The sequence below is a fragment of the Phyllobacterium ifriqiyense genome (assembly GCF_030817885.1).
Taxonomy (GTDB): Bacteria; Pseudomonadota; Alphaproteobacteria; order Rhizobiales; family Rhizobiaceae; genus Phyllobacterium; species Phyllobacterium ifriqiyense.
Window position 1 is genome coordinate 113,844 of the sequence record NZ_JAUSZT010000002.1, and the last position, 56,724, is coordinate 170,567.

54 protein-coding genes and 3 pseudogenes are annotated in these 56,724 nt (G+C 55.3%); 30 read left to right on the forward strand and 27 right to left on the reverse strand.

Annotation, left to right across the window (positions count from 1 at the left end):
* Window positions 1–82: 82 nt before the first annotated feature.
* From pqqB to pqqE, 4 genes are read left to right on the forward strand one after another with little or no spacing between them, the layout of a single operon-like run.
* Window positions 83–1,018, forward strand: coding sequence for a pyrroloquinoline quinone biosynthesis protein PqqB (gene pqqB / locus QFZ34_RS02170; protein ID WP_307276299.1), 936 nt, complete (start codon window positions 83–85; stop codon window positions 1,016–1,018).
* Window positions 1,015–1,770: a pyrroloquinoline-quinone synthase PqqC gene (pqqC, locus tag QFZ34_RS02175; RefSeq protein ID WP_307276301.1), complete on the forward strand. Its 756-nt coding sequence runs from the start codon at window positions 1,015–1,017 to the stop codon at window positions 1,768–1,770. The genes pqqB and pqqC overlap by 4 nt, the downstream gene beginning before the upstream one ends.
* Window positions 1,767–2,063, forward strand: a complete 297-nt coding sequence (gene pqqD, locus QFZ34_RS02180) for a pyrroloquinoline quinone biosynthesis peptide chaperone PqqD (protein WP_115053906.1) — start codon at window positions 1,767–1,769, stop codon at window positions 2,061–2,063. The genes pqqC and pqqD overlap by 4 nt, the downstream gene beginning before the upstream one ends.
* A complete protein-coding gene (gene pqqE, locus QFZ34_RS02185) occupies window positions 2,063–3,175 on the forward strand; it encodes a pyrroloquinoline quinone biosynthesis protein PqqE (RefSeq protein WP_307276306.1) in 1,113 nt (370 codons plus the stop codon). Before pqqD ends, pqqE begins: the two co-directional genes overlap by 1 nt.
* Here pqqE and QFZ34_RS02190 read toward each other — a convergent pair.
* The 6 genes and pseudogenes from QFZ34_RS02190 to QFZ34_RS02215 all read right to left on the reverse strand — a co-directional run bounded on the left by QFZ34_RS02190 (window position 3,165) and on the right by QFZ34_RS02215 (window position 8,158).
* Complete coding sequence (locus QFZ34_RS02190) at window positions 3,165–3,794, reverse strand: hypothetical protein (protein WP_307276308.1); 630 nt, start codon at window positions 3,792–3,794, stop codon at window positions 3,165–3,167. The two genes, pqqE and QFZ34_RS02190, sit on opposite strands and share 11 nt — an antisense overlap.
* Window positions 3,791–4,642, reverse strand: coding sequence for a lanthanide ABC transporter permease protein PedC (locus QFZ34_RS02195; protein ID WP_307276310.1), 852 nt, complete (start codon window positions 4,640–4,642; stop codon window positions 3,791–3,793). Before QFZ34_RS02195 ends, QFZ34_RS02190 begins: the two co-directional genes overlap by 4 nt.
* A pseudogene (locus tag QFZ34_RS02200) lies at window positions 4,642–5,446 on the reverse strand (ABC transporter ATP-binding protein). The gene QFZ34_RS02195 and the pseudogene QFZ34_RS02200 overlap by 1 nt, the downstream one beginning before the upstream one ends.
* Window positions 5,447–5,486: 40 nt before the next feature.
* On the reverse strand, window positions 5,487–5,984 hold the full coding sequence (locus QFZ34_RS02205) for a cupredoxin domain-containing protein (protein ID WP_307276313.1): 498 nt from the start codon (window positions 5,982–5,984) through the stop codon (window positions 5,487–5,489).
* A 27-nt stretch (window positions 5,985–6,011) separates the two neighbouring features.
* Window positions 6,012–6,989, reverse strand: a complete 978-nt coding sequence (locus tag QFZ34_RS02210; protein ID WP_370878673.1) for a YVTN family beta-propeller repeat protein — start codon at window positions 6,987–6,989, stop codon at window positions 6,012–6,014.
* A 29-nt stretch (window positions 6,990–7,018) separates the two neighbouring features.
* Window positions 7,019–8,158 (reverse strand): lanthanide ABC transporter ABC transporter substrate-binding protein PedA1, encoded by a 1,140-nt coding sequence (locus QFZ34_RS02215; RefSeq protein WP_307276316.1) that lies wholly within the window; start codon window positions 8,156–8,158, stop codon window positions 7,019–7,021.
* Between the two features lie 250 nt (window positions 8,159–8,408).
* Here QFZ34_RS02215 and QFZ34_RS02220 point away from each other — a divergent pair, with 250 nt between their 5' ends.
* Genes QFZ34_RS02220 through QFZ34_RS02240 form a run of 5 tightly spaced genes read left to right on the forward strand, consistent with a single transcriptional unit; the run spans window position 8,409 to window position 12,714 of the window.
* Complete coding sequence (locus QFZ34_RS02220) at window positions 8,409–9,581, forward strand: (5-formylfuran-3-yl)methyl phosphate synthase (protein WP_307276318.1); 1,173 nt, start codon at window positions 8,409–8,411, stop codon at window positions 9,579–9,581.
* A complete protein-coding gene (locus QFZ34_RS02225; RefSeq protein ID WP_307276321.1) occupies window positions 9,578–10,213 on the forward strand; it encodes an amino acid kinase family protein in 636 nt (211 codons plus the stop codon). Before QFZ34_RS02220 ends, QFZ34_RS02225 begins: the two co-directional genes overlap by 4 nt.
* The gene (locus tag QFZ34_RS02230; protein ID WP_307276323.1) at window positions 10,210–10,761 is read left to right on the forward strand and encodes a flavoprotein; all 552 of its coding nucleotides are present in this window, start codon (window positions 10,210–10,212) and stop codon (window positions 10,759–10,761) included. The genes QFZ34_RS02225 and QFZ34_RS02230 overlap by 4 nt, the downstream gene beginning before the upstream one ends.
* Complete coding sequence (locus tag QFZ34_RS02235) at window positions 10,754–12,154, forward strand: DUF6513 domain-containing protein (RefSeq protein ID WP_307276326.1); 1,401 nt, start codon at window positions 10,754–10,756, stop codon at window positions 12,152–12,154. The genes QFZ34_RS02230 and QFZ34_RS02235 overlap by 8 nt, the downstream gene beginning before the upstream one ends.
* A complete protein-coding gene (locus QFZ34_RS02240; RefSeq protein ID WP_115053895.1) occupies window positions 12,151–12,714 on the forward strand; it encodes a DUF447 domain-containing protein in 564 nt (187 codons plus the stop codon). The genes QFZ34_RS02235 and QFZ34_RS02240 overlap by 4 nt, the downstream gene beginning before the upstream one ends.
* A gap of 13 nt (window positions 12,715–12,727) precedes the next feature.
* Here the strand turns inward: QFZ34_RS02240 and QFZ34_RS02245 are convergent, their stop codons facing one another.
* On the reverse strand, window positions 12,728–13,792 hold the full coding sequence (locus tag QFZ34_RS02245) for a hydantoinase/oxoprolinase family protein (protein ID WP_307276330.1): 1,065 nt from the start codon (window positions 13,790–13,792) through the stop codon (window positions 12,728–12,730).
* Window positions 13,793–13,819: 27 nt separating this feature from the next.
* Between QFZ34_RS02245 and QFZ34_RS02250 the strand changes: the two genes are divergently transcribed.
* Window positions 13,820–14,518 carry a HisA/HisF-related TIM barrel protein gene (locus tag QFZ34_RS02250; protein WP_307276333.1) on the forward strand — a complete coding sequence of 233 codons (699 nt, stop codon included), beginning with the start codon at window positions 13,820–13,822 and terminating at the stop codon, window positions 14,516–14,518.
* Window positions 14,519–14,655: 137 nt separating this feature from the next.
* Here QFZ34_RS02250 and fae read toward each other — a convergent pair whose 3' ends face one another.
* From fae to QFZ34_RS02285, 7 genes are all read right to left on the reverse strand, one after another.
* Window positions 14,656–15,162, reverse strand: coding sequence for a formaldehyde-activating enzyme (fae, locus tag QFZ34_RS02255; protein WP_115054086.1), 507 nt, complete (start codon window positions 15,160–15,162; stop codon window positions 14,656–14,658).
* A gap of 153 nt (window positions 15,163–15,315) precedes the next feature.
* The gene (locus QFZ34_RS02260; RefSeq protein WP_307276338.1) at window positions 15,316–16,179 is read right to left on the reverse strand and encodes a triphosphoribosyl-dephospho-CoA synthase; all 864 of its coding nucleotides are present in this window, start codon (window positions 16,177–16,179) and stop codon (window positions 15,316–15,318) included.
* On the reverse strand, window positions 16,176–17,090 hold the full coding sequence (locus QFZ34_RS02265) for an ATP-grasp domain-containing protein (RefSeq protein ID WP_307276341.1): 915 nt from the start codon (window positions 17,088–17,090) through the stop codon (window positions 16,176–16,178). Before QFZ34_RS02265 ends, QFZ34_RS02260 begins: the two co-directional genes overlap by 4 nt.
* Before the next feature lie 11 nt (window positions 17,091–17,101).
* Window positions 17,102–18,055, reverse strand: coding sequence for a methenyltetrahydromethanopterin cyclohydrolase (mch, locus tag QFZ34_RS02270; protein ID WP_307276344.1), 954 nt, complete (start codon window positions 18,053–18,055; stop codon window positions 17,102–17,104).
* Window positions 18,052–19,185 (reverse strand): ATP-grasp domain-containing protein, encoded by a 1,134-nt coding sequence (locus tag QFZ34_RS02275; protein ID WP_307276349.1) that lies wholly within the window; start codon window positions 19,183–19,185, stop codon window positions 18,052–18,054. Before QFZ34_RS02275 ends, mch begins: the two co-directional genes overlap by 4 nt.
* Entirely contained in the window at window positions 19,151–20,047 is an 897-nt protein-coding gene (locus QFZ34_RS02280; RefSeq protein WP_307276352.1) for an NAD(P)-dependent methylenetetrahydromethanopterin dehydrogenase, read from the reverse strand. The genes QFZ34_RS02275 and QFZ34_RS02280 overlap by 35 nt, the downstream gene beginning before the upstream one ends.
* A gap of 52 nt (window positions 20,048–20,099) precedes the next feature.
* On the reverse strand, window positions 20,100–21,062 hold the full coding sequence (locus tag QFZ34_RS02285) for a beta-ribofuranosylaminobenzene 5'-phosphate synthase family protein (RefSeq protein ID WP_307276356.1): 963 nt from the start codon (window positions 21,060–21,062) through the stop codon (window positions 20,100–20,102).
* 101 nt (window positions 21,063–21,163) lie between these two features.
* Between QFZ34_RS02285 and QFZ34_RS02290 the strand changes: the two genes are divergently transcribed.
* From QFZ34_RS02290 to QFZ34_RS02320, 7 genes are all read left to right on the forward strand, one after another.
* Window positions 21,164–21,559: a 4a-hydroxytetrahydrobiopterin dehydratase gene (locus tag QFZ34_RS02290; RefSeq protein ID WP_307276359.1), complete on the forward strand. Its 396-nt coding sequence runs from the start codon at window positions 21,164–21,166 to the stop codon at window positions 21,557–21,559.
* An 83-nt stretch (window positions 21,560–21,642) separates the two neighbouring features.
* Window positions 21,643–22,731, forward strand: a complete 1,089-nt coding sequence (locus QFZ34_RS02295) for a molybdopterin-binding domain-containing protein (protein ID WP_307276363.1) — start codon at window positions 21,643–21,645, stop codon at window positions 22,729–22,731.
* Window positions 22,725–24,359 (forward strand): formylmethanofuran dehydrogenase subunit A, encoded by a 1,635-nt coding sequence (locus QFZ34_RS02300; RefSeq protein ID WP_307276366.1) that lies wholly within the window; start codon window positions 22,725–22,727, stop codon window positions 24,357–24,359. Before QFZ34_RS02295 ends, QFZ34_RS02300 begins: the two co-directional genes overlap by 7 nt.
* Window positions 24,347–25,255, forward strand: coding sequence for a formylmethanofuran--tetrahydromethanopterin N-formyltransferase (gene fhcD, locus QFZ34_RS02305; RefSeq protein WP_307276368.1), 909 nt, complete (start codon window positions 24,347–24,349; stop codon window positions 25,253–25,255). Before QFZ34_RS02300 ends, fhcD begins: the two co-directional genes overlap by 13 nt.
* Window positions 25,252–26,067 carry a formylmethanofuran dehydrogenase subunit C gene (locus tag QFZ34_RS02310; RefSeq protein WP_307276372.1) on the forward strand — a complete coding sequence of 272 codons (816 nt, stop codon included), beginning with the start codon at window positions 25,252–25,254 and terminating at the stop codon, window positions 26,065–26,067. The genes fhcD and QFZ34_RS02310 overlap by 4 nt, the downstream gene beginning before the upstream one ends.
* Window positions 26,068–26,096: 29 nt before the next feature.
* A complete protein-coding gene (locus tag QFZ34_RS02315) occupies window positions 26,097–26,345 on the forward strand; it encodes a hypothetical protein (RefSeq protein ID WP_307276375.1) in 249 nt (82 codons plus the stop codon).
* 545 nt (window positions 26,346–26,890) lie between these two features.
* A complete protein-coding gene (locus QFZ34_RS02320) occupies window positions 26,891–27,529 on the forward strand; it encodes a nucleotidyltransferase family protein (RefSeq protein WP_307276377.1) in 639 nt (212 codons plus the stop codon).
* A gap of 310 nt (window positions 27,530–27,839) precedes the next feature.
* On the opposite strand, the gene QFZ34_RS02325 is transcribed toward QFZ34_RS02320, so the two are convergent.
* From QFZ34_RS02325 to QFZ34_RS02355, 7 genes are all read right to left on the reverse strand, one after another.
* A complete protein-coding gene (locus QFZ34_RS02325; protein ID WP_307276380.1) occupies window positions 27,840–28,490 on the reverse strand; it encodes an Isoquinoline 1-oxidoreductase subunit in 651 nt (216 codons plus the stop codon).
* A gap of 11 nt (window positions 28,491–28,501) precedes the next feature.
* Window positions 28,502–30,658, reverse strand: coding sequence for a xanthine dehydrogenase family protein molybdopterin-binding subunit (locus QFZ34_RS02330; protein WP_307276382.1), 2,157 nt, complete (start codon window positions 30,656–30,658; stop codon window positions 28,502–28,504).
* 3 nt (window positions 30,659–30,661) lie between these two features.
* Window positions 30,662–31,120 (reverse strand): (2Fe-2S)-binding protein, encoded by a 459-nt coding sequence (locus QFZ34_RS02335; protein WP_307276386.1) that lies wholly within the window; start codon window positions 31,118–31,120, stop codon window positions 30,662–30,664.
* A gap of 510 nt (window positions 31,121–31,630) precedes the next feature.
* A complete protein-coding gene (locus tag QFZ34_RS02340) occupies window positions 31,631–32,149 on the reverse strand; it encodes a hypothetical protein (protein ID WP_307276389.1) in 519 nt (172 codons plus the stop codon).
* A gap of 828 nt (window positions 32,150–32,977) precedes the next feature.
* Window positions 32,978–34,141 (reverse strand): patatin-like phospholipase family protein, encoded by a 1,164-nt coding sequence (locus QFZ34_RS02345; protein WP_307276392.1) that lies wholly within the window; start codon window positions 34,139–34,141, stop codon window positions 32,978–32,980.
* 29 nt (window positions 34,142–34,170) lie between these two features.
* A complete protein-coding gene (locus QFZ34_RS02350) occupies window positions 34,171–34,914 on the reverse strand; it encodes an acetoacetate decarboxylase (protein ID WP_307276395.1) in 744 nt (247 codons plus the stop codon).
* A gap of 35 nt (window positions 34,915–34,949) precedes the next feature.
* Window positions 34,950–35,756 (reverse strand): 3-hydroxybutyrate dehydrogenase, encoded by an 807-nt coding sequence (locus QFZ34_RS02355; protein WP_307276397.1) that lies wholly within the window; start codon window positions 35,754–35,756, stop codon window positions 34,950–34,952.
* A gap of 431 nt (window positions 35,757–36,187) precedes the next feature.
* Here QFZ34_RS02355 and pstS point away from each other — a divergent pair, with 431 nt between their 5' ends.
* From pstS to QFZ34_RS02370, 3 genes are all read left to right on the forward strand, one after another.
* Window positions 36,188–37,117, forward strand: a complete 930-nt coding sequence (pstS, locus tag QFZ34_RS02360; RefSeq protein WP_307278843.1) for a phosphate ABC transporter substrate-binding protein PstS — start codon at window positions 36,188–36,190, stop codon at window positions 37,115–37,117.
* Between the two features lie 74 nt (window positions 37,118–37,191).
* The gene (locus QFZ34_RS02365) at window positions 37,192–38,919 is read left to right on the forward strand and encodes a Na/Pi cotransporter family protein (protein WP_307276399.1); all 1,728 of its coding nucleotides are present in this window, start codon (window positions 37,192–37,194) and stop codon (window positions 38,917–38,919) included.
* A gap of 114 nt (window positions 38,920–39,033) precedes the next feature.
* Window positions 39,034–40,056 carry a DUF808 domain-containing protein gene (locus tag QFZ34_RS02370; RefSeq protein WP_307276402.1) on the forward strand — a complete coding sequence of 341 codons (1,023 nt, stop codon included), beginning with the start codon at window positions 39,034–39,036 and terminating at the stop codon, window positions 40,054–40,056.
* 6 nt (window positions 40,057–40,062) lie between these two features.
* Here the strand turns inward: QFZ34_RS02370 and QFZ34_RS02375 are convergent, their stop codons facing one another.
* A complete protein-coding gene (locus QFZ34_RS02375; RefSeq protein ID WP_307276405.1) occupies window positions 40,063–41,028 on the reverse strand; it encodes a magnesium and cobalt transport protein CorA in 966 nt (321 codons plus the stop codon).
* Window positions 41,029–41,358: 330 nt separating this feature from the next.
* A pseudogene (locus tag QFZ34_RS02380) lies at window positions 41,359–42,242 on the reverse strand (NmrA family NAD(P)-binding protein).
* A 256-nt stretch (window positions 42,243–42,498) separates the two neighbouring features.
* On the opposite strand from QFZ34_RS02380, the gene QFZ34_RS02385 reads away from it, so the two are divergent.
* Window positions 42,499–43,410 carry a LysR family transcriptional regulator gene (locus QFZ34_RS02385; RefSeq protein WP_307276408.1) on the forward strand — a complete coding sequence of 304 codons (912 nt, stop codon included), beginning with the start codon at window positions 42,499–42,501 and terminating at the stop codon, window positions 43,408–43,410.
* Window positions 43,398–43,510: pseudogene (locus QFZ34_RS23280) on the forward strand (GMC oxidoreductase); the annotation flags it as partial. The gene QFZ34_RS02385 and the pseudogene QFZ34_RS23280, both read left to right, overlap by 13 nt.
* A 338-nt stretch (window positions 43,511–43,848) precedes the next feature.
* Here the strand turns inward: QFZ34_RS23280 and QFZ34_RS02390 are convergent.
* The 3 genes from QFZ34_RS02390 to QFZ34_RS02400 all read right to left on the reverse strand — a co-directional run bounded on the left by QFZ34_RS02390 (window position 43,849) and on the right by QFZ34_RS02400 (window position 45,934).
* Complete coding sequence (locus tag QFZ34_RS02390) at window positions 43,849–44,253, reverse strand: hypothetical protein (RefSeq protein ID WP_307276411.1); 405 nt, start codon at window positions 44,251–44,253, stop codon at window positions 43,849–43,851.
* Window positions 44,240–44,506 (reverse strand): hypothetical protein, encoded by a 267-nt coding sequence (locus QFZ34_RS02395; protein WP_307276414.1) that lies wholly within the window; start codon window positions 44,504–44,506, stop codon window positions 44,240–44,242. Before QFZ34_RS02395 ends, QFZ34_RS02390 begins: the two co-directional genes overlap by 14 nt.
* A 528-nt stretch (window positions 44,507–45,034) precedes the next feature.
* Entirely contained in the window at window positions 45,035–45,934 is a 900-nt protein-coding gene (locus QFZ34_RS02400) for a LysR family transcriptional regulator (RefSeq protein ID WP_307276417.1), read from the reverse strand.
* Window positions 45,935–46,054: 120 nt separating this feature from the next.
* On the opposite strand from QFZ34_RS02400, the gene QFZ34_RS02405 reads away from it, so the two are divergent.
* From QFZ34_RS02405 to QFZ34_RS02435, 7 genes are all read left to right on the forward strand, one after another.
* Window positions 46,055–46,987: a VOC family protein gene (locus tag QFZ34_RS02405; protein ID WP_307276420.1), complete on the forward strand. Its 933-nt coding sequence runs from the start codon at window positions 46,055–46,057 to the stop codon at window positions 46,985–46,987.
* A gap of 175 nt (window positions 46,988–47,162) precedes the next feature.
* Entirely contained in the window at window positions 47,163–48,080 is a 918-nt protein-coding gene (locus QFZ34_RS02410) for a LysR family transcriptional regulator (RefSeq protein WP_307276423.1), read from the forward strand.
* Between the two features lie 729 nt (window positions 48,081–48,809).
* On the forward strand, window positions 48,810–49,499 hold the full coding sequence (locus QFZ34_RS02415) for a hydrolase (RefSeq protein ID WP_307276426.1): 690 nt from the start codon (window positions 48,810–48,812) through the stop codon (window positions 49,497–49,499).
* A gap of 61 nt (window positions 49,500–49,560) precedes the next feature.
* Window positions 49,561–49,848 carry a XapX domain-containing protein gene (locus QFZ34_RS02420; RefSeq protein ID WP_307276428.1) on the forward strand — a complete coding sequence of 96 codons (288 nt, stop codon included), beginning with the start codon at window positions 49,561–49,563 and terminating at the stop codon, window positions 49,846–49,848.
* A complete protein-coding gene (locus QFZ34_RS02425) occupies window positions 49,848–51,830 on the forward strand; it encodes an amidohydrolase (RefSeq protein ID WP_307276431.1) in 1,983 nt (660 codons plus the stop codon). The genes QFZ34_RS02420 and QFZ34_RS02425 overlap by 1 nt, the downstream gene beginning before the upstream one ends.
* Before the next feature lie 172 nt (window positions 51,831–52,002).
* Window positions 52,003–52,446 (forward strand): DoxX family protein, encoded by a 444-nt coding sequence (locus QFZ34_RS02430; protein ID WP_307276434.1) that lies wholly within the window; start codon window positions 52,003–52,005, stop codon window positions 52,444–52,446.
* Window positions 52,443–54,041 (forward strand): MFS transporter, encoded by a 1,599-nt coding sequence (locus QFZ34_RS02435; RefSeq protein ID WP_307276437.1) that lies wholly within the window; start codon window positions 52,443–52,445, stop codon window positions 54,039–54,041. The genes QFZ34_RS02430 and QFZ34_RS02435 overlap by 4 nt, the downstream gene beginning before the upstream one ends.
* A gap of 519 nt (window positions 54,042–54,560) precedes the next feature.
* Here QFZ34_RS02435 and QFZ34_RS02440 read toward each other — a convergent pair.
* A complete protein-coding gene (locus QFZ34_RS02440; RefSeq protein WP_307276440.1) occupies window positions 54,561–55,454 on the reverse strand; it encodes a LysR substrate-binding domain-containing protein in 894 nt (297 codons plus the stop codon).
* Window positions 55,455–55,618: 164 nt separating this feature from the next.
* On the opposite strand from QFZ34_RS02440, the gene QFZ34_RS02445 reads away from it, so the two are divergent.
* A complete protein-coding gene (locus tag QFZ34_RS02445; protein ID WP_307276443.1) occupies window positions 55,619–56,674 on the forward strand; it encodes an alpha/beta hydrolase in 1,056 nt (351 codons plus the stop codon).
* Window positions 56,675–56,724 lie beyond the last annotated feature (50 nt).

The following is a 56,724-nucleotide window of genomic DNA, read 5'->3' on the forward strand; positions in this document are numbered from 1 at the left end:
CGCGCAAGATGCTCGCGCGGGGCGACGACTTCAGATTGAATGCAAGGCCGGATAAATTCTGGCAATGAGGAAATACAGCCTGATGCGATTAAAGATCATTGGTTCCGCAGCAGGTGGCGGTTTTCCCCAATGGAATTGCAATTACCAGTTGAGTCGTGCTGCATGGAATGGCCAAGCAAATGTTCGCGCCCGGACCCAATCGAGTCTTGCCGCAAGTGCGAACGGGAATGATTGGGTCTTGTTGAATGCTTCTCCGGATATTCGCCAGCAAATTGCTGCAACGCCGGAACTGCAACCCAAGCCTGACGGCCCGCTGCGCTCGACACCCATCAGGGCTGTCGTACTGACAAATGCTGATGTCGATCATATTGCCGGGCTGCTGAGCATGCGCGAGCGTGAGCCGTTTGTGCTTTATGCTTCGCGCCGTGTTCTTGATGTTCTCGACAGTAATTCGATTTTCAAAGTTCTTGACCGGTCGATAGTGGAACGGCGGGAGCTTGTCCTGAACAGGCAAACAACGATTGTCGGCACTGATGCAATGACGACGGGAATCACTGTCGAGACCTTTCCGGTGCCCGGGAAAGTAGCATTGTTTCTTGAAGATCCGGCATTGGGCGACAATAATTTCGGCACACAGGACGGCGACGCGGTCGGCCTGAAGATCTCATCGCCCGACGGCGCTGCGGCGTTTTACATTCCCGGCTGTGCCCGCATAGAAGAGAGTCTGAAAGCGAGGCTGACCAATGCGCAATGTCTGTTGTTCGATGGAACAGTCTTTACGGATGACGAGATGATCCGTGCAGGTGTCGGGGTAAAAACCGGAGCACGTATGGGGCATATTCACATCGCTGGAGACGATGGTTCCATGGCTGCGATCGGTGCGCTTGGGATCAGGAAGCGGATATATGTGCACATCAACAATACAAACCCGATTCTGGATGCCACTTCGCCCGAACATGCCGCTGTGGTGCGGGCCGGTTGGAAGGTGGCATTCGATGGTATGGAGATCCGGCTTTGAGCGAATTTGATGATGCGGCACGCAATGGCTTGTCACCCCGCGAACTGGAAGCCGTTCTCCGGGAGGTTGGCGCTGCCCGTTATCACAACAAGCATCCGTTTCACCATCAGATGACAAGCGGGGCCCTCACCAAGGGGCAGATGCAGGCGTGGGCGCTCAACCGTTACTCCTATCAGTCGGTTATTCCGCGCAAGGATGCTGCAATCCTCATGCGCTCCGAAGACCCGGAATTCCGGGCGCATTGGCGCAAGCGTATCGAAGATCATGACGGTGATGACGGTTGGAATGGCGGAATTGCGCGCTGGCTCAAGCTGGCGACGGGACTGGGCCTGGATGCAGACATGGTCAAGAGTGAGAGGAAAGTTTTGCCGGCTACACGATTTGCCGTTGGCGCATATCTTTCCTACTGCAGTAACAAAACGATGCTGGAGGCGGTCGCCTCATCGCTCACCGAATTGTTTTCACCCGTCATCATAACCGAACGCGTGCCCGCAATGCTGGCAAAGTATGACTATATAACAAAGGACATCCTGGCCTATTTCGACAAGCGTCCGGCGCTCGCCTCCCGCGATTCGGATTTCGCGCTGGCTTACGTGATGGAGCATGCCAATACTCCCGAAAAGCAGCAGGCAGTGATCAATGCTCTTGTATTCAAGTGTGATGTATTATGGGCCATGCTTGATGCCCTGTCCCATGCCTACGGACAAAAGGGCAATATTCCCCCCGGCGCTTTCGTTCCGGAGGTATCATGAGTGAGACCCGCATCCGTGCGATCGTATCACCGCAGTCGCGTCCAGCCCTGAAAAAGCATGCGAGGCTCCAGTATGATAAGGTGCGCGGTGCATGGGCTTTGCTGTCACCAGAACGGATATTCTGGCCCAACGAAGTCAGCCTTGACATTTTGCGGCTTTGCAACGGGCGCAATGAGGTTACGCAAATGATTGCCATCCTTGCAGACCAATATGGAGCGGATGAAACAGAGATCACTTTGGATGTAACGGGCTTCCTGCAGGAATGGTCCGACAAATTTTTGGTGGAGTTGTAATGGAACCTGTACTTCCCCCCATAGGTATGCTGGCAGAGCTTACCCATCGGTGTCCGTTGCAATGTGCATATTGCTCCAATCCTGTCGAGCTTCTCAAGGCCAACCGCGAAATGGATACCGGCGGCTGGATTTCCCTCTTCGAGCAGGCTGCGGATCTCGGTGTGCTGCAGGTGCACCTTTCGGGCGGAGAGCCGACATTGCGGACTGATCTTGTGGAACTTGTCCGTTGCCTTGCCCAGCGGGGTGTATACACCAACCTCATTACCGCCGGTGTTGGAATCGCCGAAGGGCGCATTGAGGCGCTGGCCGAAGCCGGGCTCGATCATATACAGCTCAGCTTCCAGGGCGCGTTTGCCACCACGACGGAGAAAATCGGAAACGCTCGCGGGGCTCATGAGAAGAAAATTGAAACTGCCCGGCGCGTAAGGGCAACGGGGTTGCCGTTGACAATAAACGCCCCCATCCACCGTCATAACATGAACGAGGTGCCGGATTTTATTGATCTTGCGCTTGACCTTGGAGCAGAACGGCTGGAGATCGCCAATGTGCAATATGCAGGCTGGGCGCTCCTTAATCGCGATGCTCTCATGCCGCAGCGGGCTGCGGTAGAGCGCCAGGTGCTGATCGTTGAAGAAGCACAAGAGCGGTTGCGTGGCATAATGACCATTGATTTTGTCACACCCGATTACTTCGCCATCTACCCCAAACCCTGCATGGGCGGCTGGGCACGGGATGCTTTCATGGTTGCTCCGGATGGAACCGTCTTGCCATGCCATGCTGCCGCTACAATCAAGACCTTGCAGTTCGAGCGCTTTGGAGACAGGCCATTGAGTGAGATATGGCACGATTCTGCAGCGTTCAAAGCGTTTCGCGGTACAGACTGGATGCAGGAACCCTGCAGAAGCTGTGAGCGTAAGGAGATCGATTGGGGAGGGTGCCGCTGCCAGGCTATGGCCATTGCCGGTGATGCTGCTGCGAGCGATCCCGCATGCATCAAGTCGCCGTTCCATGATCGGATGGGAGCGTTGATCGACCAGGCGACCGGTAAGAAATCATCTGACGGCACATTTGCCTATCGCCGAATAGGGCGTATGAGTGAGCCTATGGTCTGATCAGGGCTCGGGTAATCGTCTTCGATAGTCCATAAAGACGCTGTTCGATGATGATGGGCACTTCGCAGACATAAGTCAGCGAATGCACCCGCTCGTCATAGATGCGTGTTTCCCATGTCAATCGTTGATCGAGTCGATCAAGTTCTTCTGGGTCCGTATCGGGCCTGGCGCGCAGCGCATCAACCTTGGAGGCTTCCTGGCGCAGATCAGCCGCCATATCCCTCTGCTTTGCCGCATAACGGGAAATCCCCGCCATAACTTGGACGCGCTCACCATTAAGCGTATCGAACAATCCCTGGAACAGCAGAAACATCTTGCTGTTGACCTGCTCCTGCGGGAGACTGTCGGCGAGTTCAGTGATCCGCTTCTGCGCATCCTCGAGCGGTAATCGCCGTGCCGCAAGCTCGCTGACCAGACCCTGGATTTGCGAATCTGTATTCCATTTTGCCGCCGCTTCGGGGATATCCGGACCATCCCAGACCTGACCAAGCGAAAGAGCCGGAACCTTGCGTTGAATGCAGGGCCAGCTTGGATCGTTATTTGCTGCAGCAAAAGCTGGAAATATGGACGCCGCACTGGCGCACAGGACCATCATGGCCCCCAAGGCAGTCCGGGTCATGTGTTGCCTCCTTCTTGTTTTTTGACAACAATGCCTCTTGAGGGGTCGTAGGCAATAATTGCACCAGCGATGAAGAGAACTATAAAACTGCAAACGACAGCCAGAGACAGCCATTCGATCTGCCCGTAAAATGCAAAGCGGATTAATTCTACAGCGTAGGAGAAAGGGTTAAGCAGGCATATCTTGTAAAGAAGGGGGCTCGATTCCTGTACGCGCCAGAGCGGGTAAAGTGCGGATGAAGCGAAATACATCGGGAAGATCACGAAATTCATGATACCCGCGAAGTTTTCCAACTGCTTGACCAGGGAGGAAAGCAGCATGCCGAGAGCACCCAGCATCATTCCCGAGAGGAACAAGGCAGGCAAGATCAGAAAGTAACCCTGTACCGGCGCTTTCACATCCCACAGCCAGGCCACAAAAAGGAAAGCGTAAACCTGGATGATTGAAACCGCGACGCCAGCAAGCAATTTAGAAACCAGAAGGAACCAGCGCGGAAACGGGCTGACGAGCAGGGTACGCATATTGCCCATTTCACGGTCATAAACCATGGACAGCGATGACTGCATTCCGCTGAACAACAGGATCATCCCGCATAATCCCGGTGTGATATAAACTTCATAAAGTACGTAGGTCTGATAGGGTGGGATGATTGAGACACCCAGCACCTGACGAAACCCGGCCGCAAATATGAACAACCACAACAAGGGCCGCACCAGAGAGGAAACAAATCGCTCGCGCTGATTGAGATAGCGCAAGCCCTCGCGGACAAGAATGCCTTTCAGGCATGTAAGATATTGCACGGTGCCAAAACGATTGTGCGGAACATTGCCTGCTGTGGCCTGACTCATTATTGCCTCCCCGTATCGAGCGCCAGAACGCCTGTCAGCCGGGAAAAGGCCTCATTGATCGTCTGCGCTCCCGCATCTTTTACCACTTCGCCCACTGGTCCGTTCGCGACGAGCCTGCCTTGGTTGAGCACGATGATCTGATCGGCGTGGCCAACCTCATCGATGAGATGCGTAGCCCACAGCACGCTTATGTTCTTTTCCTGGACGAGCTTGCGAATGTCGGCAAGGATCGTTGCGCGGGATTTGATATCCAGGCCCACTGTTGCTTCATCGAGGAGAAGCAGAGAGGGTCGGTGGATCAATGCACGAATGATTTCCACTCGCCTTATCTGCCCGCCCGAAAGACTGCGGGTCTTTTCATGCAGCCTGTCGCTCATATCGATGGACTGCATGAACTCGTGGATGCGCAGGTCTGCATCCCGCTTTCCTATGCCATGAAGCGAAGCGTGGTAAGACAGGTTCTGGTAAATGGAAAGATCAAGATCAAGCGTGCGCGCCTGAAACACAATGCCCAATGCGTCGTAATGCATTGCCGGGTCTGCGGTCTATATCGTGGCCGAACACGTGGATGTGGCCATGACGCGTTGCGTAAAGGTGGCTGATAAGGGAGAAAAGTGTGGTCTTGCCGGCGCCGTTCAATCCCAAAAGCACGGCAAAAGTACCAGGCACTATCGAAAACGTGACATCGTCAAGCGCCTGGCGTTTACCATAGGAATAACTCACCGAAACCAGCTCGAGCGCCGGGACATCGGTTTCAGGCAAGGGTTTGCCGGGAGTGTCTTTCAGTCCGGCATTCGTAACCATCAAAATTCCCCTGGTCGTGTGCAATTGCCTGTCACGGCTGCTATTTGATAGTTATTGTACCCTTCATGCCTTTGTCAGCAAGGTCGGGCACCGACCATGTATACTTGCCCGGACGCACGGCGGTAAACTGGACATTGATGGTGCCGGGCGCATCAAATTCCAGCCAGGCCGGGGCGCCGTTCATATGGACTTCAAGATCATTGATGACGATCTGGTTCATCCAGACATTCCTGAACAGATCGGTTGCAAACTTATATTCCAACCCTGCCGCGGACGTGATCTTCCAACGGTATCCCTGTCCTGCCACCAGCTCGAAATCCTTCTGGTTTACGGTAAACTCATCATCTTTTGAGCCAAGGATGAGCTCCGGCACGTTTTTGCTGGCGCGGGTCACGGCCTGCGTCTTGGCCTGCGTCTCCGTCTTCGGGGCAGCCTGTGCGTCATCGTCATCTTCGTCATCGGCCTGTGCGAATGCCGGCGATTGAGCAATCAGAACACCAAAAAGTGCCGCCAATGCCAGTGTCTTGTAGTTGGTCATTTGTCTATCCTCCCTTGAAAGCTCATGTCAGTTCGGCGATACGGCAACGCCCCACGGCAATTGTCCGACCGTGACGGATTTGATCGGTTCGTCGGTCGCAGTGTCGATGAAGGTAATGTCATTCGATAGGCCATTTGTGCTGATGATCGTTTTGCCATCAGGCAGGAAGGCGAGCTGCCATACACGCTGGCCCACCAGTACATATTTTTCCACCTCGTAGGTTTGCGTGTTGATCACGGCAACACGATTGGCAGGGCCCAGTGCCACATAGGCTTTTTTGCCATCCGCGGTGATGCGTATGCCTACGGGCTGGATTTGCTCAGAGCGCAGGCCCTGCACTTCAAAGGTGATCTTGTGTTTGACTTCACGCGTTTTGTTATCGATCACTGATACGGTGCCGCCGATTTCGGCCGAGACCCAGACCTCAGATCCGTCCGGTTTGAATTCGGCAAAGCGCGGGCGGGAATCCACCAGGACATTATCGGTGATTTCATGAGTCGAGGTATCGATGAAATGAGCCATGTTGGTGGTTTCAGAGGTGTTGACAATGGTTTTTCCGTCGGGACTAACGCCCATTCCTTCAGGTTCTACCCCCACCGGGATCTCGGCGATGACGGTTTTTCCTTCAATGTCGATCGCGGTCACCAGATTGTCATCCTCATTGGCAACGTAAAGCGTCTTGCCATCTGGTGATAGGACGAAAAGTTCAGGATCCGGCCCTGACGGCAAAGAACCAACAATCTCGTTGGTGGCAGCATCTATGATCTCGACTGTATCATCGTCGCTGGCACACACGTAAATGAGTTTTCCGTCGTGAGAAATTGTAATGCCGCGCGGCCTTTGTCCGACATTGATCGTCTTGACCACCTCCATGGTTTTGGAGTCAATGACGGTGACCGTATTGTCCTTTTCGTTAGACACGTAGACCATGTTTGCCCAGGCGGGCTGTATAAGAAACGGCATTGCTGCTGCGGCCGCAGCAAGCAGGCACATGTGTCGGTGCATTTTGTCCTCCCCTTGAAATTGCGTTGTGATCAAAGCCGGCACTTTGTCTCAGGCCGATCCACTCCCAGCGTGTCGAGTTCCGAAAACTGATGGAGAAATCCTTCCTGCGGCGATGTCGAGACAACTCCGTCCGCGTCGCCAATCAGGATTGGCTGCCTCAGCTGCCAGTTCCAGTCGCGGAAGCTGAGTTTTTGTCCCTTGAAGGCTGCAATCGAAAAATCCTGCGATTTAAGGTAGTTCTCAACCTGTTTTGGGTCGTTGGATTTGACGCGCGTTGTTGCCTCGCCAAGAATGCGTACAGCGGTCCAGGCCTGCATGTCTTTGGAAAGCATCCGGCGGCCGATCGTCTTGTTGAAGCGGTTCTGGATCTGGGTTCCGCCCCATTGTTCGCTGGCCGGATGCCAGCTGGACGCGATCAGACCGGCCGTCCCGGCGACGGGCCGGGGTGTCCATGTGCGATAGGGAACATAGCTGCCGAAAACTTCGCTTTCGTCTGCGACGATGACAACATCATGCTCCGGTAGGTTCTGGGTGAAGACTGGCATCTGTTTTTGCACCTGCACGATGCCACTGTCGGTTCTGCGGGCAGTACCCTTATCTTCGTATATGCGTTCCTCAACGATGGTTGCGCCAAATCGCGTGGCTGCCCGTCGTACTGCTTGCGCATAAAGCCCGTCCCGTTCATGGGAGCCATAAAGCAGAACCCATTTGCGCCATTGTTTCCACACCAGATATTGCGCCATACCATCGGCCAACATTGTCCGAGTGGGCGCTGTGTGAAAAATGTCGGCGCGGCATTCCTCCTCGCGCAGGATATCGTCCGTTGCGCCGACATTGAACAGGACGACACCCGCTTCTTTTGCAATTTGCGCAATGGACAATAGTTGCTTTGCGGAAATGTCGGTCAGGATGAAACGGTCACCCCGGCTCACCATCTGCCTGAATGCGGGGACCACATCGGCATCGAACTTTGTCTCCAAGACGTCCAGCACAAAGCTTTGGCCAAGGAATTTCCCCGTCGTGTTGTTGTCGTTGACAGCGACATTCGCACCAGCAACCCCTTCGTCACGGGGTGGAACATTCAAGACCGAAAGCGCCAGTTGCGGCTCATAAGCGCGCAGATAGCCAATCCGGGTTTCCACGACGGGCTTTGTTGCCTTGTTTGTCAAGGAACTTTGAGCGTATGGCTCACAGACGTTGACGAACAGCAAAAAAAAGGCGAATAAAAACGTGAGAGTGATTGGCACCGTACTCTTCATAACCATACCATTCATACATGCCGCCATTCATGCGATGGCGGGTTGATCAAGAACAGAGGTGCCCAAAAATGGTTGTAAACAACCCCGCTATAATCTCAACCCTTGGTGTCAGCTTTTCTTTCGAAACAAACGGATTTCGTCGTGCCCGGGGTGTGCTGTAATGGCAAGAATGTTGGCCAGTGTTCAGAACCGCGAGGAAGCCGAACTCATCTTCCAGAGCGGGGCGGATATCATCGACCTGAAGGATCCGGCAAATGGAGCGCTTGGTGCCGTTGATACCGGCAAAGTATTGGAAATTATTGATTTTGTTGGTGGGAGGTGCGCAGTGAGCGCCGCCTGCGGCGACCTTCCGATGGAGCCTGAAATCATCAGGGCGACGGCCGAGCGTTTTGCTGCCACGGGTGCCGACTATATCAAGATCGGCTTTTTTCCGTCTCCGAATTTGAGTGGTTGCATGGAGGCACTGAGGTCTGTTGCTGCACACAATAAATTGATCGGCGTATTGTTTGCCGACTACAAGGACAAATATGGCAGTGACCTGTTAGACCGGCTAAAGGCAAATGGCTTCCACGGTGTAATGATTGACACCGCAGACAAGTCCAAGGGACGTTTGCTCGCTCATATGGCGCCCGACCAGATCGGCAATTTTATCAAGGAAGGCCAGGCGCGCGGATTAATGGTCGGAGTGGCGGGATCGCTCGAAGCTCCGGACGTTCCCAGGCTTCTGGCTTATAGTCCGGACTATCTCGGTTTTCGCGGCGCGCTGTGTTCGAGGCGTGACCGCACTGCGGCCATCGATCTTGGTGCCGCAATAAAAATACGCGGCCTCATTCCCGCCGTGCAGGAGAACGGGCCGCCGGCCAGGGTCGACTATAAGCTGCTGGCTGCTCGGGGATATTATCCCGATCCCGCACAGGCTGGACTTGGCGCCGACAAGATATTCGTTCGTGCCTTTGTCCTGCCTGTGCAGATCGGGGCATACAGCTTCGAGCACGGGAAATCCCAAAATGTCAGTTTTGATGTTACGGCTGATGTTTTGCGTGTAACCCGCAACCCCGAAGATATGCGTCATGTTGTATCCTACGACCTGATCATGGACGGCATTCGCGCTATTGTGGCGCGTGGACATGTGGAATTGGTGGAAACGCTCGCAGAGCAGATCGCTTCCTTCATTCTTGAAAATCCGCGGGTTACCCACGTCACGGTGCGGGCGGAAAAACTTGAACTGGGCGCCGGGGGCGTCGGCGTGGAAATCGAGCGCAAAAATGAGATAAAAGCCTCGTTGATCAAGCCGAGGGGCGCTCCTATCCAGATCGGGCACAAATCGCCATGAAACCTGCCATCGTGAAACTTGGGGGGAGCACGGCCGGCGAAACGCAGATGCAACATTGGATCGATGCCATCGTAAATGCGGCATTTCCGGTTGTTATCGTGCCAGGTGGCGGACCATTTGCCGACCAGGTGCGGATATCGCAGCGCCGGCTCGATTACTCCGATCAGGCGGCCCATGCCATGGCGATCCTTGCCATGGACCAATTTGGTATTGCCATTGCGGAACGTCATCCCAGCCTGCGTATGGCGCGCACAGTTCACGAAATCGAGGCATTCCTCTATATGGGACACACGCCGGTGTGGCTTCCCTCGGCGATGACGATCGGCGCTGCCGATATTCCCTGTTCGTGGGATATCACCTCGGATAGTCTATCTGCCTGGCTGGCAGGCGTCTTGAGCGCTGACGATATGCTTCTCATCAAGCAGACGGATGAGTATCAGCATTTTCCAACGCTCGAGGAGCTTGCGGCGGCCGGTATTGTCGATGGCATGTTGACGGCCATGCTCACCGGCGATATCCGCGTTCATATTGCCGGCCCGCAAATCATGAATTGGCTCGATTTGCCGTTGACGAAGATACCGGGCAGTTTAATCCTGCAGGACAGACAAATTGAAGCGATGAGCCTGCGATGACCCGACTGCATACACCGCGCTGGGCTTGGGCGCTGACAGGCTCAGGACATTTCTTTATCGAGAGTTTCGAACTGATCCGCACCCTCAAACATTGCGATGTCTTTGTCTCAAAGGCGGCCAATGAAGTGTTGCGCATGTATAAACGTGAACTGGACTTTCCCGCCACGACGCGCGTTCTCCACGACAAGACTGCAAGTTCCGTACCCGTCGGCGGCTTTTATTCGGGTGTGTATCATACGGCGGTCATTGCCCCGGCTACCTCGAACACTGTGGCAAAGTGCGTGGCCGGGATATCGGATTCGCTGCCGACCAACGTATACGCGCAAGCGGGAAAATGCCGGATACCAAGTATCGTTTTCGCCTGTGATACTGCGCCGGAACTTGAAACGATGAGCCCCGGCGGCATGGTAAAGGTCTATCCCAGACCCATTGATCTTGAGAATACGGAAAAACTCAAGCACTACGAATGGACGCTGGTTGTGGAATCCCTGGCCGAGCTGGTGGAGGTGATCGAACGCCGTCAAAGCGAGCTTGGTGGTGATGAGTGAACACCTGATTTTCGTTACCGGGCATCTGGCTCATGCGCGACTGGAGCGCATTCTTGCGGGCATCGATACGTCTGCCTTCACTTATGAGATCGTAGATATAGGGGTCAAGGTTGCCGCCCTGATGACCGAAGATATCATCGTGCGGCGCCTGAAAATGCCGATCAAAGCGGACCGCATCATTCTTCCGGGCCGCTATCGCGGCAAACTTGACAGTTTGAGCCAGCACTACGGCATCGCGTTCATGCGTGGTCCCGATGAAGTCGCCGATCTGCCGGCCTTTCTCGGGCGGGCAGGAAAGCCGGTGGATTTATCCGGCCACGATATGCGGATATTTGCTGAAATAGTCGATGCATCATCGCTTTCCCTGGATGAACTTACGCGGCGGGCAATGCAGTTGGCCGATGCCGGTGCCGACGTGGTTGATTTGGGCTGCCTGCCTGAAACACCCTTTCCGCATCTTGCCGGTGCCGTGCGCAGCCTGAAGAAAAAGGGCCTGTCCGTCAGTGTTGATTCAGCCAATGTTGAAGAATTGGAGACGGGCGCGGCGGCCGGTGCTGATTTTCTTCTCAGCTTGACCGAACATACCCTGCAACTGGCAACCAAATATCCGGTTACGCCGGTTCTCATTCCCGCCGATGCCGGCGATCTTGACTCTCTTGGCAGGGCAATCACGGCTGCGCAAGCCGCAAAGATCAGCTTCATTGCTGATCCCGTGCTCGACCCAATTCACTTCGGTTTCAGCACGTCGATCGGGCGGTTTTTGGAGGCACGCCGCCGCTGGCCCACCATTCCGATGATGATGGGTACAGGCAATCTTACTGAACTTACCGATGCCGATTCATCCGGTGTCACCGCTCTGCTTGCAGGAATTTGTTCGGAGCTTTCGATCGGCAATGTACTGGTGGTCAATGTCAGCCCTCATACCGTCCGTACCGTCGAGGAGCATGATCGCGCCCGCCGTATCATGTTCGCGGCCAAACAGGATCATTCCCTGCCTCGCGGTTATGATGCCGGGCTGCTGCAGGTGCATGACCGCAAACCCTATCCCAGCAGTGTACAGGATATTGCGACCCTGGCTGCTGATGTGCGCGATGCTAATTTCCGGATCATGACGGCGCCTGATGGTGTGCATGTGTTCAATTCCAAGGGGCACAGCGTGGAACAAGATGCATTCGAGTTTTTCCCCGCTCTGAGCGTTGAGACAGATGGCGCGCATGCGTTTTATCTGGGAGCGGAATTAACAAAGGCCGAGATCGCATGGAAACTTGGCAAGCGCTATAGTCAGGACGAACCACTTGAATGGGGTGTCGGCACACCGGGCAAACCAAAAGATCGCCTCAGGCTGGCGGAAGCGGGACATACGCTTCGTGGAAAAAAGGATAAGACGACTTGACCTATATCAGGGAAACAATCGTCACAACCATGAGCGGCGACGGCGTTATCCACATTGCGCCGCTGGGCATTATCCAGCATGGTCAAGGCTGGATAATAGCCCCGTTCCGGCCCTCAAAAACCTTGGAAAACTTAGCGGCCGTGCCTTTTGCCATAGCCAATTACACCGATGACATGAGAATTTTCGCCGGTTGTCTTACCGGCCGCAAAGACTGGCCGACGGTCCCGGTAGATGATTGTCCCGTTCCCAGACTCAAATCAGCCCTTAGCCACTCTGTCCTCGAAGTGGTTTCCGTTGAAAATGATGAATTGCGTCCCCGGCATATCTGCAAGGTTATATCAGAGGCGATACATGCTCCCTATACGGGGCTGAACCGTGCCAAGGCGGCGGTTCTGGAGCTTGCCATTCTCGTCAGCCGCCTGCAAATGCTACCGCCCGAAAAGGTTGCCGCAGAGATAGACTATCTGAAAATCGCTATCGAAAAAACCGCGGGTCCGGACGAGCTTGAGGCATGGTCATGGCTCATGCAAAAAGTCACGGATCAGCAACCGGCAAGTTAATGGCAAGGTGGGGTCACGATTGCAGGTGAATTGAGCCGAGAACGGCGACTGCCGCGGCCGGCGCCGCTTTGGCGGCTGCCTCACGGACATTGTCGCTCGCCGGTATCAATGTACCAAAATCAAGATAGGGCCGGTTTAATCGCTTGGCCAATGCAGCGACCTGCGGACGGCCGATCCCTGCACCCACCACGGGGGCGGAGCCATCAGGTCCAAGTATTTGTGCAACACGAAAAGCCCCGTCGTGGATCATGCGTAGCTGGTGCTCGCTGAACCAACGTGCAATCTCCATCCATTCTTGATCATCGAGATCGCTTCGATCCCGTCCAACCATTCTGGCTATGCGTTCCATGGAGTCCGCCAAGGTTTTCGGTCGACGATCGGCAGACGGATATTTGTCATCCGTCTCTTCAAGAGTGCCCAGAATGCGGCCAATGTCGGCGGTGTTGGCGAAATATTCATTCATCAGGGGTGTCATGGCACCGCGCACGGGAACCAGCGCTGCTATGCCGATGAGTGCCGAACGGGAAAATCCAGTGTAGACCAGCTCGCCGCTGAGCAGTCTCTCGGCATCCGTATAGCCAATATTGGCCAGTTCAGAATTTTTAAATGCCAGAATATCCGTTGTCGTGGAGCCCATATCAACAAACAGGCCATTACCGGCCAACTTTGCGGTGAGCGAGGATGTGGCGTGCCAGTTGGCTGATGCAATGTCGCCGCCCAGTTTGCGCGCGGCGCTGATTGTGCAGAAGTTCGCACGGCCAGCGTAAATCAGTGTGTTTTTGCTACCAAACTCTTCCTCGATAAAATCAAGCAAGGCTGCGATGCCCGCATCCCGCGAGGCGAACGTATCGGAAAGTTCACCAGTCATAGTAAAAATGTTGAACACATCTTTTTGCGGTGCAGGTTGGAATGCACGCAGGGCATTGCGCGTTTGATCCAATCCCAGCCACAGAGGTGTTTTGAAAATTTCAGCCGAAACGATCATGCCGTTTTGGCAGCGCGCCATCTTGAGATGCGCACCGCCAATATCCCAACCATTGATCAAGGGCTTTCTTTCGTTGGCAAATCGGGATTTCATGGACAGACTGTTCCTTGGATTTTTAACGTGCATATCATTCCGGTACTCGACATTAAAGATGGGTTTGTTGTTCGTGCTCGCATGGGTGAGCGCGAATGCTATCGCCCGATTGAGACACCCTTGAGTCAAACGGCCCGGCTGCTGGATGTCGCCAACGGCTTGCGAACAGTCCATCCATTCGAAGCATTTTATATTGCCGACCTCGACGCAATTTTGCACCGTGACTCAACAGAGACCGTCTTGGCCAGGATTGAGCCTCTCCTCGACAGCTACAAAATATGGCTCGATGCCGGTTTTTCGCAGTTGCATCAGTTTGAGACAATTTTGGCCAAGAGGGGTATCTGCCCCGTTCTTGGGTCTGAATCTCAGCAAGATGCATCCCTGCTTCGAGCTTTGCGCAACCACGCACAATTGGTTCTGTCGCTGGATTTTCGCGGTGATGAGTTTATCGGACCTTCATCCATTCTTGAAAGCAATGCAGACTGGCCCGAGCGCATTATCGTTATGACCCTTCGGCGCATTGGAGCCGGTATCGGGCCGGATTTCGACCGGCTAAAAGCAATCAAACAACGAGCCGACGGGCGCATTGTCATGGCTGCAGGTGGTATCCGAAATATCCACGATCTCGAGCGCCTGGAGGAGATCGGCATTTCCGGCGCGCTCGTGGCGACATCACTGCACGATGGAACATTGAACCGGCAGGCGATTGCCGGTCTCCTCCAGTGATTATAGTCAGACAAGAATTGGGAAGAAATTGCCATTTCCCCCCAATCTTCAGTTCAAAAACCCAGACGTTTTGCCAACCGGCGCAACAGGCCATCGGTTTCGACAGAGGGCGAACTCTGTGCGGGGTTGTCTCGTGTCTAAGCGCTGAATGGATGCTTGACTGAATCGCGGGCTGCAGTTGCTTCCGCCGCTGTAGGCTTGCCGGTCACCGCCCTTTCGATGGCTTCCTTGGTCGCGCGATAGTTAAAGTCCTGGATTTTGGCATCATCCTCTGCTTCCCAGTGAATGAAGACGCCAACGCAGATAAAGACATCATCGGCTTCGTCAGCCGGGATTGTGCCATCGGCAACACTGTCCTGAACAGCCTTCGCCACAGCATGCTGTGCGGGACCGAACATCTGGACAGCCTGCTTTGCTCCTTTGATGGTCACCTTGTTGAACAGGATCGTGTTCGGTTTGCAGGCCATATTGGGCGCTATGACCGCAAGAAGAGACGTAAACCCGTCCTTGTTGTTGGTCAGAGCATTGCAGAATGCTGTTTCAACTGCGCTGCCACGCGGCCCGATCAACAGATCGATATGCGCAACTTCATTCCCATCGCCAATCAGCGATTCGCCAACCATAACTTTATTGATTTTTGCCACGGCCAAATTCCTCCCTAAACCGTTTCCAAAAGGTATGTCCACAGACGCCGTACACTCGAGACACGACTCTCGATGGACAGCTATCCTTGTTCACAGCACCCTTGGATGGGGTCGGTTGGCCAGATAGCAGCGGATGAAATCCGCTGCTTAAATTCAAGCATTTACATGGCCATTATGCAAGAGCCAGTTGAGTTTGAATGCAAAAAGGCATGCCACGGTCAGGTCTGCCGATGTTCCAGGATTGACGTTTGCAGCCTTTAGCCTGGCATCAAAGGAAAGGAGCAGTTTTTCACGCTCCCTGCCATCTCGAATGCCCCGTACTTTATCCAGGATTTGCCGCGCTTCATTTCTTGTCTGTTCAGCGATTGCGACACTGTGCTTGCGAACGATGTGACTGTCCACAAAGTTTGAAAGGAAATGAAGGTAGACGAAAACGGTCGGCCACATGTCCTGCTCACCGCAGTCCGTTGCAGCCATATGTGCCTGAAGCCCTCCATCAAGAATGTCGGAAAAACCGGTCACATATTGCCGAGCGATCATGTCGCGGTCCGCAGCAGCTCCCATTGCTTCCAGCAGTGATACGTCGGGCGCATCGTTGACATCGTGCTCGGGCGCTGAACCAAGCCCGCCGGGGCGCGCATGCACAATGGCGTCAAATATATTGCGGGCGTCCTCTGTACCCAGGCTTTGCAGGGTCGCCTTTATCCCGGTTTCAAGGTCGCCTGCCGACATTTCAGCAGTTTTCGCCAAGGGCGCACAAAGGAGAAGAATTCCAAGATTGGTGTTCGTACCGACCTTGAGCGACGTCGCCTTGACGGCATCCAGAATCCGCTCTCCAACGGAAAGGGCGCGATTGGATATCGAGGCTGCAGACACTTGTGCACTGGCCAGGAATTGCTGGGCAGTCATACGGTGGCCATCGGCAAAACGATGCACATTGCCTGGCTTCAGAGCCTCGATTTCCTGATAGCACGCATAGATGTAGGCTTGCCTGACTTGTTGCCTCGTCAAAGTCACGCCGCAGGTCTTTCGGATAAACTTGGCGCAATCATGAAGACAAGGGCATCCGCAATGCTTTCCGCGATCCGTATAGGAACGACAGACTGCAATCCGGTCCAGGCGGGCATGCTGTTCACCTCGAGAATGAGAAGCCTGCCATCCGATGCCGGAATAATGTCAACTCCGGCGAAGTCGGTCCCGATGGCGGCAGAGGCGGCAAGAGCCAGCTTTTCCAACTCCGCCCGCAATGGCCCGACGACAGTCTGTCCTTTGCCGCCCTTGGCGATATTGGTTATCCAGCCTTCGGCGCGGCGTTCCATCATGCCGAGCACCTTGCCGGCACAAGTGAAAACCCGGTAATCGCAGTAAGGTGCACCCGATCGTGCCACGAAACGCTGCAGATAATAGACATCGTCAATTTCTTCCGGATCGGGCAGATCGTCAATGTTATGGATAAGCCGGATACCGCGCCCCTGCGAGCCGAAAAGCGGTTTGAGCACCAGTGGTCCCTTGCTCAGCTCGCGCACGGCCACGGCCTTGGCATTGGCGAGGCTTTCCACGGCAAAGGTTTCGGGAGTTGGCAAGCCAGCCTGTGTGAGAAAGAATGTAGTCGTGGATTTGTCGACGCATCGCTCGACGGCTTTTGCCGAATTCCACACGGGCACGCCGAGATGAGCGAGCGCATGCAAAACGCCAAGCCTGCGGGTGATTGCTTCAAATGTTCCTGAAGAAATCGAACGCACAATAGAAGCATCCGGCAGAACGCCATTCATGCCAGGGATTGCAATGCCGGAGGGGTAGCGGCTATCAAAGCCGATATCCGAAAGCGGATAGGTCAAAACGGTCATGCCACGTTTACGCAGTGCCGTCCGGAGTTCCCTGACCTGCCGGTCGATCCGGTCGGAAAGAATGAGTATAGTTTCTGCCATGATCTTCTGCCCTAACCCAGTGACCGCTCGAGCATTTTTTGGTGGATGCTGCCGTTACGGAAGGTATCGCCCGTTTCAATCGCCGTGACAATGACCCGGGCAGGACTGAAAAGACGCGGGTCTATGGCATAAAAGTCTCCTTTGAACTTCTTGAATGTATCGGCGAACGGCTGGCCGTGATCGTGTGAGGTATGGCTGGGCAGCTGTGCAGCCAGTTGACGGGCAGCGTTCGCATCGCCTTTCACGAACAATTGCACGGTTCCGCCATAGATGATCGCATCATTCGTCCTACCCATGGCCGTCAGGAAATCCGGATGCGGGGCGGGAATGGGGGCTGTACCAATACCGTCGACAATATCATTCAAGGCAAACCCCAGATCATGCGCTTTGTGCATGGCAACTTCGAGCACACGGCCAACGATCTGCACGGCCCCCGTAAGGCTTTGCGTTGGAGCATAGATGAACGTCAGCCCATCGGGGGCAATGCCCGTTGCCTTGGAAACCTTGTCGACAACAGCAGGGGGTGGGGGTTCTGCCGTCTCCAGGATGACAACCGAAGCTTTTGCATCGGGTTCGCGATAATCGATTTCCTGGAATAGTGGCTCGACACGCGCCAGTGCACGCGCCGGACCAGAACCCATGGCGAAATATTCTTCATGCGAGAGATTCCACCCCGCATACTGGCTCGCAAGGCATGCAAGGACGGGTTGTGACGAGCGCACTGTAAGGGCGTATGGCCACGGGTCATTGTTCATCACCGTTGATACCGTGCCGAGCCCGCCCAAACAGATTTCGATAATACGCAACCCGGCCTCAATGCCACCTTGGCAGTTTGCCCCCGCATCTATCAGCTGCTCGCCGAGACTGCCGCGGCTATGTAAAATACCCAGCCTAGAAGCGTCCTCAATCATCCTGATGGTCAGCTGTTGCGCGCTGTGATTCAAATAGGCATGGCCATTTCTCATCGATATTCCTCCCTCCAGTTAACCGCAATCTGTTTGATGCGGTCCTTCACGGCTTTCATCGCTGCAGAAGCGGAGGGAGCCGTGGCAAAGACTGTACAAATGGGATCGCCCGCCTGCAGTGCGGTCCCCGATATCTGATGATCGGCCGTGAAAACTGGCCAGTTGACATCGGGAAACGAGCCTAACGCCTTGTCGGCATAGGCGATCCCCGATGCACTGGAACCTGCATAGGACGGAATCTGAATATCCGATCCAATCGTCGCGCGCATATGCTCCAAAAGGAGCGGCGTCTCTTCACAGTCGAAAATGTCAAGCGTTGCTCCCGGGCGCGGATTGATTTCAATGAGATGCAAATCCCGATCATCGATGAAGTCGGCGCTGCACAATCCAACGAGACCGGTTATCTCAACCAGGGCATTGAGCCAGGTTTCAATCAGCGCCGCTTTTTTTCTGTCGTAACGGCCGAGCCGGACCGCCCCACCATACCGGAAGGGAGTTTGACTGGTTGGAGAGACCCATTGGCGGCTGAACCCGATCATGTTGGCTCTTTTGCGATCAGCCAGAAACAATGCCGAAAGGTTTCTGCCGGATATAAATCGCTGATAGTAATGCTGCCGACCGACGGAGCTGTCGCGCGCCTGCCTGACATGAGAGCCGCCTGCGGCGCCTGAGCGCTTTACCAGCCAATTTTTTAGATCGTTGGGAGCTTCAAAAGCAATTGCCGGATGCGGAATGCCGATTTGGCGGCATAACCGTTGCAGATTGACCGGATCTTTTACCGCTCGGATGGTCTGCGCACTGTTTCCGGCAACGGCAAATCTGCGCGATATCGCATCGATCACGCCCGGGTTAGCCTCGAATCCGGAACCGTAGATGAGTGCAACCGGCATTTCGTCGCCCGCCAGTTCTTTCAACGCTTCAAGAAGCGCCACTTCCCCGATTCCATCCTGCAGGCTTCCAGAAAGCTTGATCGCCCGCTCGGCAAGAGCCAGAGTATCGCTGTCGTTGAAGAGATCGGCCACCAAAGGGCGCAGCCCCGCTCGCCGCGCTGCTGCAGCCAGAGCACGTCCCGAAACAGCGGCAATCAGAACCGCGCTATTTGGCAAGATCGCGAGCAAGGGTGAACGCATCCCGGAAATCATAGATGACAGGTTTCTTCGCCTTGATCATCTGTTCGAACAAACCAGCTTGAGTCTTGTATTTGATGTTGCCGATCGAGAGTGCACCAATGCCGACGGCATTGGTCGCATTGAGTGGCTCGCCATTTGCGTTGACCTTCAGGCCTTCAATGCCTGCCGGAGGGACAGCATTTACATCTGCCGCCACAAGAAGCGCAGTTGCTGCCTTCAACTGCGTCATTGATAGGACTTGCACACCAGCCTTTGCCGCCGCCAAGACGACTTGCGCCTCCTGCAGGATTGATTTCTTATGGGGCTCCGTCGAACCATCGACTGGATCCACTGTGACATTGAACCTGGCTTTCATGGAGGCGGCGAGCGTCTTCACGCGTTCCATTCCATCGTGCCCAACGATCGTGACCTTTGCACCGTGTTCCGCCGCGATAACGGCTGTACAGTATCCGACAACACCAGTTGCACCAAAGATCGCAATTCTTGTGTCTTTCAATTTGCGGTCATGATATTTCGCGAGCGCTTTTTCAACCTTGGCAACCATAGCTGCTGCGGTGGTAAAGGACCCAGCTGGATCGGCAAACACCGAGATGGCAAAGGGCGGAACCATTGCTTTTCTTGCCGCGTTGAGCATGTCGAGCGCCACCGGCGCATCTTTGCCGGCTAAAAATATGCCTGTCGCGACGCCGGCATCGGGAGGACGGGAGAAGATAGCGTCCTGAACAAGATTTCCGACATCAGCAAGAGTAACATCGGTATAGGCCATCACTGAGTCATAGCCTGCGTCGAGCGCCATATTGACGTCAAATGGGCTCATTTGCCGGAGAGGTGTCAGCATGTGGAGGATGGTTTTACGGCTCAATTTTCCGTTCCTTAACAATGGTGGTGCCCATGGTTCAGGGTCAGTTTACATCTTAGGCTCTGGCGAGGTTCAAGAGGGTATGGGTTATCTCGGCGCCCGCATTTCTGCCCGCCACGATCTGGATTTTTGCCCCGGCGTCGGGAGTGATGCTCTTTACGATATGCTCTGCTTGCTTCTGCGAAGCGGCAAAGGCAAAACCTGTCGGCCCCCACGAGCTTTGACCAATCCCAGTTGCACCAGCCTGTGCCAGCCGGTGAATTGTGGCTTCAACGCTTCTGCTGGTAAAGATGCCACCCTGCGCAGGAGCGAAATATCTTCCGATTTCATCCTGAATGGCCTGAACGGCCTGTCCGAAAAGTGGAAGGTTCCTTTCCATCAGCGCGGGCATTAAGCTCATGACGACATGGCGACAGATCAAAGCTGATATCTCGACGGGAAACGGAGGGAGCGTCTTGAATGCTTCGATTTCCTCCTGGCCGTGAATACCCTGCGTCGAGGTGTCGAATACGAGAATGACCCGCCATGTTTCGGGGAAGACAATGCGGGAGATGACTGTTGGCGCTGCGCTTCCATGTCCCTTCCCTGCGTCGATGATGACGCCCCCTTTATTGAAAGCTGCAATTCCTATTCCCGAACGTGAACCGCGCCCAAGCAGTATTGCATCGTTCACGATATCGGGTTCGAAATGGTGCAACGTGCGCAGTGCAGCCGAAATGGCAAGCGCAATTTGGGTGCCAGACCCCAATCCGATATGACTGGGGATGGTACGATGGACTGTTACATGATGATGAGCCGCTATGCCAAGATGATTGCAAAATGTTGTCATGTGCTGTGCCACCCGGATTGCCTCGGCACCATGAATTTCCGGCTTTGACGCCCGCGCAATGGTCACAACGGTGGCGATATCCTCTATAGGCAAGCCAACACTGCCAAAGCGATCACCGCTCGCGCGCGGAATATCGAGGAAGCCGAGATGAAGACGGGCAGGGACTTTGATCGTGACGGATTCCGACATTTGCTTAATTTACACAATCTCAAAATCGGGCCCTGCAATATATGATATCGTCTTTCCAACAAGGTGCAAGTGTGTTGAACGAACAATCGGGAGGATCGACGATGACGAAAGAAACAGACAGTTTAGGCCCCAAGGAAACAGTTTATTCCGAAAGCGAGATTATGGCGCGTCTTGCAAGGGATCTGCCGCACTGGCGTTACGAGAATGGTTGGATACGCAGAAAGTATAAGACTCATAGCTGGAAATCCACGCTCATGGTTATCAATACAGTTGGTCATCTTGCAGAAGCCGCCTGGCATCACCCCGATCTGAAGGCATCCTATGCCTGGGTTGAAGTACTTTTGCAAAATCACGAGGCCAAGGGCATCACCGACAAGGATTTTGAACTTGCGATGAAGATCGAGGAGGTTGTGCAATGGCAACCAGGCAAAGAAGGGGGAGCCCTTGAAGGCACGCCTCCTGCCGATCAGCGCTTTGCCTATGTCAAGTACGACTAATTCGCAGATTTTCTGTACAGGCAGGGTTCACATTCGCAAAAAACCAGATAAGGTTTTAGCCAGGCACCAGAAAGTAGCGGAACATGTCGGTTGCATGGATTGGCAGCCAGCCGGTATCATTGATGGATGCTGTTCGGAAAGCTAGCGGCCTCCTGAAAGCCAGCCGCTGTCCGGTTTTTACCATTGATGCTGATGTACACGGCACACGCAGCGCCATTGCGCTGGCCGAGCGTGTCGGCGCTCCTTATGACCATCCTCTGGGTCAGACCCTGTCAAGGGAAGTTGCGCTGTTCACGGATCATGGTGGCATGTTTACCACGGCGGGTGAGGCACGTAACCGTTCGGACGTTATCGTGCTCGTGGGCGATATTCCTCCGCACCATGGCGGACTTTTGCTGGACTGGGCAAGTACGCAACCCCGTTCGGATAAACTCAAAAAACGCAGCTGGTTTCACATTCGCGGCAGTGAATATTCCGGCGCCCCGAAACTGGCGGTGAGGGCAGTGCAGGTCGGCGGAGACGACCTTTCTCTGGGTAATGTCCTTGCTGTTGTACGCGCGACCCTGCAGGGACGGCAGACACTCTCCTCCTTGACGAACATTGATCGGCTGCTGAAAAGCCTTTCGGCGGCCCGGTTCCCGGTTTTCGTTTTCTCTGGTGCATCCGGGCAGATGCCTGACCTGATCATGCTACAGGAAATGGTTGCGGACCTGAACAAGAAGGGCCGTGCCGGCAGTGTGTTTCTGCCCGCTGATGAAGCTGCCTGGGGAACGGCGTTGACATCATTATGGATGACGGGATTTCCACCCAGAACAGGATTCACCGATAGCCTCCCAAGCTATGATCCAGTACGATGGGACATTCAGCGCATGATCCGGGACAAGGAGCCCGATCTTCATGTCTGGATGTCCACGAGAGGCGGCCAGCCGCCTTCCGAAGACACGCGATTGTCTTTGATTGCACTGGAGAGAACGGCGGTCCCAGTGCAGGGGACAGCGGTGACAATCGCTGTTGGCAAGGCCGGGCTCGATCATGACGGAGTTTGTTATTCCAGCAGGACCGGCACGTTCCGCGCGGTGCAAGCCGCTGAGCCGTCGCAATTGCCCAGCCTGTCCAGTGTTGTCAGACAATTGGCTGTGGCTCTGCCAGGACGAAAGGCTCTTGTATGCTGATTAAACTGGCAGGTGGGGAAGTTATCGATCCCGTAAACGGAAAAACCCGCACTCGGGATATCTGGATCAGGGACGGGCTGTTGATCAATGCGCCACAGGGTGAAACTGCAGATCAAACGCATGATGTCTCGCAGTGCATTGTCATGGCGGGAGCCATAGACATTCATTCGCATATCGGTGGCGGCAATGTGAATACTGCCCGGCTGCTTTTGCCAGAGCATCACGCCGCACACCAGAGGCGGCCGGCAGCTACGCCGCTTTCCAATGCCGGATGGTCGACGTTTCGAATTGGATGCCTTTATGCGCAGATGGGATTTACGACGGTCGTTGAGCCTGCAATGGCACCTTCTTCAGCGCTGCATACGCATCTTGAGCTCGCCGATATTCCCATCATAGACAAGGCAACGCTGGCAATACTCGGAAATGATGATTTCAGTCTTTCACTGCTCCGGGACAACACATCGTCAGCAATGCTGGATGATTATGTGGCCTGGATTGTCGGCTCCAGCCGCGCTCTAGGGGTAAAGGTCATAAATGCTGGAGCAGCAGCGGCCTTCAAGGAGAATGTCAGATCGTTTTCCCTGGACGATGAGGTCCCCGAATATGGTGTGACTTCACGCAAGATCGTCAAATCGCTTCAAGCTTCGGTAACGCGTCTGGGCATTCCCCATCCACTGCATGTGCACGCCAATAATTTGGGCATTGCGGGGAGTGCCGATACGGCTGCGGCGACCATCGAAGCCAGTGAAGGCGTGCCGCTTCATCTGGCCCATTTGCAGTTCTACAGCTACGGGACCGAAGGGAAGCGGAAATTTTCATCGGAAGCGTCACGCCTGGCCGCGGCCGTCAATGGCAATCGCGACGTGACAATTGACATTGGGCAGGTCATGTTCGGGCAGACCGTCACCATATCGTCCGATGTCATGCGGCAGTTTTCAGCCATAGGCAATGCGAGCCCGAAGAAGTTCGTCATTTTCGATGGGGATGGCAATGGCGGTGGTGGAATTGTTCCCTATCGCTATAAGCAGGATTATTATGGCTCATTGCAATGGGCCATCGGTCTTGAACTTTTTCTGCTGATCAATGATCCTTGGCGGGTATTCTTTACCACGGACCATCCAAACGGTGCTCCCTTCACAGCCTATCCGGAATTGTTCGAGCTACTGATGAGCAGTGCAGCCCGTGATGAGCAATCCTCCAAGCTGAATGCAAGCGCGCTGGAATTAACGACACTCGCATCAATCCGGCGGGAATACACATTCGACGAGATTGCCATAATGACACGCGCTGCACCAGCCAAACTGCTGGGCCTGAAAGATCGAGGTCATCTTGGCGCCGGCGCGATCGCAGATATCGCCGTCTACCGCAAGGGCAGGGACGTGGCCAAAATGTTCCGGGAAGCAGCACTGGTGTTCAAGAACGGCGACCTTGTGGTCAAGAACGGAAAAGTAACCAATTATCGTTGGGGCAAGACCCTGCGGCTCAATCCCCCGGCCGATAAGGCAATCGTGAAACGCATGAAGGCATACCACGAGGAGCGCTATGGCCTGCCGCTTGATTGGTTCACTTTCCCTGACTCCTCCATCCAGAGGGACGAACCATTCGGAGAGGTTCCATGCAACAGCTGATCCGCAATGGTGTTGTGATAGACGATACATTTGCCGAAGCCTTTGGCATGCGTGCGACCGCCATCATCATTACCGCGCCCTCGCTGAAATGGGCACGGCAGGCGGCCATCACCATGACCGGCTTTGCAACTTCGGTAATCGGGTGCGGTTGCGAGGCAGCGATCGATGTGGAGTTGCCAGCGTCGCAAACGCCTGACGGCCGCCCCGGCTGCCGGGTGATGATTTTCGCGATGGGTACGGATGAATTGCAAAAACAGTTGAAAAACCGTCTCGGCCAATGCGTGCTGACCTCGCCTGGCAGCGCCTGTTTCGCCGACCTTGAAGGCACGGCGTCCCTCAATCTCGGCAATGCGTTGCGGTATTTCGGCGACGGTTGGCAGATATCGAAGAAATTCGGCGGAAAACACTATTGGCGTGTCCCGGTCATGGATGGAGAGTTTCTTTGCGAAGCCACCACAGGTCTCAGCAAGCTTGCAGTCGGGGGGGGCAATTTGCTGTTTCTGGCTGCCGACAGCGACAAGGCGCTGAATGCAGCGGAACATGCCGTCGCAGCCATCGCGAGAATCCCCGGGGCGATCATGCCATTTCCAGGCGGCGTTGTCCGATCGGGCTCCAAGATTGGCGCTAAATATAAGGGTGTGATGGCTTCGACCAACGAAGCCTTCGCCCCGACATTGCGCGGTGTAGTCGACAGTGCACTTACGCCTGAAATCAATTCGGTTCTGGAAGTCGTTATCGATGGTGAAACAGAGGAGACTGTTGCGGCCGCCATGCGGGCCGGCATAAAAGCCGCCATTTCGCTTGGTCCGAAAAAGGGCGCTTTGCGGATCAGTGCGGGAAATTACGGCGGCAAGCTTGGGAAATTTCATTATCATTTGAAGGATTTGCTCCCATGAAAGCGCTTACCTTCGCAATTCTCTCCGAGCCGGAAGAGCGCCTTGACCTTTCACCGCTGACACCTTCGAGGCTTGCCGGACTCTCTCAGGTTCAAATTGCGAAGCTGCGAATTGGAACCAGTTCTCACCCGGTTATGGTCGGCGATGTATTCAATGTTTCAGGCACCGATTTACATTCGATCGTTTTTGAAGGGAGTACCAAACGTTTCGATAGAGTTGGTGCCGGGCTGACAGCAGGATCGATTCGTGTGGATGGCGATGTCGGCAGGGAGGCAGGCAGGAAAATGTCGGGAGGCTCCCTGACTATCCAGGGTAGTGCCGACGATCATGCAGGTTCAGGCATGATTGATGGTCGCATAGAGATCAAGGGCAATACGGGAAGCTATCTGGGTGGGCCACTTGCAGGCGAAATGGTCGGAATGAGCGGCGGGTTGCTGATCGTACGCGGCAAGGCGTCGGATTATGCGGGTGACCGTCTGCGGCGCGGTATCATCGCAATAGGTAAAGGCTGCGGTGGCTATGCTGGATACCGCATGATTGCCGGAACAATTGCCATTGCCGGACGTGTCGGGGCTGTTCCCGGCTATTTGATGAAACGTGGTTCGATTCTGTTTGACCGCCACCCCACCGAACTTTCGCCAACCTTCGTGCCATGCGGAGAACCGGATATCGCCTTCTCCAGCCTATTTGACCGGTTTCTCGTGCGTGAGAAAATTATGAACCGGCCATTGCTGGGGGATAGACCGGGCAGATATGGCGGCGACAATGCGGTCTTGGGCAAAGGCGAGATTCTGTTCCGTCGGAAATTTTAGGGCACTGCACAGGAGCGAGGGATGGAGATATGAGCGAATGGAGACCCATCGAGACGGCGCCGACTGATGGAACTGCCGTCGATCTCTGGATCATGCGTGATGATGGCACAGGATTCCGCGCAACAGATTCAATATTTTGCGATATATGGGTGATACCTATGTACGACAATCAAAAGTTGGGTGAGGAGCTCCATATGGGCTCGAAAGGGCATGGTAAAATTACCCATTGGATGCCCATTCCTGTTGGTCCTGATGGGGAAGCAAATTCCTTATACTAGCAGAATGGCTGGGCATCATTGTTTCGTTGCGTTGCCATATAGACAGTTGTGGCCCGTGCTTTCCATACGAATTTTGACCTCACCGAAGATACCCTTGCTAGAATTCGCTCTGATATCGGACGAACGAACTCTTGAGCTCTTTAAGATCATAGATTGTGGCGTTCTATTTGCATTCATCATCCCCTCCCAAGGTGCGGCAACCCATAGCACAGGGTTAACGGTGCCTGACGGGTGGTCCAATCAAGATCCGTCACGGCGATGAACAATCACAGATAAAAACTCAAATGCCCGCCAAACTGCTGCGTAAAAGTTAGATCAAGAAGATTGCACGTGCGGCGCTGCCAGGCATCGCTGGCGTAAGATACTTGGCCGCATGCGAACTTTAAGGCCATGTAGACTTTGAGGAACCGATCAAAAACGGTCGAAAATCGCATATTATCGGCATTTTCAAGAAAGGATTGCTGACAACTTCCCCGTTTACACACAGTCGTAGGTCGTGCGTTCAATTCCATTCAATGCGGAGATTTTTTCAGGTACACTGAGCTATGGAGTTACCCGAGATCACCATCGCGGCAGTTATACTGGCAGCCGGTCAGGCAACCAGAATGCGCAATCATAGTCATAAATTGCTGGCAAAGTTTGATGGCATTCCATTAATTAGACGAACGGTTGCAATCGCAATGGCAAGCAGGTCGTCGTCCGTTACGATTGTCACAGGCTATAGGCGGGAAGATATAGAGAGTTGCATTGATGGCATGGGCGCCCATGTTGTCCATAACCCGGACTTTTCGGTAGGTATAGCCAGCTCTATTGTGGCTGGAATTTCCGAAGAACGCGTAAGCTCCGCCGCCGGCGCAATAGTTTTACTTGCCGATATGCCGAAAGTGGAAACTGAACATTTGGATAGACTGATCACGATATTTCGAGAGAACAAGGGCAACTTCATTGTTCGGGCTGTGTCGGGAAGGGTGCCAGGTCACCCGATCATCCTGCCCTCAACGTTCTACGAAAGGCTGACCACATTGAAAGGCGATTTCGGGGCTCGGCAAATATTGGATGCCTTCGAGCCTGATGTAATTGAGGTGGAGATCGGAAATGCAGCTATCCACGACGTAGACACACCGGAAGCAATCATTGCAGCGGGCGGGTTGCTTGATGGAGAGGCCAGCCAAACTGGGCCATAAGTGGTATGTTCCAGATGATTGCTCGTCAGCATCTGATAAATTGAGACCAGCTCCCTACCTCCGCAAGGAAGCCGATGTCGAAAAATGGAGACTTTCCCCTGGGCGCAAATAGCGATCAAAACCATTAGCAATGGCTGCGATCGCTTCAGCAGCAATTTCAGTTTCGTACAACCGCTGAAACGTAGCCACAAAAATAGCATCATTCCGGACGGCCGTTTAAGCACCTTGCGACGGTGCTGCTTCGCCAGAATTTTAAGCCACTGTCTGATGAATCGGCTGCAAAACCCAAATCCCTCCTCGCAATTGGATCCTACAGCGGACACGCTGCGCCGGTCTGGACCCATGCCTTAATCAATTCTCCGAATGCTTCCTGAGTTCCCGGGACCGGTTCACGGCCTTCGCCAGGCTTCCAGCCCCAACCAACCAGATCGTCATGGGCCATATGTTCGACGATTTCGTCGAGCGATTTGCCGCCATTGCGCTGCGGATCTTTTATCTGCGTGCAGATGGCGCCCAAAGACTTGCCTTCCCAGGCCATTTCGATCGGCGCCAGATGCCAGTTTGGATTGCCGGGGATGCTTTTAAGTGTTTCCGCTTGCCCGATGACCGTAACATTCTCCGAGCTATGGCAGGTGGTGCACATCATTCCCGGAACACCCATACCTCCTTCACCGCGGGTAACCGGAGGCTGATGCGGATGCATGGAGAGGTTCTGCAGCGGCCTGTCGGTTGCCGGATGGCAATTGACGCAGCGGGGGTGCTGGATGACCTTGCCGGCCTCTTCGAAAAGCGCAACCGAGCGCTGTTTTTCGTTGGAGATCGATTGAAAGGTGGATGCCGGTTTCAAATCGGCAGACACAGGAGCAACCTTGTCCTGCGCGAACGAAATGTTGGAAACAGCAATGACCGCATTGAGGACAAGGCACACAGATATCGAGGTGAACGTAATGTTTCGTATCATCCTGCGTCCCCTTAAGCGGAAAGAACATTGACGATCGGCAAACGCCGTACCGGGCTGTTGGTCAACCGCCGCCAGGCATTGGCGACCGCCGGACCCACGGGGGGAACACCGGGCTCGCCGACACCGGTCGGCGGTTCGGCTGATGGGATGATCGCGACGTCGACAACCGGCATCTCATTGATGCGCAACGAGCGATAGTCGTGAAAGTTCGACTGGATGATCTTTCCGCCCTGAGCAAGGGTTATGGCATTGAACAGGACAGCGCCAAGGCCGTATCCAATGCCGCCCTCCATCTGGGCCTTGATGACATTGGGATTGATCGCGATACCGCAATCGACGGCGCACCACACTTTATGCACCCGGGGAGAACCATCTTCGCCGATCGACACTTCGACGATTTGGGCCACATAGCTGCCGAAGCTCTTGACGACGGCAACACCGCGCTGGCGTCCTTCCGGGGAAGGGGAACCCCAGGCGGCCATCTCGGCAACCTTCTTCAATGTCGCCATATGCCGGGGTTCTTTGGTCAGGAGGGCCAATCGCCCTTCGACGGGGTCTTTGCCCACCTTTTCGAGCAGTTCGTCAACGAATGTTTCAACGGCGAATCCCGTATGGGTATGGCCGACCGAGCGCCACCAGAGCGGTGGCACCACAAGCGTGGTGTTATGCGACATGACACGCAAATTGGGTATGTCATAGGGCAGGTTGGAAGCCCCTTCGACCGAAGTCTCGTCGAGATCAGCCTTGGCCATGATGGATTGACCGACGATGGTCTGATCCCAGCCGACGATCTTGCCGTCAGCATCCATTGCGCCGCGCATCTTGTGGACATACATCGGCCGGTAATAACCGCCGCGAATGTCGTCTTCGCGCGCCCACATGTGCTTGAGGGGGCGGCTGCCGTCGGTGGCTGCGAAAACCGCCGCAGCTTCCTGCATATAGGGCGAGCCGAACTGGGCTTTCCGACCGAAACTGCCGCCGGTAATCTGGGTGTTCACCCGTACTTTTTCCGGGTCCAGCCCGAGAACCTTGGCAGCGGTGCTTTTGTCCATTCCCGGGAATTGCGCGCCGGTATAGATATCGACAGAGCCGTCGGCAGCCCTGATGAAAACGGCATCGAGCGGTTCCATCGGGGCATGGGCGAGGAAGGGGAATGCAAGCACGGCTTCCAGACTCTGCACGCCCTGGCCGGTGAAGGCCTTGTCGACATCGCCATTATTGGTCGCCTGAAGACCCTTCTCGGCGAAGAGTTTTTCATAATCCGCCGTAAGTTGCTCGCTTGAGCGGGTCTCTGCCTTGGCAAGGTCCCATTCGATTGTGAGCGCCGCACGGCCCTTGAGCGCTGCAAAGGTGTTTTCCGCATAGACGGCGACACCCTGAGGGATTTGTTTGATGTCAACGACTCCCCGCACTTTCCGGGCTTCCGCATCGTCAAAGGATTTTACTGTTGCTCCGAAATGTTCCGGATGGGCGACTGTTGCATAGAGCATGTTATCAGCGGTTACATCCAGCGTAAAAACAGCCTTGCCATTGGTCTTGCTGACCGTATCGAGCTTCGGAAGCTCCTGCCCGATCAGCACAAAGTCCTTAGGGTCCTTCAACTTGGGTTCGGCAGGCGGCGTGTGGGCCGCGGCTTTGCCGGCGAATGCGCCAAAACCGCTTTCCTTAGACGAAGCGGCGTGTTTGATGCGGCCTTTCTCGACCGTGATCTCGCTGGCCGGAACCTTCCACTCCTCTGCTGCGGCAGCGACCAGCATGGCCCGTGCCGTGGCACCAGCCTTGCGAAGCTGCACGTAGGAATTGGCAATCGATGTGGAGCCGCCAGTGCCCTGCAAGCCAAACATGAGATTGGCATAGACCTTGTCATCCGCTGGGGAGTGAACGGCCCGCATCTGGCTCCAGTCGGCGTCAAGCTCTTCCGCCACGATGGTGGCAAGGCCGGTAAACGGGCCCTGACCAAATTCGATATGTTTGGACAAAACCGTCACCGTGTCATCGGCGCCGATCTTGACGAAGGCATTCATCTGCGACAATGCGCTGTCGCCGCCCGCCTGGACACCTTGCGACGCCCCCGCTGAGAACATTCTGGGCGCGAGGGTGAAACCTATGACGAGGCCAGCGCCTGACAGAAACGAGCGGCGTGTGCTTGTGATCGTGTGCAAGGTCATGGCTCAACCCTCCATCGTATCGGCAGCATTGTGAATCGCCTGCCGGATGCGGTGGTAGGTCGCGCAGCGGCAGATATTGCCCGCCATCGCCCCGTCGATATCATCGTCAGTCGGCTTTGGCGTCATCTGCAGCAGCGACACGGCAGACATGATCTGCCCGGACTGGCAATAGCCGCATTGCGGCACGTCGATCGCGACCCAGGCTTTCTGAATGGCTTCAGCCTCCTTCCCTTCGATGCCCTCGATGGTAACAACCTCTGATCCCTCAACAGTTGCAATCGGCGTAATGCAGCTGCGGCGCGTCGTGCCGTCCAGATGAACGGTGCAGGCGCCGCACTGGGCTATGCCGCAACCATATTTGGTGCCGGTGAGTTTTTCGAAATCGCGCAGGACCCAGAGCAACGGAGTATCGGGATCTCCGTCGAAAGTTCGTTCCTGACCGTTCAGCTTGAAAGTAATCATTTTGATATCCCGCATCTGGCTGTGCACACAACTGGTGCTGGCTTGAGTTGGTCGTTATCCTTTTTTAAGGATAACACAAAAAGCCGATCTTCCAATCAACAGGGATGTAAATAACTGGTTTTATGCGGCACCAACGAAAGCCATTCTCTCGGACGCACTCTTCTCTTTGGTCCGTCAGTGGCATGCGCCGGTTTGATACGTGACCAGAAATTGATGGTGGGTTCTTCGGAGATGTTGGTCGTCGCATGCTCCCACCAATCACTGCCATCGCGTCCCCACGCGAAGTCGTACACGATAATTTCACTGCCGTCCGCCATGTGGACGATTGTGGGTTGCCCTGCCTAGTCTTTAGAAATTTGATCACGCGTGCGCCGCGGCCCTCCTTTAGGGGCGGTTACCTTGATATACTATTGGTTTTGCCACGATCAGACCTTTCCTTCGCCCTTATGCTCAAAGCAGAACTACTCTGTGCCTTAGCGCCCTGAAACTCAGAGCTGCATCATTAGCCAGTTAGTCACAATTTGAGATGTAATTCGTTATCAGCCAACTTCCGCGGCTGAACTCCGTCGTAACTTGTCTTGAGCAAATGTCGCTCGAGTAATCCACCTTTACCAAGCTCCGTCGCTGGATTGTCAGATGTGCAGACTCAACTTTTGAGGCCAGTATCATTTCACTTACCAAGTCTTGGCTACGGGGTACTCTACTGGTCGATGGCAATTCACCGATTTCCTCAATCGTGTGGGTGATAAATGGTGGGATATGACGGTAGACCGTGTCTTCGCGCTCAGTTGAGATTGAGAATTCGCATAGCATGGATGCAATCAGGTCATACAGCTGCTCAGGTTCTGCAACTTCTGTTTTCAGTTGCTCACGAAGTTTGCGTGAGGCATCGTCGGTGCACGGATTGCCGTATCCAAGCGGATCAGTGGGAAGGTTTTCACCGAAGGCTTTGGAGTTGAAGGCAACAATTAAACTGGCACCTATTAAACTAACAGCAGTATGTTTGATGGTTATCAGACGATTGCTCATTTAACTCAGCTTTCCAAAAGCCATGGTTCCGCTAAATCCTTCCATCGTCCCTATGCTCAAAACAGAACCATTCGCACCAGACGAATATGGAAGCCCCCGCTTGCCCCAGCATTGCAGCCGACGTGCATACAGCGATTGGCCTGAATCTTCTGTTGCGTTTCCATGTGTGACGGATATTCAGGCGCTGGCGTTTCAGACATCAGGTTTCTTCATTAATTTCGACATATGTATTCTCACGGACTCGGCCACGGTTGCGTCAAGGGCGAGCGCAGTATTGTCAGCCACGGCAATTATAGCGGTTAAAACCTCGGCTTTCGTCCAGCCCAATGTGTTCGCATCTCCCAATATCTTTAACAGCCCATCCTCGATGGACTACGCCCCAAGCATTTCAAAGATTTTGGCACCGAAGGCGCACATGATCTTGATTTCGTCTTCACCCTCAACGATGAACAGGCGGGAGAGCCTATGCCTGAATGGCCGGATCTTCCAGTGACTGCCCACTGGGAATCGTCTGATCCAGTCTTAGCTGAAGGGGAGCCATGGGAGCGGAAACAAGCCTTCTCTCGTGCATTGATGGAACTCGACCGCAGGCTTAAAATATTCACTAATTTGCCCTTAGCGTCGCTTGATCGGTTGAGCGTGCAGACGCGAGTAAACGAAATCGGCAAATCTTAGAATGCCAATCTCGAAATGTTCTCGGATCGGATCGAACTATGAGTGCCATTTTTCCAAGTGTAATGGGACTCGTGCGTTGCTACACGGTACCCGTTTAGAATATGCAGGCCACGCTCCTCGCCTACAGTAAAAATCCAAACCACACCATATTAGTTAACTTGGATCATCACGATGGACATCGTGCACCGTCATGCCGACAGACTCTGGCGGCTTTTCCAGCCAGGTATGGTGGCGCAGGGTCTTTCGCGTATCTTCATAGCCAGAATCCCAATGTTCGCGCATCGAAGTTCCGGAGAATTCGTAATCCTTGGCATGGCCTTCATAAAGTTTTTGCTGGTAGATGAGGTGAACAATGTTGATCTGTGGCACATCCTGCATGGAGGAAAGAAATTCCCTATCCTCAACGGTGAGCGCTTCGGCTGGCACGCGCAGCAAGGCCTGATGCAGCTTCAGTTTGAGATTATGCAGCCGGCGGAATGTATCCGTGTTGTTGCGTGTCCGGCTCGAATACATAATATCCTTGTGTCGGGCGAGCACATCCGGCATTTCGCGGGGCAGGGTGCCCCGTGCGCTGAATAGATCGACCTGGAAAACAAGCGTATCATGAACGTCTTCCTGTTCGAGCAGATACTGCAGTGGTGTGTTGGATACAATGCCGCCATCCCAGTAATATTCGTTTTCGATATGGATCGCCGGAAATGCCGGGGGAAGTGCGCCAGACGCCATAATATGTTGGGCTGAGATAGTTTCGATTTCACTGTCGAAATAGCGGAAGTTGCCTGTTCTCACATTTACGGCACCGACGCTCAGCCGTTGCTGTCTGTCGTTCAGAACCTTCCAATCGATCAGCCGGTTCAGCGTGGTTTCCAGTTCGCTGGTATCATAGAAACTGGTCGCGCCTGATGCCCCGGCAAACTGTTGCCAGGGATTCATTTCCCGCGGCGCAAAAAAGCCCGGTAGCCCCGAAGTCATGGTCATCATGGCGCTGGCCTGATTGCGCAGCTTGCGAAAGTAGTCGCCCTCCGGTGTGAAATGCCAGACCTTTCTGCTGGATACCGTCTCCCAGAAATTCCTTAGCCGATCCACCTGGTCTCCCGGTTTATTGCCCGCAATGATCGCCGCGTTTATCGCTCCGATCGAAACACCTGATAACCAGTTGGCGGCCACGCCTGCCTCGCTTAATGCCTGAAAAACCCCGGCTTGATAGGCACCGAGTGCGCCGCCGCCCTGAAAGACAAGCGCGACGGACTGATAGGGATCAAGCACCTCCTTGATACTGACAGCCTTGTTCTTGGGAGTGCCGGCTAACTGGTCCATGTTGATACGTTCCTTTGTGACCGGGCGATTCAAACCGGATCGCTCAAATAATCATGAACGACTTTGCCCATGCCCAAGGTTAGATCGGCAAGGAAATGCACCGCGCCGATGACTTCCAGAACCGGTAGCCGGGCGACATCGGCAATGACATGGCGATGAAGCTCGAGTTCGGCTGGGCCTGACCAGGCACCTTTCACGGTAATGTCCTCAAGGTGATACTGAACCAGTTCGCATATGCGCGGGGTGGCGTCGACATGCGGTATGATTTTGACGAGAAAATTAGGCTGCTTGAGAGACCTGGCAATTGCGGCTTTATCGACTGCATGATGTTTGTAGCCCATGGTCGCCGTTGCGCAAAGCACCGAACCGTAATGAAGGGTCCCGACGATCACTTCGCCTTCATGGACAAGCTTCGGATAGGCAAGCTTTTTGGGGAAGCCCCAGATTTCACGTCCACCGGCGATCGGGGCATCATCATCAAGGTACATGGCGTGGACATAGACGCCGTCCTTCCCATCAAATCGCACCGGGATAACCTGTCCGGACTCGACGTAATCGCCAAAGCCCGTTGAATCCGGCATCTTGATAAATTCATATTTCACGATCGGCTCGACGATTTCTAGTGGTTCGGGAACAACCTGTCGCAAGGCGTCAATATCGGTTCGGTAGGTGATGATGACATATTCCCGGTCTGTGAACCGATAGGGTCCGGGCGGATAAGCCGGGTTGGTCAAGGGCATTGCGTAGGCGTGGCGAACATCTTCAGTTTTCATTTGGTCTGTCCCTTGAATAGCTACGAAAGCATTGTTCAATGTGCCGTCCATCCACCGTCGATGGGAATGATCGCACCAGTGATCGAAGCGGTCTCGGGCGAACACAGAAATGCCGCAAGCGCCGCTACCTGATCGATTGTTACGAACTCCTTCGTAGGCTGCGCTTCCAAAAGCACATCGTGGATCACCTGTTCCTTGGTCATGCCGCGAGCGGCCATGGTGCCCGGGATCTGCGCTTCAACCAAGGGTGTCCAGACATATCCGGGGCAGATCGCGTTCACTGTTATCCGGTTTGCCGCAACCTCCAGGGCTGCGGTCTTCGTCAGACCGGCAATGCCGTGCTTGGCGGCCACGTAGGCGGATTTGTAGGGGGATGCGACCAGGGCATGTGCAGACGCAATGTTGATGATCCGGCCCCATCCGCGCGCCTTCATCGGGGGAATGACCGCCTTGATGGCATGGAAGGCAGCGACAAGATTTATCTGCAGGATCGCGTCCCACTTCTCGTCCGGAAACTCGTCGATCGGTGCCACATGCTGAATACCTGCATTGTTGATCAGGATATCGCATGAACCAAGCACTTCGACTGCAAGCTGTACCATGCCGGAAATTTCGGAGCCGGATAGCATGTTTGCTGGCGAGTACAGACACCGCACCGAGAACTCGGTTTCAATGGCCGCCCTTTCTGCCTCGATAACAGACGCATCACCGAGGCCATTGATCACGATGTTCACCCCTTGCGCTGCCAAGCGGCGGGCTATGCCCATGCCTATGCCACTTGTTGATCCTGTCACGATCGCGACCTTGTTCTTGGGAGCGGTATCGCCTGCGCTGTCGGACATCTAAATCTCCTGCGGAATGTGGCCTTCGTAGTCGAGCAATGTAAATCTCCTCGACGTGTCAGTTGAATGACAGGCGGCTGCCAATCCTGATGATGGTCCCAACAAGAATCCGATTCTTCGAGAAGAATGGGAGATGTCATTAATGTTTCAAGAAACGGAGATACTGAAAAAGTACGATTATTTTTTCGGAGCGTCAGTCGGACGTCTCTGCATCCATCGTCTACCGGTGGTTCGGGACACGCGTCGATCTTACAGTGACAGTGATCGTGAGGTCTTGACAATGGAACGTCTGTTATTGCGTATCTGCCCAACAAGACCAGCCGCCTTTGACTTTGTCGGGTCGGCACTTTTGGTCATAAGTCTTTTGTTGTGCTCACCAGCCCAAGCGGAACCTATCCGCGGGCGCTGGCTCGACATTTGCGGCTCCGATTATTGCGAAATGGGCTGAAAACTACAAAGCATCCCGCACGGATGGCGGAGATTTCACCTCGCCGGACTGGACGGTAGACTATGAATTGGTAGGATCACTTGCAGGTGTCATGCGACTCAGCCAGCCGGAAATGGATTTTGCGGCAACGGACGTTCCTTTATCGCATGCGGAACTTGTCAAACATGGCCGCCAGCAATTTCCGATTGTGTTGGGCAGCGTTGCCATCGCAATCAATCTGGAAGGCATTGGCCGGTTGAATCTATCGGGTCCGCTTCTCGCAGACATCTATCTTGGCAAAGTACAATCATGGTCTGACCCGGCGATAAAGCAGCTAAATCCGGAACTGAATCTCCCGGACGTCAAGATCACTCCGATCCATCGCAAGGATGGATCCGGCACTACCTATATGTTTACGAACTATCTTTCCACCGCCAATGATGAGTGGAAAGCGAAATACGGGGCGGACACGCTGATAGCCTGGCCGTGGGGAACCGGTGTCGAAGGAACGCAAGACCTCATCCTTGCCGTGAAAGCCACAAAGGGCGCTATTGCCTATGCGGAATATGGGCAGGTCGAACGGGCCGATCTGACGGTTGCCGCCATCAAGAACAAGTCGGGCAAATTCGTTCTGCCCGGTCCGGAGGGCGTCAGGGCAGCTCAAGCGGCAGTCGACTGGACGAAGGCGGAGGACTTTGCCTTATCCCTTACTGACCAACCCGGCGAAGCCACATACCCCATCTGTGGAGCCACTTATGCAGTCGTGCCAATAGAGGGTCGTTCACCTAGTCGCTATCGCCGTGTCCATGACTATTTCCGCCTGGCATTTGAGAGCGGCGGCCGCGATGCGCAGGCCCTGCGTTATGTGCCTTTATCGGAACCTCTGGTGAGCCGGATAAAGCAATATTGGCTGATCGGCTCCTCAACGCAATGAAAGTTAAGCATGCCTGCAAGGGGAATGCAGGCAGATCAATGGACCGCGCCTTGGCGCTATGGGGATAAGACGCAATGGATATAGATATTTTCAAGGATATTCTCGTGCCGGTGATCGGCGGGCTCGGAATATTCATGCTTGGTCTGGAATTCATGTCGAATGGCATCCAGGCACTTTCCGTCAACAAGATGCGGGCATTTCTGGCCAAAGCCGCAGGAACGCCGATAAAAGGTGTTGTGGCCGGCACACTCATAACAGGTGTCATCCAGTCATCAACGGCGATGACTGTTATGGTGGTGGGCCTGGTGAACGCCGGGGTGGTTGGATTGAGGCCTGCCATCAGCGTCATCATGGGAGCGAATATCGGTACCACCCTTGGCAATGGCCTGATTGCGCTCCCTCTTGGGCCGCTCGGTCTGATCTTTGCCGGCCTTTTTTCGTTGGTCTATTGTTTTTCGAAAAACGACAAGGTGCGTAACATCGCGCTTGCCTGCATGGGCTTTGCCCTGATTTTCTACGGGTTGAACCTGATGACCGGTGGTCTAAGACCGCTCCGAAATATCCCGGAAGTGATGTCGGTTCTTTCCACCCTCCAGGCAGACTCTTATTTCAACCTGATCAAGTGCGTTCTTATCGCAGCTGGTGTGACCGCGATGATCCACTCATCATCGGCTACAATCGGTATTGTCATGGGGTTGGGCGCTGCCGGTGTGCTTGACTGGACCACTGCGGTCGCCTTTTCTCTGGGCGCAGATCTCGGAACCACAATTACCTCCTGGATAGCATCCCTGAACTTGTCCAAGAATGCCAAACGCGCCGCTTATGCGCATATGTCATTCAATATTATCGGCGTGTGTATCACCGTGCCACTGTTCTTCGTCTCGATCGAAGTTCTTGCTTGGGCGATGCAGTGGTTTGGGGGCGATCCGGGCGTTCCTGTGGTCGTGGAGGGCAAGGAAACTTTCCCGCTTGTTCCGGTTGCCGTTGGTCTTTATTCCACATTCTTCAACGTATTCAATACGGCGTTGCTCTTTCCTTTCGTCGGCGTGTTTGAGAGCGTATTGGCGCGGATCGGTCGTACTGATGCTGAGGACGCGGAAGATTATTCGACACCCAAATTTCTCGACCGCAAACTTGCCGGGGATTTTGCAAAAGCAATCCCGGCAGTTCAGCAGGAAACTGCTCGTCATCTTCAGGCTGGCGCCATGTTTCTGGATATTGCACGCTCTGCAAAATCCGCACCGTCCGATCCGGGCGAGCATTATCTTGCTACCGATATTCTCAGTCGCGATATACGTGAATATACGGCTTCGCTGATGAAAGAAGACTTGCCTTACGAACAGCTGGATCTTGTCGCCAGCCTGATTGAAGAGGCGGATTTCACCGCTGCATTGACGGAGTCGCTGCATCAAGTCGCCCGCCGCGTGAAACGTGAAGAATTCAGTTCAGCAGCGCGCGCCATCGTTGATGTTGCTCTCGACAAGCTTGATGCGTCGTTGCAGGGTATTATGCCGGACTACGGTGTTGCCAACCCACCCATGCCGGCGGGCCACATAAGCATTCCGGATGTGGAGGAATTGCGCGCGAGAACTTTGGCGCTGGGACCGAATGCCGGTGCTGCCGAGCGTGGAACAATTCTGGCACTTCTCGGCTCTATTGAACGTGCCGAAATTCTCATTGAGCGTATCGAAAGTGAACGGAAGTCAGTCAATCGCCAGAGCGTGCTTTCGAGAGCTGCGCAGAAACGCGAAAAAGTTCGCCCAATGAACGAAGGCGGACTGAGCCCAATGCCTGCAGAGTAACGCGCATTGCCGTAATAGCTTGCGCGTGGCATCTTCTTTTGAAAGATGCCACGTTGCATTGATATCTGCGGATGCTAGTCCGCTTTATAAATCCGGTTTCCTGGTGGAGGCTTCATGAGCATTGGACTGATCGCCCTTCTCGACGACATTGCGGCATTGGCGAAGGTTGCGGCGGCGTCTCTCGACGACATCGCTGGCCAGGCTGCGAAGGCCGGGGCGAAAGCAGCCGGTGTCGTGATCGACGATGCAGCAGTCACACCGCGCTATGTCACCGGATTTTCAGCCGCGCGAGAGCTGCCGATTATCGGCAAGATCGCCCTGGGGTCGCTGAAGAACAAACTTGTGATTTTGCTCCCCGCAGCGCTGATCCTGAGCCTGCTTGCACCCCAGGCGATTACGCCTCTCCTCATGATCGGCGGCGTATATCTGTGTTATGAGGGCGTGGAGAAAATCTATGCGCTCCTGCTGCCGCATGCCGCCCATTCCCATGAGGCTGCCCTTGAAACGACCAGCATCGATTCCAAATCTCTTGAAGACGAGAAGGTTGCCAGCGCGATCAAGACCGATTTCATTTTGTCGGCTGAAATCATGGCCATCACGCTTGCGTCGCTTCCGTCGGGGAATGTACTGACGCAGGCCCTTATACTTGCAGTTGTGGGCATAGGCATCACACTGGTTGTTTATGGCGGTGTAGCCCTGATCGTTAAGACTGACGACCTTGGCCTGGTGCTGGCGCGCTCGCAAACGGTCGCTCCCGTCGGCACGCTTTTGCGGGCAGTTGGCCGCGGACTGGTTATAGGCATGCCCTATTTTCTGAAAGGGCTCGGTATCGTCGGAACCGCCGCAATGATCTGGGTGGGTGGCGGTATCCTTGTGCATGGACTTGAGGGTTACGGTGCCGGGGCCATTGCTCATGCGATCGAAGGTGCAGGTGAGGCGGCAAGCCATGCCTTGCCTTCTGTCGGATCCGTTGTCGCATGGATCGTCGAAGCCGCCGGATCGGGCGTCATCGGCATTATCGTCGGTTTGATAGCTATACCGGTAGCCGGATATGTGGTCTCGCCGATGTGGAAAAATGTAAAAGCATGGCTGCCGCAGCGCCGGCGAAAAGAACCGCTGGTAGATGTGAAGAAATGAAGATTATCATATCCAGCGGGCGCGTTTGAAGCGAACGTAAAGCCCGATGCACAAGACGGCAATTATCGCGAGAACAACGAAATAACCGTAGCTCGTTTTCAGTTCCGGCATGTTATCGAAGTTCATACCGTAGATGCCAGCGATTGCTGTCGGGACGGCCAGAATGGCCGCCCAGGCCGCCAATTGCCGGGTTATCGTTCCCTGCCGCTGTTGTTCCAGCAGATTGCTCGCCTCGAAAACAGAGGTAATCACATCCCTCAAGCTGCCTACCATCGTCTCGACGCGGTGCATGTGTTGAAGTGCATCGCGGAAATAGGGCTTTGCCTCCTTGTCCAGGCACGGCAGGTCGAGATGTACAAGCTTGCCGCAAAGGTCCAGCATCGCGTCCAAAACCCGTTGAAAGAGAATAATCTCCCTTCGCAGCCTGAAAATGCGAGTGATCTGGTCACGATCAAGGAACGCGTCGAGCATTTTGCGTTCCATGTCGAGAACTGTGTCCTCGATCGTGCGCACGATAGGAAGATAACCGTCGATGATGAAGTCGAGTATGGCATGCAATATATAATCGGTTCCATGGCGAAGGGTCTGAGGTGAGGTTTCCAGTCTGCCGCGCAATTCGCCATGGCCCCGATCCGAACCATGGCGCACCGTGATTATGTAGCGCTTTCCGACGAAAATCGCGGTTTCGCCATAAGTGATTCGGTCACCCGCAAGCTGCGCGGTTTTTGCGACGACAAAAAGCTGATCATCATAGGCGCTGAGCTTCGGCATCTGCAAAGAGCTGAGGGCATCTGCTATCGAAAGCTCATGAAGACCAAAGCGATCTTTGAGCAGTGAAAGCTCTTCGGACGTGGGCTTGTGCAACCCGATCCAGATGAAGTCACTCTCTGTTTCCGGCATGGACGCGTCATAAAACGGTACAGCTTCCAACCGTTTCCCATCGCGATAAAGGTAACATGCGGCGACGCTCATGCGCGTCCCTTTAGGATTAGGATCACGAGAAGTACTCCGCAGAAACGATCATCATGACTTGATAGCCACTGTTGAGTGACAAGCGTGTGAACCAATTTCGCCTCGGCTGTATTTCGGGCGGGGTCTTAAGACACAGCCGTTCCCTGTAAACGATAAAGTGCAGCGACGAAGGGCTTCGTCAAGGAGCGTGTTGCGGGCATTGCGTTGGTGGCCGAAGCGGGCGAAAAGTCCCCAGTCCTAATCGCGGGATAGCGAAACCGTGAGTTTCAGTCGTTTCCATGATCGGCGGCAGAGGCAAAAGCCGGCCGCCGCCCCGTTCTCCCGGCAGGCTCAGACGATCTCGCTCGCCATTGCCTGCCGGACCAGCGCTTCGACTACCTGCTCAAGTGGCGTGGTTCCCCTGGTACGGTTCCCGCGGTCAGCCTTGAAGTCGATCCAGCCCTCGTTGAAGCCGTCGAGCATACGCATGCGCGGCTGTGGGTTACGCATACCTTGGGCACGGAACAGGCCCTCCCAGCTTTCCCGCGGAACGATTTCTACCCGCACCGGATGCCCGAGCACCGACGCGAATGCATTGGCTAGATCATTGGGTGAGACGCGAGCTGGGCCTTCCAGTTCCACCACGCACTTGCCGATCCATTGTTCGCGGATCAGATCTGCGGCGACCCGGCCGATATCTTGCGTCGCCACCATGGCAAAGGACTTGTCGGCAGGCTGGAGGAAGCTGTGCAGCACGCCTTCGTCGCGGGCTGAGGCCACGTCCCAGTCCGCATTTTCCATGAACCAGCCGGGTCGCAGGAAGGTGACAGGAAGATCGAGTTCGCCGAGGGCTTCTTCCAACAAAGTCCGCTGGCTCAACAGATTGTCCATTTCTGCATCGGCGCCGATGGTGGAGAGGCAGACAACCCTTTCCGGGCGGGCAGCAAGAAGAGCCGTCGTCAGAACTTCATTCTGCTTTGCCGCCTCCGGATAGCCAGGCGCCGGATCAAACTCCGACGGCGGCAGGATGAAGACGCCAGTGGCGCCCTTGAACGCGGCGGCAAGCTGCGTCGCGTCGCCCATGTCGGCAAAGGCGATGTCGCAACCGCGCTTGCGCCAGATTTCCGCTTTTGCGGGATCGCGCAGCACTGCACACGGACCGATTCTCCGGCTTCGATGAGGGCTTTCGCCAGCGCACCGCCGACCTTGCCGGTAATTCCTGTAATCGCAAACATGATATGTCTCCTGGTGTTGGGGGCGGGAATGGATCAGACGAGGCCGTCGTAGAGGCCATGCTCAAATGTGCCGTAGAGCTCTGCAAGGCCAGAGACTTTCGCGGTTCCGCCATGCCGCTGGCGCCATCCGGGCGCTGCGGAAGTATCTACGGGGCGCAGAAAGATGATTCACGCGCATTAAAATCAAAGATAAGATGACTTCAAATCATCATGATAAGACGGTCGGCAAAGACCGACCTTGCGACGGAGAGAAAGCATGAGTTTCGACACACGGCTGCTGACCGGGGTCGGCGTTTTCGGGGCGGTGATGGAAGCGGGCAATTTCGTGCGGGCCGCGGATGTTCTTGGCCTCACGCCATCGGGGGTTAGTCGTGCGGTAGCGCGGCTCGAACAACGCGTCGGTGTCAGATTGTTCGACCGCAATCCGCGCGAAGTTACGCTGACGGAAGAAGGCACTCGCTTCCATGCAAAGATAATGCCGTTGCTTGCCGGACTGGAGGAGGCGGCCTCCGAAGCCGCCGGTTCGGCGGCATTCGTCGGCGGACGGCTAAGGGTTTCGATCGATCCCTGGTTCGCGCGCATGGTGCTGGTGCCGAGGATCGGTGAATTTCTGGCGCGCTATCCCGCTCTGACGCTCGATCTGACCACCAGCAACTATCGCGAAGAGATGATGAGCGGCGCGGACGTCGCTGTGCGTTTCGGTCCGCCGGACGAATCGTCGCTGATCGCGCGCAAACTGCTGGACGTACCGGTGCTGACCTGTGCCGCCCCAGGCTATCTTGCCCGCCACGGAGTTCCAGCGACGCCCCACGATCTGATGCACCACGATTGCATCCTATTTCGCGACCCGCAGACCGGACGACCGTTCACCTGGGAATTCCAGGGGGACAACGGTGCCATCGAGATCAAGGCAGCGGGGCGGTTGGTAATGGACGATCCCTCCGCTGCCGTCGCGGCCTGTCTTGCGGGGCAAGGCATATTCCAGAGCTTCGCCATCGGTCTCGACGAGTGGCTTGAGAACGGGGCGCTCACGACGATCTTGACGGAATGGTCCGGCGAGCAGTTTCCGCTTTACGCCTATCATCCGTCACGCCACATGCCGCCTGCCAAGGTGCGGGCTTTTCTGGATTTTGTTCAACGAATTTCGGCACGTAGCGTAGGGCATTGATCGACTTTATCCGGCGTTCGGCCGCGACCTTTGGCATCAATCCTGCACAGGCAAAATGGGACGCGACAGCATGTCGGTGATAGACAACGAACTCAAGGTCTAAGGTACCAACACGTTGTCGAGACACATTTCGATTGTCCCTCCGGTCAACTTGTGCTGGCTGGCCGGACGGATGACGAGCCCACCGCTCCGCGACTTTCGGGGAACGCGGGAACACTTGGCGTGCGTGCGTGCTTTTCCGGTCTCGACACGCTCAGTGAAGATGGTCTTAAAGGAGATGACCAATACGTGGTTCAGCTCTGGCCCGGAGCTAAACCGGAAGGCGTGGGCGTGTTGAAAGCATATTGCTAGCCGAGGAGCACTCTGTAAGGCCGCACAACTCCTGAAAACCGTTGTGACACTTGAGTTTGAGGCAACGTTAGCTCGGCACCACCACTATTAGCCGGGTTCCTGAATGACATAGCGGTCATTCTCGTCCAACTCGTCCGGGTCAACCAAGACAACCGAGCGTTGGCCGGTATTGGAGACACGAACGAATGAATATGGATTTGCTGTTTCATCGTTGGCCAAGAGCAAAGCTCTATCGAGCGTCCGCGCTAAATGAGCGGCTGCCTCAGGAACATCGGGGCGTGGCAAAGGTTCTGAGATGTAGAGAGTGATCAGTTGCGAGTACTTGTGCGGAGAATGAGCTTCAACGATGCACGTGACGGATGCATCCTTAATTTCGCTGATGCTGTGGACAACGTCCACGCTCTCGGTGGAGAAGTTGAGCATGGCCGCTATGCAACTCTGCAGGAGGCCATCATCGGCCGGCCTCTCCAAGGAGGCATCAAACCAGATCACTGTCCGCGCCCCCAGTGACAAGAATCGCGCGGTGATGGTACCTGCGCCAGAAATTCATCGTTGTGGGATCACTCTCGGCGCCTTCAAGGCGTTCCAAGACACCTTTGAATTCACCAAGAAACTCACCGTTTTCGGCAACAGCAACCGATCCGAAAGACAGCATCGAGTGCAGTCCCGGTATAGGTCCCTCAAATTCGTAATCCGTCGCAATGTAGGTGAAGGGCACCGTAAGTTTCCTATGGATTACAACCATTCTCCATTCCGACATTTGAGCAAAAGGAAAGTGCATTGTCACGTCCCGTTGGAGTCGAAAGCAGCCTTGGTGGAATCTTGAAACCGTCGAGGCGCGGCGGTACACTTATAGGTGCTGCTGGGCGCCATGGAAATGAGCGCCGAGTGGCTGGCTTCGCTGGATGCGCGGTCGGCGCCGCGCCCTCGCACGCTTCTGGCGCGCGAGATTCGCTATGCCGACGTGTGTGACATGGTCCGATAGGTTTCGGTCAGGACACCGACAGGAATGCCGCCACTCACGTTCTGGGCCACCCCAAACGCGTCGCAACTCACGCACAATATCCCTCTTGATGAGGCGCAGCGTTGATCGCTCAGACTGGTGGACCGGCCCGCCCCGTGCAGAGTACCTGCATAGGGCCGTTCTAGATGTGGCAAAACGAAAGATCTTTGACAGAAATCTTTGGGAGCTACAGAAACTGGCTACCGTCAGGCAGCGAGCAATGCCACGTAAACGAACGATATGACACGGGCCTCGATCAACCGATGCCTGTCAGTCCAACATGACCATGCGAGCCGCAACCTGTTCTTCGAAGAATTTCGAGAATGAAGCAATCCGCGGAGGCAGTGCCTGATAAGGCGGATAATAAAGGGTCAACCACAAGTCCGGCGGTGCCCACCCCTTGAACACATGCACGAGGCGCCCGGTCTGCAAATGCTCCGAGACATGAAAGTTCGGCAGCATGGCAACGCCTGCGCCATCCACTGCCATGTCGGCCAGGACCTCGCCATTGTTGGCGCTGAAGGCACGCCCTGCCGATATCGTCATGCTCAAGCCGCCGTCCGAGAGCACCCAGTTCTCTCGTCGACTTTCGCCGCTATAGGCGAGGCAATCATCTGGTGTCAGCTCGTTTGGATGCTGCATCTCGACAAACCGGCTTCCCGGTGCGGCAACCAGAATGCGCGGTACGACGCGGATTTTCCTCCATATCGTGAATTTGTCCGATGGCTGAGATGAAATGCGGATGGCCAGATCGTAGTCGTCATCAACGATATTCACCAGTCCGTCGGACAGTGAAATCTCGAAGCCCATTTTCGGGTATCGCTGCTTGAAGCCGGAGAGGATCGGTGGGAGCACCGCCTTGCCAAACCACGTCGGTGCACTGATCCTGAGACGCCCTTCGTCGGCCTTGTGGGCGTTCATCACATCGCGGCGCGCGTCTTCGAGCGTCTTTACCGCTGGCTGGATCTGTGCGGCGAAGATCGCTCCGTCTGTGGTTAGGGAGACTTGGCGCGTCGTCCGCACGAAGAGTTGCACCCCAAGTTCCGCCTCGAGCGCTGCAATCGCGCGCGTGACGGCTGCGGGCGTCATGTCCAATTCGCGGGCAACCTGGGCGAAGTTTCGCTTTTCGGCTGCAAGGAGGAAGGTTCGCAGAGCTTTGTAATCGTTCATTGGGATTGTTTCAAAAAGAGCAACGCACTCGAAATGAATATTGCAATTCTCTGGTGTGATCAATCAGCCTAGATATTCGTCAACAGCCAAACACTAACGGCGACATTGAAAGGCAAGGACATGATCAAGGATATCAAGGGACTGCATCACGTAACCTCAATGGCTTCGGATGCGCGTCGGAACAATCGCTTCTTCACTGACACGCTGGGCCTGCGCCGCGTCAAGCAGACCGTCAACTTCGACGACCCGAACGTCTACCACCTTTACTACGGCGACCAGACCGGCTCCGCAGGCACCGTCATGACTTACTTCCCGTTCCCTAACATGATGCTGGGTCGTCCCGGTGTTGGTGAGGTCGGGGAAACGCAGTTCTCCGTGCCAAAGGGAGCGTTGAGGTTCTGGCAGGATCGGTTTACCGCGCACAGTGTCGATGGCTTGAAAACTGACACCGTTTTTGGGGCCAACAGACTTCATTTCATGGGCCGGGACGGGGACAGTCTGGCACTCATTGAATCTGCCGATGACAACCGCGCGCCATGGCTGGCGGACGGAATTGCGAGCGATGCAGCTATCCTCGGTTTTGCTGGCGCCCGGTTTAGCCTGCATGATACCGCCGCGACAGAAGAGCTTCTGGGCTTCATGGGTTATCAACGCGCCGGGAAGGAGGGTGACGTGACCCGCTTTATCATTCCCAATGGTAATGGCGCCGATACGATTGATGTCGCAGCACTGCCGAAAACGCCGTTTGCCCGTCAGGGCGCCGGTTCGGTCCACCATATCGCCTTTGCCGTAGAGAACCGTGAAAAGCAGCTCGAAGTTCGCAAGGCACTGATGGACACCGGTTATCAGGTTACTCCAGTCATTGATCGCGATTATTTCTGGGCAATCTACTTCAGGACGCCGGGTGGCGTGCTGTTTGAGATTGCCACGAACGAGCCGGGATTTAACCGGGACGAGGACACAGCACATCTGGGCGAGGCGCTTAAGCTGCCCAGCCGATATGAGGAATTCCGGGACCAGATCCAGGCAAATCTCAAACCACTGGCGGCCTGACAATACCATTGAATGGGGGGCGTCTCGAATTCCGGACGCCATATATCTGTCCAGGCGGAGCCATGACGCTTTTGCAAGGAAGATTTTCAGACATTCGACTACGGCTTGCGTCCTGTCCAGATCAATAACTGAGCCCCAAAACATCGTACATATAGATTTCGATGGAGAGATGCCAATGGATCAATTGGGAGCAATCAGAGCCTTTGTTCGCGTCGTCGAGGCCGGATCCTTTGCAAAGGCCGCAGATACGATGGCTGCGCCGCGGTCCACCGTGAGTAAGCTTGTTCAGGATCTTGAGGCAAGCTTGAGCCTCAAACTGCTAGAACGAACGACGCGTTCACTTGCCGTGACACCTGAGGGCGTTGCCTATTACGAGCGCGCCATCCGCCTGATCGCCGATTTCGATGAAATGAACAACGAGGCGACCCGTGGGCGCCTAGCCACCAGGGGGAAACTTCGCGTTGACATAGGGGGGACCTTCGCCAATGCGGTTCTGATCCCTCGGTTGCCAGAGTTTTACGCCCTCTATCCAGAGATCGAGTTGCATCTTGGTGTAACAGAACGTCAGGCCGACATTGTTGAGGAGGGAATAGATTGCGTCATTCGTGCCGGCGATCTGCCTAGCGCATCTCTTGTTGCGAAGAAACTATGCAGCGTCGAGATAGTGACCTGCGCTACCCCGTCGTACCTCGAAAAATACGGCGTGCCAGCTTCGCCATCGGATCTGCGGCGGGATCATATTTTCGTTCAGTACTTTTTCGCACGCAGCTTGAAAGCTGCACCCGTCCGACTGATGAATGGTAACGAGAAAATTGAAATTTACAGCCCCATCAAGCTCTCCACCAGTGATGCGACTGCGCATTTGCATGGAATATTAGCAGGACTGGGTATTGGACAGACATTTGAATTCCTGGCACGACCCCATATTGCTCGTGGCGCCCTGGTCCCCATCATGATCGATTGGGCGCCACCACGTTATCCTGTTCACATAGTCAGGCCAGCGGGCCGCTTTCCAAGTGTTAAGTATCAGGTATTTGCAGACTGGGTCGCGGGCGTGTTTTCTGCCTACGACGATGGCACTGCCCCGTCCTGATAGCTTTATCCATATTCATGGATAGTCACTCCACAACTGCGGGCTTCTCCAATCTCTCCTTTGAAGGTATTCCCCGCAACTGATGTAAGCCCTCGTCTGACGGCACGGTCTGTATGATGGCTTTACCCCATTTGGGAGTCGGCTGTATCGGTCGACCCGCGATCGTATAAAACGCCTGCAATTTGGAACAACCGTTGTTGAAAGCAAGTAAAAGACGATGTGATCTCGGTATGGACCCTTTCGCCGAAAGCGTATTCACGATCTGGTCGCGTCGTTCGTCAACGGCAGACTGGCAGGCATTTCGGGGATTACACACGGCTCAACTGCCGTCTGCTGGCTGTCTCGTGCAAAGCCAGTTCAACCAAATTGCTCCACTCCGAAAAGCGTGCCCTTGGACCCCGGGAGCTGTTTCAAGACGTCCTCCCCGAATGAAACTTCCTTCAGAAATTTTCGGAACGGTCGATCCCGTAGTCCAGCGCCGTGCGACGTTCATAGTTCAGCCGGACCGCAGGGTAATTATTGCGATAAAGGCAATTCATTCGCAATTAATATTGCAATTCTGCGGGGGCGCAAGTCACGCTACCTTACCTTTCAGCAGCCGAGGCAGCGATTGAACGGAAGCCCTCGGTTCTTACAAGCCGTGTCACAGGGCATAACGTTCGTCCGACAGGTCCTGCCCATTTCATAACCGGCCGCATTCGCGGTCCAAACAACCGAAGAGGAATTACCATGTCCAAGCTTGAAGTCCTGACCCCCGCCAACAGCCAGCTCATTTTCATCGATCAGCAGCCGCAGATGGCCTTCGGCGTCCAGTCGATCGACCGCCAGACCCTGAAAAACAACGTTGTCGGCTTGGCCAAGGCTGCCAGGATTTTCAACGTGCCAACCACGATCACCACCGTCGAGACCGAAAGTTTCTCCGGCAACACCTTCCCTGAACTTTTGGCAGTCTATCCGCAAAATGACATCCTTGAACGCACCTCGATGAACTCCTGGGATGATCAGAACGTACGCGATGCGCTGGCAAAGAATGCTGCTAACGGCCGCAAGAAGATTGTCGTCTCGGGTCTATGGACAGAAGTCTGCAACACGACCTTTGCACTCTCTGCGTTGCATGACGTCCCGGAGTACGAGATCTACATGGTCGCCGATGCTTCCGGCGGCACGTCTTCCGATGCGCACAAATATGCAATGGACCGCATGGTGCAGGCTGGCGTCATACCCGTCACCTGGCAGCAGGTTTTGCTCGAATGGCAGCGCGATTGGGCTCGCAAGGAAACCTACGATGCGGTCACCACACTGGTGAAAGAGCATTCCGGCGCTTACGGCATGGGAATCGATTACGCGATCACGCACGTCCACGGCGGTGCCGAACGCGTCAGCCATGGCAACCGCATCGGCCCGAACCCCGCGAAATAAGCCAAACCGACCGCTCCGGTGATCATCGGAGCGGTTGTCCGTTTCAACGAGGGTGACTCTCATGAAAATCTATCTTTTATCTCTTGGCGCCGGTCTTCTGGTCGGCATCGTCTACAGCCTGCTCAACGTACGCTCTCCGGCTCCGCCGGTGATCGCGCTTGTCGGCCTGCTTGGCATCCTCGTCGGCGAACAGATCATCCCGCTGGCGAAGACGCTCTGGAGCAAGGAGCCTGCTGCGGTCTCGTGGATCAATCAGGTCAAGCCGCATATGTTCGGGCACCTGCCCAAGGGTCGAGCCCGTCATGATTTTGCCCATAATACAGAACCCCGGGTAGAGGAGCAGAGCTGATGACGACGCGTCGGACCTTTCTCGGAGGGGCGTCGAGCCTGGCATTCTCGAACCTCTTCTCAACCGCCAATGCCGCCGATCCCAAGCAATCCGGAGCAGACACCATGCATCCCGACCTGATCCTCCATAACGGTCGCTTCACGACCCTTGACCGTACCAATCCGAGCGCGACAGCAGTGGCCATAAAGGACGGTCTGTTCATGAAAGTCACCACTGATGCCGAGATCTTGGCGCTCGCCGGTCCTGCTACGAAGATCGTCAACCTGAAGGGCAAGCGCGTTCTGCCTGGCCTGATCGACAACCATACTCATGTCGTGCGCGGCGGACTAAACTTCAACATGGAATTACGGTGGGACGGCGTTCGCTCACTGGCTGACGCAATGGACATGCTCAAGCGCCAGGTTGCCATCACGCCTGCGCCGCAATGGGTGCGTGTTGTTGGCGGCTTCACCGAACACCAGTTTGCGGAGAAGCGTCTGCCGACCATTGAGGAAATCAATGCGGTAGCACCAGATACCCCGGTGTTCCTCCTGCACCTTTATGACCGAGCGCTCCTCAACGGCGCGGCCCTGCGTGCCGTTGGCTATACCCGCGACACGCCGAACCCGCCTGGTGGCGAAATCACCCGCGATGCCAATGGCAATCCGACGGGTCTGCTGCTCGCCAAGCCGAACGCGGGCATTCTCTATTCGACGCTCGCCAAGGGTCCGAAGCTGCCTCTCGACTATCAAGTCAATTCCACCCGGCACTTCATGCGCGAGCTGAACAGGCTGGGTGTGACCGGCGTCATCGATGCAGGTGGTGGCTTCCAGAATTATCCTGATGATTACGAAGTCATCCAGAAACTTTCCGACGAAAACCAGATGACGGTTCGTCTCGCCTACAACCTCTTCACGCAAAAGCCCAAGGAAGAGAAAGACGACTTTCTCAAATGGACGTCTTCGGTCAGATACAAACAGGGAAACGATTACTTCCGCCACAATGGCGCGGGCGAAATGCTGGTCTTTTCCGCAGCCGATTTCGAGGACTTCCGCCAACCGAGGCCGGAAATGGCCCCGGAAATGGAGGGCGAGCTGGAAGAGGTAGTGCGGGTTCTGGCAGAAAACCGTTGGCCATGGCGCCTGCACGCTACCTATGACGAGACGATCACCCGTGCGTTAGATGTCTTTGAAAAGGTCAACAAGGATATACCGCTGGAAGGCCTGAACTGGTTCTTTGACCATGCGGAGACGATTTCGGATCGCTCTATCGACCGTATCGCAGCGCTTGGCGGTGGCATCGCCACCCAGCATCGCATGGCCTATCAGGGCGAGTATTTCGCCGAGCGTTACGGACACGGCGTAGCCGAAGCCACCCCGCCGATCCGCAAGATGCTGGACAAGGGCGTCAACGTTTCGGCCGGCACGGACGCCACCCGCGTCGCTTCCTATAGTCCGTGGGTGTCGCTCTCATGGATGGTCACCGGCAAGACCGTTGGCGGCATGCAGCTCTACCCGCGCGCAAACTGCCTGGACCGTGAAACTGCGCTTCGAATGTGGACGGAAAAGGTCACATGGTTTTCCAATGAAGAAGGTAAGAAAGGCCGCATCGAGAAAGGCCAGTTCGCTGACCTTGTCGTTCCCGATAAGGACTTCTTCTCCTGCGCCGAAGACGAGATCTCTTTCCTGGTATCGGAGCTTACCATGGTCGGCGGCAAGATCGTCTATGGAGCGGGTGACTTCAAAGCGCTTGACGAGAATGACGTGCCCCCTGCAATGCCCGACTGGTCTCCAGTGCGCAAGTTTGGCGGGTATGCTGCATGGGGCGAGCCGAAAGGTGCTGGCGCGCGTTCTCTAAGGCGTACGGCGATCTCGACCTGTGGCTGCGCCAGCGATTGCGGCGTGCATGGTCACGACCATGCGGGAGCCTGGACCTCGAAACTGCCGATTGCCGACCTCAAGGGTTTCTTCGGCGCTCTTGGCTGCTCGTGCTGGGCAGTCTGATCCTGTCTTCGCTTGGGCGGCCGCTGTTCGCCCAAGCAACCCATTCTATAATTGCAATAATGGCAATTAAATCGAAACTATTATTGCAATTGTTGGCAGAGCGATCACCGGCCAATATCGCTCCATCAAACGCGGCCGCTCGATCACGTCAGCGACCATAAAGGAGCAGAATATGACCCACCAATCCTCTATATCGAATTCAGCCTCAAGCGGTCTGGCACGTGTCGTCCGCTCTCCCATTACGACAACGGCCTCGCTGCTTGCTCTTTGTGCCGCCTATATCCAGGGCCCACTCACCAAGCTCTTTGATTTCAATGGCGCGCTTGCCGAGATGAATCACTTCGGTCTTCATCCTGCCGTTCTCTTTGCAGTCGCCGTTATTGTGTTTGAGTTGACGGCCTCCGCCATGGTGGTCTCGGGCTACCTGCGCTGGGCAGGCGCACTCGCGCTTGCCGGCTTTACGCTTCTCGCAACGCTCATCGCTCTTCGTTTCTGGGAAATCGCGCCCGGTATGGACCGTATGATGGCGACGAACACCTTCTTCGAACACATCGGTCTGGCTGGTGCATTTATTTTCGTTGCAGCGGTCGACCTTGCAAAGGGAGCGGGCAAATGAGCACCACGAAAACATCCGGGGGCACCTTTGCTCCTCTCGCACAGCCCGTCTTCGCGGTCCTGTGGATTGCAACGGTTCTCGGCAATACCGGAAGCTTCATGCGCGATGTCGCCAGCTCCTGGCTGATGACGGATCTCTCGGCATCGCCTGCCGCGGTCGCCATGGTTCAGGCAGCCGGAACACTGCCGATCTTTCTTCTGGCGATTCCTGCGGGCGTTCTCACGGACATTCTCGATCGCCGCAAATTCCTGATCGCGGTCCAGGTCCTGCTGGCCTCCGTGAGTATCTCGCTGATGGTTCTATCGCAGACAGGCATGCTTTCCGTCAGCGCACTGATCGGCCTCACCTTTCTCGGCGGCATCGGCGCCGCGCTGATGGGGCCAACCTGGCAGGCGATTGTGCCGGAACTGGTAAAGCATGAGGACGTGAAAAGCGCAGTGGCGCTCAACTCACTCGGCATCAATATTGCTCGTTCGATTGGCCCTGCCGCCGGCGGCCTGCTCCTCGCAGCCTTCGGTGCGGGTATTACCTATGGCGCAGACGTCGCAAGTTATATCTTCGTGATCGCTGCCCTTGTCTGGTGGCCGCGGGCCAAGAATGGCAACGATGCGTTGCAGGAAAACTTCTTCGGCGCATTCCGAGCCGGGCTTCGCTACACCCGATCCAGCCGACCGCTACATGTAATCCTTCTGAGGGCAGCAATCTTCTTTGCTTTTGCCAGTGCAATCTGGGCTCTTCTTCCTCTCGTCGCCCGCCAATTGCTGGGTGGCGACGCCAGCTTCTACGGTATTCTGCTTGGTGCGGTCGGTGCCGGTGCGATCGGCGGTGCCCTGGTCATGCCGAAGCTGCGCGAACGCCTGAGTTCGGATGGTCTGCTTCTTGGCGCTGCGCTGATCACCGCAGTCGTCATGGGTGTCCTTTCTCTCGCCCCGACGAAGATCGTCGCCATTATCGCTCTCCTGTTCCTCGGTGGTGCTTGGATCACCGCCCTGACGACCCTTAATGGGGCAGCCCAGGCTGTTCTTCCCAATTGGGTGCGTGGACGCGGCCTTGCTGTCTATCTGACCGTATTCAACGGAGCCATGACGGCAGGCAGTCTCGGCTGGGGTGCTGTGGGCGAGGCGGTTGGCATTCAGATGACATTGCTTGTCGGTGCAACCGGCTTGCTCGTTGCGGGGCTCATCATGCACCGCGTAAAACTCCCGGCTGGTGACGCCAACATGGTGCCGTCCAACCACTGGCCCGAACCACTGGTCGCCGAGCCTGTTGCCCATGACCGTGGTCCTGTCCTGATCCTCATCGAGTACAAGGTCGAGAAAGAGCATCGTTCTGCCTTCCTGCGTGCTATCGATCACCTTTCTAACGAACGCCGCCGCGATGGTGCCTATGGGTGGGGTGTAACCGAAGACTCCGCAGATCCGGAAAAGATCGTCGAGTGGTTCATGGTGGAATCCTGGGCCGAACACCTTCGCCAGCACAAGCGGGTTTCCAACGCCGATGCCGACCTGCAGGGAAAGGTTCTGACCTACCATATTGGTCCGGACAAACCCGTCGTTCGTCACTTCCTGACGATCAGTCGGCCAGGGGCTGCGTAAATAATCGAGGGCAGGACGGCTTCAGCCGCCCTTTCCATTACGCCGTTTGGCGCAATAAGTCGAAACTATTGATGGAATTCTTATCAGGCGGGTTTTGCTGAACGCTATAGCCACACTGCGCGATACCATCGCTGCAGCCACATGACACACAAATCGAGATCACAACGATGAAACTGCCCTCTATTTGGGAAACTTTCCCGCAATACCAGCTAATCGCATAGCGCCCGACTGTTTCGCTTAGCGTTCATACATTCGAAGTTGAAGCTAAAGTCCAAGTATCCGCATTGAGTTGGCCTGCGGTTCATTTCCCTTCATGGCGGGCATTTAAAGTGAGATTTCCCATGAGCCATGGATATGCATCATCTACCCGTCATTGCGACAACTGAACTAATGCCATCAATGACCGAGATGGGGCCGATAGCGGACAAGCAGCTTCTGGACCGGTATCCTCAAAGGCGGTCCGTCAGGTCAGTGCAAGCATCGTCGTGAGTTTGGCCCCCACGCGGGTGCTCGCAATTTTCAGCCGCGGAAGCGAAGTGCGTCAAGCACGACTGCGAAGGCGGGAGCGTGCTGCCTGCTGCTCGGATAGTACAGGTGATAGCCGGGGAACGGTTCGCACCAATCCTCCAGCACTCGCACTAGCCGTTTCTTTGTCAGGTCATCCTGCACCATATCATCCGGTAGATATGCCACGCCCAGACCATCCAGAGCAGCGCGCCTTGCAAGCTCAAGACTGCTCACCGCCAGTTGGCCTTCGACACGGACGTTGATTTCGCGCCCGCGCTTTTCGAACTCCCATGGGAAATATCCGCCGCGCGTTACACGGCGTAAGTTGATGCAGCGGTGGCCGGTTAGCTCTTCAGGATGATTGGGCGCGGGCCGCTCTTTAAAATAACCCGGTGATGCAACAATGGCCTGGCGCATCGCGGGACCGATCCGAACGGCAATCATATCCTTCTCGACGTACTCGCCGACGCGAACGCCGGCATCGAAACGCTCGCTCACAATGTTTGCTAAGCCCTCGTCAGAGACCAACTCGACCGTGATGTCGGGATAGTTAAGCATGACCTTGGACAAGCGCGGCCACATCACCGTATCCGCCGCATGTTGCGTTGCCGTGATCCGAACGATGCCGGATGGCTTGTCCCTTAGCTCGGTCAGCGCGGACAGGCTGCCTTCGATACCCGCGAAATGGGGCTCGACGCTCCGAAGCAGACGCTCTCCGGCTTCTGTGGGCGCCACACTTCGAGTGGTGCGACTGAGCAAACGCAAGCCAAGCCGCTCTTCCAGCGTCCTGATTGTCTTGCTGAGGGCCGGTTGGGAGACGCCCAGCCGGACTGCCGCCCGTGTGAAACTGCTTTCCTGTGCGACAGCGATAAAGGCCATCAGATCGCTGACGTTCTCTCGGATCATTCATAACTCCTGATTATAAGCTTATGATCTATATAGCGCCTTATCGAATGAGTTTGCATCCCTTAAGTTTTGAGGTGTGAAGAGCGCTTGTCCCGACTGAGACTTACTCCTAGGCGGCCATCAGCCTCTCCAAATGAATTGCTCAAATAAGAAAAGGAACGAACATGAAGGAATTGGCTTTGGGGCTCGCGCTTATGCTCGGATCGGTATCCGGCTTAGCGATCGGCGCTTCCCCCGCGCTCGCCCAGGACCTGTCCAACGGCGCTGCCAACTTTTACAGGAGCGACCGCGTGGTCGTCGAAAAAATCACCTTCGGGAATAAGTTCGGCATGAAGGTCGTCGGCAATCTGTTCACGCCCCAGGGCCTCGACAGGAGCGCCCAGACTCCGGCGATCGTCGTAGGCCATCCGATGGGCGCGACGAAGGAGCAGAGTGCCAACCTCTATGCGACCAAGCTGGCAGAGCAGGGCTTCGTTACACTGTCGTTCGATCTCTCCTTCTGGGGCGAGAGCGAGGGCCAACCGCGCAATACCGTCGCCCCCGAAATCTATGCGGATGATTTCAGCGCAGCCGTCGACTTCCTGAGCACGCAGCCCTTCGTCAACAAGGACAATATCGGCGTGCTCGGCATTTGCGGGAGCGGCAGCTTCGCCCTCAGTGCAGCGCAGATCGATCCGCGCATGAAAGCGATCGCCACCGTCAGCATGTATGACATGGGTGCCGCCAATCGCGACGGCCTTCGGAAGGGTGTGTCGGTCGAACAGCGAAAGGAAATGCTGAAGGTCGCCGCACAGCAGCGCCTCGCAGAGTACCAGGGCGCCGAAATCAAACTGACCGGCGGTACCGTTGATGAACTGAAGGCAGACTCCAATGCGATCGAGCGTGAGTTCTATGATTTTTATCGCACGCCGCGCGGGGAGTTCACCCCGAAAGGACAGACGCCGCTCCAGACCACGCATCCGACCCTGAGCAGCAATGCCGCTTTCATGAACTTCTACCCGTTTGCCCAGATCGAGACAATCTCGCCGCGTCCGTTGCTGTTCATCGCCGGCGAGCAGGCTCACTCGATCGAGTTCAGCGAAAACGCCTACGAGCGTGCTTCTGAACCGAAGGAGCTCGTGATCATCCCGGGTGCCGGTCACGTCGATCTCTATGACCGTGTCAACCTGATCCCGTTCGACAAGCTGACCGCCTTCTTCCGGGAGAACCTGAGCTTCTAACGAACATACAACCGGACCATGCGCCTCGCGGGCCCTCCGCTTGCCTGGCG

What these genes read in the sequence shown, in the direction of transcription:
- pqqB (WP_307276299.1), top strand. Translation starts at nt 83, where the DNA reads ATGCGATTAAAGATCATTGGTTCCGCAGCAGGTGGCGGTTTTCCCCAA.
- pqqD (WP_115053906.1), top strand. Translation starts at nt 1,767, where the DNA reads ATGAGTGAGACCCGCATCCGTGCGATCGTATCACCGCAGTCGCGTCCA.
- pqqE (WP_307276306.1), top strand. Translation starts at nt 2,063, where the DNA reads ATGGAACCTGTACTTCCCCCCATAGGTATGCTGGCAGAGCTTACCCAT.
- QFZ34_RS02190 (WP_307276308.1), bottom strand. Translation starts at nt 3,794, where the DNA reads ATGACCCGGACTGCCTTGGGGGCCATGATGGTCCTGTGCGCCAGTGCG.
- QFZ34_RS02195 (WP_307276310.1), bottom strand. Translation starts at nt 4,642, where the DNA reads ATGAGTCAGGCCACAGCAGGCAATGTTCCGCACAATCGTTTTGGCACC.
- QFZ34_RS02205 (WP_307276313.1), bottom strand. Translation starts at nt 5,984, where the DNA reads ATGACCAACTACAAGACACTGGCATTGGCGGCACTTTTTGGTGTTCTG.
- QFZ34_RS02210 (WP_370878673.1), bottom strand. Translation starts at nt 6,989, where the DNA reads ATGCACCGACACATGTGCCTGCTTGCTGCGGCCGCAGCAGCAATGCCG.
- QFZ34_RS02220 (WP_307276318.1), top strand. Translation starts at nt 8,409, where the DNA reads ATGGCAAGAATGTTGGCCAGTGTTCAGAACCGCGAGGAAGCCGAACTC.
- QFZ34_RS02225 (WP_307276321.1), top strand. Translation starts at nt 9,578, where the DNA reads ATGAAACCTGCCATCGTGAAACTTGGGGGGAGCACGGCCGGCGAAACG.
- QFZ34_RS02230 (WP_307276323.1), top strand. Translation starts at nt 10,210, where the DNA reads ATGACCCGACTGCATACACCGCGCTGGGCTTGGGCGCTGACAGGCTCA.
- QFZ34_RS02235 (WP_307276326.1), top strand. Translation starts at nt 10,754, where the DNA reads ATGAGTGAACACCTGATTTTCGTTACCGGGCATCTGGCTCATGCGCGA.
- QFZ34_RS02245 (WP_307276330.1), bottom strand. Translation starts at nt 13,792, where the DNA reads ATGAAATCCCGATTTGCCAACGAAAGAAAGCCCTTGATCAATGGTTGG.
- QFZ34_RS02265 (WP_307276341.1), bottom strand. Translation starts at nt 17,090, where the DNA reads ATGGCAGAAACTATACTCATTCTTTCCGACCGGATCGACCGGCAGGTC.
- mch (WP_307276344.1), bottom strand. Translation starts at nt 18,055, where the DNA reads ATGAGAAATGGCCATGCCTATTTGAATCACAGCGCGCAACAGCTGACC.
- QFZ34_RS02275 (WP_307276349.1), bottom strand. Translation starts at nt 19,185, where the DNA reads ATGCGTTCACCCTTGCTCGCGATCTTGCCAAATAGCGCGGTTCTGATT.
- QFZ34_RS02285 (WP_307276356.1), bottom strand. Translation starts at nt 21,062, where the DNA reads ATGTCGGAATCCGTCACGATCAAAGTCCCTGCCCGTCTTCATCTCGGC.
- QFZ34_RS02290 (WP_307276359.1), top strand. Translation starts at nt 21,164, where the DNA reads ATGACGAAAGAAACAGACAGTTTAGGCCCCAAGGAAACAGTTTATTCC.
- QFZ34_RS02295 (WP_307276363.1), top strand. Translation starts at nt 21,643, where the DNA reads ATGTCGGTTGCATGGATTGGCAGCCAGCCGGTATCATTGATGGATGCT.
- QFZ34_RS02300 (WP_307276366.1), top strand. Translation starts at nt 22,725, where the DNA reads ATGCTGATTAAACTGGCAGGTGGGGAAGTTATCGATCCCGTAAACGGA.
- fhcD (WP_307276368.1), top strand. Translation starts at nt 24,347, where the DNA reads ATGCAACAGCTGATCCGCAATGGTGTTGTGATAGACGATACATTTGCC.
- QFZ34_RS02310 (WP_307276372.1), top strand. Translation starts at nt 25,252, where the DNA reads ATGAAAGCGCTTACCTTCGCAATTCTCTCCGAGCCGGAAGAGCGCCTT.
- QFZ34_RS02315 (WP_307276375.1), top strand. Translation starts at nt 26,097, where the DNA reads ATGAGCGAATGGAGACCCATCGAGACGGCGCCGACTGATGGAACTGCC.
- QFZ34_RS02320 (WP_307276377.1), top strand. Translation starts at nt 26,891, where the DNA reads ATGGAGTTACCCGAGATCACCATCGCGGCAGTTATACTGGCAGCCGGT.
- QFZ34_RS02325 (WP_307276380.1), bottom strand. Translation starts at nt 28,490, where the DNA reads ATGATACGAAACATTACGTTCACCTCGATATCTGTGTGCCTTGTCCTC.
- QFZ34_RS02330 (WP_307276382.1), bottom strand. Translation starts at nt 30,658, where the DNA reads ATGACCTTGCACACGATCACAAGCACACGCCGCTCGTTTCTGTCAGGC.
- QFZ34_RS02335 (WP_307276386.1), bottom strand. Translation starts at nt 31,120, where the DNA reads ATGATTACTTTCAAGCTGAACGGTCAGGAACGAACTTTCGACGGAGAT.
- QFZ34_RS02340 (WP_307276389.1), bottom strand. Translation starts at nt 32,149, where the DNA reads ATGAGCAATCGTCTGATAACCATCAAACATACTGCTGTTAGTTTAATA.
- QFZ34_RS02345 (WP_307276392.1), bottom strand. Translation starts at nt 34,141, where the DNA reads ATGGACCAGTTAGCCGGCACTCCCAAGAACAAGGCTGTCAGTATCAAG.
- QFZ34_RS02350 (WP_307276395.1), bottom strand. Translation starts at nt 34,914, where the DNA reads ATGAAAACTGAAGATGTTCGCCACGCCTACGCAATGCCCTTGACCAAC.
- QFZ34_RS02355 (WP_307276397.1), bottom strand. Translation starts at nt 35,756, where the DNA reads ATGTCCGACAGCGCAGGCGATACCGCTCCCAAGAACAAGGTCGCGATC.
- QFZ34_RS02365 (WP_307276399.1), top strand. Translation starts at nt 37,192, where the DNA reads ATGGATATAGATATTTTCAAGGATATTCTCGTGCCGGTGATCGGCGGG.
- QFZ34_RS02370 (WP_307276402.1), top strand. Translation starts at nt 39,034, where the DNA reads ATGAGCATTGGACTGATCGCCCTTCTCGACGACATTGCGGCATTGGCG.
- QFZ34_RS02375 (WP_307276405.1), bottom strand. Translation starts at nt 41,028, where the DNA reads ATGAGCGTCGCCGCATGTTACCTTTATCGCGATGGGAAACGGTTGGAA.
- QFZ34_RS02385 (WP_307276408.1), top strand. Translation starts at nt 42,499, where the DNA reads ATGAGTTTCGACACACGGCTGCTGACCGGGGTCGGCGTTTTCGGGGCG.
- QFZ34_RS02395 (WP_307276414.1), bottom strand. Translation starts at nt 44,506, where the DNA reads ATGGTTGTAATCCATAGGAAACTTACGGTGCCCTTCACCTACATTGCG.
- QFZ34_RS02400 (WP_307276417.1), bottom strand. Translation starts at nt 45,934, where the DNA reads ATGAACGATTACAAAGCTCTGCGAACCTTCCTCCTTGCAGCCGAAAAG.
- QFZ34_RS02405 (WP_307276420.1), top strand. Translation starts at nt 46,055, where the DNA reads ATGATCAAGGATATCAAGGGACTGCATCACGTAACCTCAATGGCTTCG.
- QFZ34_RS02410 (WP_307276423.1), top strand. Translation starts at nt 47,163, where the DNA reads ATGGATCAATTGGGAGCAATCAGAGCCTTTGTTCGCGTCGTCGAGGCC.
- QFZ34_RS02415 (WP_307276426.1), top strand. Translation starts at nt 48,810, where the DNA reads ATGTCCAAGCTTGAAGTCCTGACCCCCGCCAACAGCCAGCTCATTTTC.
- QFZ34_RS02420 (WP_307276428.1), top strand. Translation starts at nt 49,561, where the DNA reads ATGAAAATCTATCTTTTATCTCTTGGCGCCGGTCTTCTGGTCGGCATC.
- QFZ34_RS02425 (WP_307276431.1), top strand. Translation starts at nt 49,848, where the DNA reads ATGACGACGCGTCGGACCTTTCTCGGAGGGGCGTCGAGCCTGGCATTC.
- QFZ34_RS02430 (WP_307276434.1), top strand. Translation starts at nt 52,003, where the DNA reads ATGACCCACCAATCCTCTATATCGAATTCAGCCTCAAGCGGTCTGGCA.
- QFZ34_RS02435 (WP_307276437.1), top strand. Translation starts at nt 52,443, where the DNA reads ATGAGCACCACGAAAACATCCGGGGGCACCTTTGCTCCTCTCGCACAG.
- QFZ34_RS02440 (WP_307276440.1), bottom strand. Translation starts at nt 55,454, where the DNA reads ATGATCCGAGAGAACGTCAGCGATCTGATGGCCTTTATCGCTGTCGCA.
- QFZ34_RS02445 (WP_307276443.1), top strand. Translation starts at nt 55,619, where the DNA reads ATGAAGGAATTGGCTTTGGGGCTCGCGCTTATGCTCGGATCGGTATCC.